Genomic DNA, 57,671 nt, shown 5'->3' with positions numbered 1-57,671 from the left:
TGAAATAGCGGCTGAGAACTCACGAGGCCCAGGTAGTTTGCAAATGAACTTGCTTGATGAGCTGTATCAACTCGATGAAGAGACACTGATTCAACGCTTGAAGATTCAGTAGGTTTAATCTAGTTCTAAGCTCAAAACTGATAGTTCGAAGTTAATAGCTCTTAATTTAAAGCTTTTAACTAAAAGAAAGCCCCCGACACTTATGTGTAGGGGGCTTTTTGTTTGTGACTCAGAACTATGTCAGCTGTGATAAAGCAGCTTATGCTAGGTTCTAAAACGATTCACTTGGCTCTCTAGATGATGAGCAACCTCAGTTAAGTCGCTCGCTGCACCTGAAATGCTGCTGACCGATTCTTGGTTGCTTTGCGCGATGGTATTGGCACCTTGCGCATTTTCACCCAGTGACTTGGTTAAGCAGTCTTGCTCATCGACGGATATCGCGATTTGGCTGTTGGCCTGATTTAAATCTTGGATGTGTTGGTTAATCACATGCAGGTTCTGAGAAGCTTGTTGCGCCTGAGTCGAAGCATCAGAAACCGTGCTGTGACTCTCTTTGATCGATTCTAGCGCGTCTTTGGCACCACGTTGTAGCGAGGTGATGAGTTCGTCAATCTGGCTTGCTGAGTCTTGAGTTCGTTTAGCGAGCGTTCTCACTTCATCGGCTACGACAGCAAAGCCACGACCTTGTTCACCCGCACGAGCGGCTTCAATGGCAGCGTTCAATGCCAATAGGTTAGTTTGCTCAGAAACGCCTTTGATTACTTCAAGAATGGCACCAATGTTCATCGACTCTTTGTGTAGGTCCGTCACTTTTTGGCTGCTGACCTGCATGCTTTCGTCGGCGCTGCCAATCTCATGCAGAGTTTTGTCTACTTCTTTGAGTCCCATTGCCACATTCTCGGTTGCTTGGTTGGCAACTTGAGACGCGTGGTTAGCACTTGCCGCAATTTCTGATGTGCTTGAAGCCAATTGATCAACGGCAGAAGATATATTGATCATTTCATTGTTCAACTGTGTTGCGTTGGTCGAGCTGTTGTTTGTCACTTGATTGAGTGACTCCGACATCTCACCAATGCGCACGCTAGAACGGTTCACTTGACCAACAATATCGCGCAGAGACTCAATGGTGATCTCCATATTAGTCAGCAGTTCGCCAATCTCATTTTTGCTCTCAATGTTCACTTCAACATTTAAGTTGCCCTGAGAGAGCTCGTTGGTGATCTGTTTAACCTGTGCGATGCCTTTGGTTATAGAACGAGTCACCAACACGGCGCTCGTCATACCAATAACTAAGGCCACACCCGTCAGCAATATGATGATTTGAATCGAACGCTTTTCACTGGCTTGTAGCACTGGCGTGAGCGCTTGTTTCTGTTGCTCGAGAATACTTTGAGCATCCGCGACCGCAATCGCTAAGCTGTCACCAATAGAGGCGAGGGTAGCGGTTCTTTGCGTGTTCTCAATCATCTGTTGATGAACTTGCTCAAAGCCTTTTGCATACGCTTCGCGCTGGTTCGAGAAGTCTTCAATCAGCTCACTTTGATAAGGCGACGATTTGAGAGACTCAATATCGCCTTCAATACCTGGTAGCGCGTATTCAAAGATATCTTTACCCGCTTCATAGGTTTTGAGGTCGTTGTTGTTTGAGTAACTGAGCACGGTGATCTTGGCTGCGAGGAAGTTCTCCATCAACATACCCGCGTATAAGCTCGCGTTTGGATCGTTGTTATTGTAAGACTCATACAGCAAGCTCTGAGCTGCTTTCAGTGCGTTGGTTTCTCGTTTGACCATCTCAACGTTGACCAGTTGGTCAATGAGGAGCTCACTCTGTTTCATTGACCCATAAGCCACATCAAACGCCGCCACGCTGTCTTGCACTAATTGCAGGCTAGCTAGGCTATCGTTTTTGCTGGTGGATTGGATTAAGTTGTTGAGCAGTTCATCAATCGCAAGTTTGCTTGATTGATAATTCGTTTCGTACTGTTCATCCAATGACTCTAAGTAACGTTCAGAAGCTAAACGCATCTGAAGAAAGTGCACTTGAATGTTGCTTGATAATGTCGCTTTTTGGCTGAGTTCACTGTATTGGCTAAAGCCGTTCGACAAGGTTTGGATACCTTTGTAACTCACGAAGCCTGAAATGACGAAAAAGAGCAAGCAGATGGCATAACCCAGCTTGATCTTGAGCGCTATAGAAAGGTGGCGCATAACTATCCCTATATTTACCTGATTCCTTCACAGCGGAGTATTTCATAAAACAGCGTTCTGGGCATGCTTGAAGTGAATTCTTTGTGTAATAAGTAACGCTTTAGTTAAAAAGTTCAGGTTTTTCGGCATGCTTTCAATGAGTTGCGTATTTGATGGTACGTGTATCATTGAGCTAATTTAGTATTAACTTCCATGCACATGATGTGATTTGTCGGTAAAATGGTGCAACGCCAATTTTAGACATCGACTCCAAAGGTACGAAATGAACCCTTATAAGCTCTACTTAGTAACGGATGACCAACAAGATTTAGAAACGCTTAAGTTCGTGGTTGGACAAGCGGTTGCGGGTGGCGTCACTATGGTCCAAGTAAGAGAGAAACATGGGGACGTAAGAGCCTTCATTGAACGTGCACAAGCGGTTAAGTCTATTTTGGTTGGCTCAGGTGTACCGCTGATTATTAATGACCGAGTGGACGTTGCATTGGCTGTCGACGCCGATGGTTTACATCTGGGCCAATCGGATATGCCTGCAGAGTTAGCACGTCAGTTGATTGGTCCGGATAAGATTCTTGGGTTATCAATTGAAACTGAACAGCAGCTACAAGAAGCAGATAGTTTGCCGATCGATTACATTGGCCTCAGCGCGCTTTTTGCGACACCGACCAAGACGAATCTAAAGACACATTGGGGTTATGAAGGCATTCAAATGGCTTTGGAAACAACGAAGTTGCCGATTGTGGGTATCGGTGGAATCAACGAGTCGAACATTCCGCAGTTGGTTAAGACAGGTATTCATGGATTGGCCTTGGTATCAGCGATATGTCACGCTGAAAGCCCAAAACAAGCGACGCAGGATCTGCTATCTCTGATGGGAGATTGAAAAGGGGAGTAGATACTAGAAAACAAATGACGTTGGTCATCTGTTTTCTAGTGAAAGCACAAGCACGGAGTTGTGCTACATGTGTTTACCGATGGAGTATTTAAGGTGCTCTATCTAACACATCGCTTGGTCTACTGAATGCAAAGCGCAACCGTGCCGATGACCATAAGAACGATCGCAGCGTACCAACCGAATTGTGCAGTTTTATCAGCAACAAACACCTTAATGTAGTTGATCTCTTCATGCGCCATTGCGATGAAGTCCGTGTAGTTAATCGACAACTCACGGCTAGCTTCTTTTAGGTCTTGTTGAAGCTTGTTGAAAGACTCATCGATGAAGCCCTTTGTTTCCGAAGCAGACGGAGTAGCAGTTAACGCTAGGCTATTCCAAACCGCCATACGCGATTCATATTCGCTTTCACTGACACAATTAAGTACGCGTAAATCATACTCTCGTTTGTTACGCTCTTTACCCATTTTCTCAGGGCAAATATTTCTTAAAACGTTCACGACAAATTTTCCAAAAGGTTCATTTAGATATAAAAAAGCACTCAAAGAGCGCTCATAAACTGGGTGCGAATCAATATTCAAAAAGTGATCTATTTGAAACCGATGTAAGCGACTGCAAGGCAGAGCGTTTATCTGAGAGATTTGAAGTTGGGTCAGTGGTGTTAAAGAGCGATTTGGGTCCGTCTAAATTTGTTTGAAAAGACAAACCCGTTGGGATCGCAGTGTAGTTAGGTCACTTTTGGACATCAACTAGGGTGTTTTATCCAGACGACAAAGATATTTATCGGCAAGATAAGCAGAAATGAGGTAGCCGTGGTGAGTTCCACGCCGATATTGAACCTCTGAATTGACGATGTGTGAAGAATAAGGGAGGTTAGTTTGCCTGCCATTGATTGTATTGCAATGAGTGCCCCTTAATCTGCTCAATAAGGCTGGTGAGAACTGGGCCATTGATGTGGCTGCGAGAAACTAAACAACCCACAGGAGTAATCCAACCACCATGCTCGTGTGAGACAGGCAACGCCACAAGATCGCCTTTTTGAATGCCTTCCATCACCATCATCTCGGGCACATTCGCCCACCCTACGTTCTGTTCAACGAGATCAACAATGGTCTTGTGATTGTTGGCGTACCAAAGCATCGAGCTAATACCGTAGGTGAACCACAGTTCGCGCTGCTTTGAGCTGCGATGTACACATTGGCGATAACGCTTGAGGTCCGAGTCTTGTACTACCGACATTTGGCTGAGTTCGTGAGTGGTAGAGCTAACGGTGAGGAAACGCGCTTGGCCCAGCAAGAAGAAATCCATATCCACCTTAAGTTCGCCGTCCGCGTAAATGATGCCAATCTGTGCTTTTCCGCGTCTTACTAGGTCTTCAACATCAAAGGTTGAGGTGGTAATGATATCGAAGTGTGTGATCGGGAATTGAGCGGCGAGTGAGCTGATTATCTTAATGAAGTTCTTGTCTATGATGCTTTCATCAACCGCAATGATCAGTTCGTGCTCATCTTCTTGGGTCAGCGATTCTACTTTTTGATCGAAGTACTTTTGCTGGTCGAGAATCGACTTAGCCACAGGCAATAACGCTTTACCTTTGCTGGTTAAAACGGGGATGTTTTTCTCTCGGTTAAACAGCTCTTGGTCAATGGCAATTTCTAGATTGGCGATCGATTGGCTGACGCCGGACTGAGCGCGTTTCAGTTTGCGAGCGGCGGCAGAGAAAGAGCCACTTTCACACACCGTGACGAAGACTTTTAGTTGCTCAAAACTGTACATGTTATCTCTCGCTCAATTCAAAATGGGGTGTTTATACTTAAGCTATCACTAATCGTGATGGCTGTTAACTTTCTCTTATTGTTTTCGGTGACATAATTTCGGCTAACCCACCATGTAATAAATAGCTATAGGAATGTATGAGTACGTTAGAGAGAGTTTTCCACTCGGTGCTGTTTGAAGTATTGGCCGTCACACTGTCAATTATAGGTTTAGCGATATTTACTGATCACGATGTGAATGCCTTATCAGGAACCATGATAGTTATTGCGACTATCGCAATGATTTGGAACTACTGTTTTAACCGTATTTTTGATCGTTATTTCACGGGCGAAAAATCAAAGCGTTCGCTTAAGTTACGCGTTTTTCACGTCGTGCTATTTGAGGCTGGCTTGTTGTTCGCGACGATCCCTGTGATGGCATACTTACTTAACGTGGGGTTATGGCAAGCATTTTTGATGGATATCGGCGTGACCATTTTTATTACCATTTACGCGTTTGTGTTTAATCTAATTTATGACCATGTTCGAGCATTCTGGGTACGCAGAGGGGAGCTCGCCGTTCAATAATCTACCAAGTCAGTAAACATGATCTTGGCCACTAACCGGTTGTTTATTCGTTATTTTGACGGAGATATTCGGTTAGTAGGCCTAGGTAACCCATCGTTTGTTCTGCTATCTTAAATAAGGTGACAATTTGAGTTCTTGAAAGAACAGATTAAGAGGAAAGGATGCCAGATACCTCTCAGATAATGACAGTGGTAGATAAGAAGGAAGTCGAGCTGTTTGCGGAACTGTTCAAACATATCGATGGTGAAATCTACACCTTGTTACGCAGTGCCAAAATCCCGAATGACATTCTCACCAGTAATGACCATTACGATTACCTCCCAGAGACCACCATAAAAAATGTGGTCAAGATTATGGGTGAATCAGCGTCGAGAGAAGAGTTTGCGTTGTTTATGTGGAGCTTTTGCAAACAAACCTATGTACCAAGGTTTGTGGCTAAGCTAAGCAAGCAGGATTCATTGAAAAACGCGCTAGACCAATTTGGTGAGCAGTTGAAGCTCGTATCCAATGGTGCGAATGTCTATACCAAGCAATCCGGAGGCAAGTGGTGGTTGGTTCGCGAGAAGCCATTTACTAACGCACCTTGGTTTAAGTTCGCTGAACTGTTCTCTGTTATTTTCATCAACGAGCTACTTTCAGTATTAACGCAAGGTCGTTGGAAGCCGTCTGAGGTTGGCATTCAGAATGGCGATCTCGAATGCTTTCAATCTCTACCACAAATGGGCAGTGCTCAGTTTTATACGCATAGACCGGTCACTGCCTTTGAGATCCCTGAAGACATCATGCTTGCACCGATTGTTTTACCCAAAATTGCTCAAGTATCAGATCTCACTAAGCCTTTACCTAGCTCATTCCTGAGCGCTTTTAAGCTTGTTATTAAACCTTATCTCACGATGGGGAAACTCCCAATTAGCTTAGCTTCTGAGATTCTGAATATTCATGTCAGAACAATCCAGCGTCGGTTGGAAAGTGAAGGGGTGGTCTACAAAACCTTGATTGAAGAGATGGTTCTTGAGCAGGTCTTGGAGTTGCTAGAGCAGTCCGATCTATCGATCACGCAAGTGGGCGCGAAGATGGGGTATTCCGATTCTTCCCACTTTACCCGTGCCTTCAAACGACAGATGAACATGACGCCAAGACAGTACCGAAAAGAGCACAGCTAACGCCGGTAAGCAGCAGTACCAAGCTACCAGTAAGAGCTTCGGCAATAACCGCTCCGCAGCGAAACTCTAGCCAGTAAGTAAAAATTCCAGCCAGTAAGCAGAAACCGTAGCCTGAACGCATAATTATTTATTGTCACCAAATGGCCATTTATCAACCTTGAACACTGGCAGTATCACTACTAAGTTATTGAATGTGGATGAGTTGTTTTTGCCTCGATTTTTTTCCCGGAATTTTGATTAGATTTTTGTGATTATCGCGGCTGACAAAAACACCTTTGAAACCTCATGACACTCATTAGTAGTTACGGAATCGTTATGGGAAGTGGACTCCACTCATAAACGGAATCAAGGTGTATAAATGAAAAATGCAGGCTTAAAACTCTCTGTTGTTGCTCTTTCGTGTTCATTTGCTCTATCTGCAAATGCGGCATCAACGTTATTTACCAATGTTGATATTTTCAATGGTACAGAAAACAAACTTTACGAAGATCATCACGTACTGGTTGAAGACAATCTAATCAAACAAATTTCGGCAAACCCAATTGAAGCCCTTGAAGCTAAAGTGATTGATGGCGAGGGCAAGACGTTAATGCCCGGCTTAATCGATGGCCATGCTCACGTTATGATGAACTATAATTTTGGTGACATCGAAACCAATAAAGATCTCACCGACATCTCTATTCATGCAACGCAAGTGGCTAAGCGCTACTTAGATGATGGTTTTACAACCGTCCGTGATATGGGCGGACCTGCTTTCGGTTTGGCTCGCGAAATTGAGAGTGGCAATGTCGTTGGTCCTCGAATTTATCCGTCTGGCGCATTTATCTCTCAAACATCAGGTCACGGTGATTTCCGAGATAGAAGTGATCCCGGTTTCACGCCTAATTTGGTAGGGGATATTTCTAACTTCGAAAGAATGGGCATTGGCGCTGTAGCCGATGGCGTGCCTGAAGTACTCAAAGCGACAAGGCTGAACTTACGCAATGGTGCGACTCAGATAAAGATCATGGCCGGTGGTGGTGGCTCATCTCGATTTGACCCGATTGATACAACTCAATACTCGGTAGACGAAACCTGCGCCATCGTTGAAGCAGCAAAAGATTGGAACACTTATGTTGCTGCGCATACATTCAATGATCGCTCGGTAAATCGTCTGCTTGATTGTGGCGTAAAAACCTTCGAGCACGGGTTCTTTATTAATGACGACACGATGAAGAGAATTGCAAAAGAGGGCGGATACGTTGTTCCACAGATGTGGGGACTATCACCAGATCTAGCAAAGAATCCACTTATGCCTGCAGAAAAACTGCCGATGGTTGCTCAGCTTCAAGAGCAGTATGGTGACTACGGTAAACGCCTACTTGAAAATAACGTGAAGGTTGTTTTTGCATCAGACTATGTGGGTGCAGACTCGGATGCTGAGCGAGCTCGTCGTTACGAAATTTACTGGAGAACAGAAGCGTTTGGTAGCAACTTCGAAGTGCTGAAACAAATGACTTCTACAGCTGGTGAAATGTTAGCGATGTCAGGTCCTAGAGGCACAACCCAAGGTAAGTTAGGTGTCATCGAAAAGGATGCCGTTGCAGATATTCTACTGGTAGATGGTAATCCACTGGAAGACATGACGGTATTAGGTGCGACCACCGAGTGGTTCGACGCTGACCCTGAATACAAGACTATCGATACGATTAAATTGGTAATGAAAGATGGCGTTGTATACCGCAACGAAATGTAATCTTTGGTTTGATGTTTAATAGTTAGGTAGGGGGAATTTCTCCTCTACCTAACGTAGTTTTACGATGTTTGTGTGAGGTAAAGTGTCATGGTTATTTTGAAGCCAATTTGTTCTCTGTTTGTATTGTGTTGTTTGTCGTTTTCATTATTGGCTAGCGAAGTGAAAGTTACATACTGGGACGAGTTAGTTCCAAGCATGGAGTTGATAGAAGACCCATTTCAAAAGCTTGATCGAAATCAGATGTTTGATATGGCGACCATTGCTCGCTTTAAAGACGCGCAAACTGAAGACGGTTTTGTCGCAAGGGACGAAGCAACGCAAGAAATAATTGAAGTGACAGAGAGATTGAGAAAGCAGGACGTCGATGTTGAAGCGCTGTTTATTGCTCGTGAGCAAATTATGAAGCAACGAGAAGCGTTAGGTTCTAAACCAAATAATGAGGTTGTCGGTAGTAAGCATCGAATCCCTGGCTATATCACTCCGATTGAAATGGACGGAACTAAAGTTACTAAGTTCTTCTTAGTGCCTTCTGCAGGAGCTTGTATCCACACACCACCACCTCCAGCGAATCAATTAGTGCTGATAGATTACCCTCAAGGTATTGAATTGGTGAGCTTAATGACGCCAGTTTGGGTTGAAGGTGAGTTAACAGGGCATCAATCGAAAGAAAATGTGAATTACTCTGACGGCGCAGCCAACGTGCAGTCGGTCTATGCTATGAAAGCGGACGGTATAGAACAGTATCAACCTTAGCTAATGCATCTAGTTGAATCCGATCTCTTGTTGGAAGTATCTAAATCACCCAGTGTCATCAAATGACAATTTTCAATGTGAGTAATAACTAAAATAAATCTAACTTAAAAAGCACTGGTGACATGATGAACTCAAGATTTTCTAAAATAAGTATGGCAATTGTGATGGCGGCTAGCCCAATGAGCGGCGTTGTTTACGGTGCTAACTTTGAAGGCCCAGATTCTGTTGAAAATACAATTGCAGAGCAGAAAGCACAAAAGAAATCTTGGAGGGAGTCATTAGCTGAAGATGGTTTTACATTTGGTGCAGATTACTTTGCTTTGGGGCTGACCTCAGGGGATGGGGTTGGCGGCGATAGCGTTGATGCATCGTCGGGTGTGGCTCGATTATACGGTTCATGGCATCTATTAGGAAAGGACACACAGAACTCAGGGAGCTTAGTTTGGAAGGTGGAACATAGGCATGCCTATGGTGATACTTCGCCAAAAGAGTTTGGTTTTATAGGTTCAGACCAAATTGGATATGTAGGTTTGATAGCACCGGCTTTCAGTGACCAAGGGTTTCGTGTTACGGACTTAAATTGGAAGCAAAAAATCAATGATGGCAAAGGCACAATTGTTGTCGGTTGGCAGGATGTAACGAACTATGCGGATGTTTACGCTCTAGCAAGCCCGTGGTCTGGTTTTACTAATTTGGCATTCTCGACAGGCTCTGGTGCGATGGGCTTACCTGATGATGGTGTATTGGCCCTTTCTGCTGGTCATATGTTGGGCGAGAATTTTTATGTGGTCGGTGGTATCGCGGACGCAAAGGGTAAATCAGATGATATTTTTGATGGCTTTGATACTGCCTTTGGTAGCGATGCGTCTTACTTTACCACACTGGAATTAGGTTGGACGGCTTCGCAAGAGCAGATCTACACCGATAACTTCCATGTGACTTTCTGGGATTTTGGTGACGATACACGCCATAACCTCGCTTTCCCAGACCAAAATAATACTGACGGTGGTAAAGGTGTGAACTTCTCATGGAGTCAGTTCATGACTGATCAAGTGATGCCGTTTGTACGTGGTGGTATCTCTGAAGGGCAAGTCGCACTATATGATAAGTCGCTGAGTGTTGGTTTCGGTTATTTCGGATTAGGTAAGCCAACAAACAATCTTGGTGTAGCTGTCAATTGGTCGGAATTGAATGAAGAAATTCTGCAACCAGTCGCAAATTCAGACGAGCAGTGGACTGCGGAGATCTACTACAACATGCAGTTTGGTGACCATTTCCAAGTAACGCCTGACATCCAGTACACAAAGGATCCTGCATTCTCCAATGAAAGCAGCGCTTGGGTGTTTGGTATTCGAGCGAGAGTCTTTATCTAACTTCTCTGCTTGTTAATCCCTGAAACGTAAAAAGTGAGCCTTGATAGGCTCATTTTTTTGTTTTAGGTCTGTATCAAAAGCGACTATGCTTTTTCGGCTTTGGGCGTGTCATCGAGTGCGAAGTAGATTTTTGAAACAATAATCTCTGCGACCAAAATAGTGAATACCACAGCGAAGAACGCCACCACACCATTCCAAGGCCCTGTGAAGTCTACCTTGTCTCCAAATAAGATATTGATGGCTTCCAACATCACAAACTTAGAGCCCACCAAAATCACGTAACTGGATAAACCGCGATAAATCTTAGGTGCAGTCCCCGGTTTAGATTTGAAGTAATCCGCCAGCTTATGTTCTAAGCCGATAGACAATTTGAGCAGGAGTTGTAGCAGAATCGCAGCTGCAAATGAGATGGTGAATGATTCGATATTGACGAAGTCCCAGTATTCATCAAAAAAATTAAGAACCGTTAAATCGACGAGTACCGCAAGCGTGTATCCGACAAAGAGTCGTTGGGGCGTATTAAATCCATATACTTTTTCTATATTGCTCATCTACTTCTTCCTGAGTAAAGGGTTATAAAAAACTTAGGAGTTAATCTTATAATTTTCAAACGCTTATTGTTTTATATGCGAAACAGGTCTTAAAGTCGGCTTGGCGCATTATGGTAAGTAAGGGTTTTAAGAATGATCCAAGATAAGACTCCAATTTAGACAGAGGCGCATATGATTATTCATTTTAGAATCCAAGACGTAGAAGAGCTTTGGGGATCCATCGATTTGGCAACGCTCTTGCAGTTGGAACTGAGAGCAGTATCAACCACACCGTTAACTCTCTGATTGAAATAGTTAAGTTACCAATTACACTTGAAGCATAAGTTTGAATGGAGTCAACTTAATGCTTTCACCCCAATCGCTGTATTCCTCTTCTATTGTTCTGATCTTAACTGGCCTTTTTTCATCCTCGGCCTATGCCTCAAATGAAGCGATTCAAAATCGTTTAGAGAAGATCTTCGCGGCTTCTATTGCGTTGACTGACAGTGATGCAGTTTCTATTGGCTTTGTTGATTTTGATCCTAATTCATTTATCAATTTGAACGACAATGGTTTTGGCTCCGATAAAACCATCGATACTCGAAGTCAAGTGAGTGTGGGCTCCATTCCTTATTCTTCGGTGATTAACACCGATGACCCTGATCTTGACCTTATTTGGTCTGTGCGAGGGTCTTATGCGCTTTCTGAGCAGGATATTGAAATCTCATCAGATGTGACCTCTGATCGTCGTGTGAATCCGAATAAAGACTCAGTATTAGGCCTGTATGGCTTTTTCGGGGTTCAAAACCATTTAACCCAACGTTGGTCTATCGCGTATGGCTTAGGCACTCACTTGCTCTATTACCGCAATAAATACGAATACAACAACAGCTACTCTCAAGCATTTCAGTCTCAGCTAGACGGCTACGCGCTAAATACTTCAGCATGGGCATTGATTGGTGAGCCGTCGGTAAAACTCAAGTATTTAAAGAAGCAAGAGTGGGGAAGCTGGAATGTCTCTTCTAGAGTGCGTTATTTCTATGGGACTGGATGGGGTGAAGCGAACGATGGTGATATCGGTAACCCTGAAGGGATGCGATTTATTAATGAACTAGAGTTTAGGCAAAATGTCGCGCTCGATGCTTGGTCGTTAAACAACCCTCAGGTCCACTATAACTTTAGAAGAATCGATATAGCGGGGGATTTAACGGATCCTTTAGATACACACTATTACTATGAATTTGGCGCTGGGTTGGTGTTCGATGTCCCTTATGACTCTTACTTTTTTGATAACTTTGGCATCGGCATTAACTTCAATTATGGCAGTTCACTCAGTGGTGGTAGTTTGCTCTTCTTACTCAATAATTAGCATAAGTTGTTGATCTTCAAAGTACTCATATAATTTGAATTTGTATGTGTCGTAAAATGGTAAATATCTTAATCAAAACTTAGCCATCATAGTCATTCGCCCATCACCAGAGTAAACTATGAACAAGTTAAGTTATGACCGAAAAATGCCGCTATACGTGGTGTCTGCACTTGTCCTCAATATGGCATTTAGCTTGTGGTTGCTGAGTATTGCTTCTACGCCAGCCATGGTTTTTTCGGTGTGCGCGTTGTTTTTACTTAGCACTCTGATTACCGCACGTCTTTATCGACATGAAATGGCTCAAAGCAAGAATAACTTGTCGGAAGCGATCATTGATGGTGTCGCAGGTTTTATCGTCCTCGATAGTCAATTGAGGGTCATACAAGTGAATCAACAATTCTCACGAGTTTCAGGTTATGCCTTTGACCAAGTCGAATCTCGTCCGATTTCTGATCTCTGTTTTATGAATAACAGCAGTCTAATTGCGACCATTACTCGCTCACTTAAAGAAAACCAGAGATGGAAAGGTGAGTTGAGTGGCGTAAGTCGACTTGGTGAGCAGTTTACCGTTAACGTTGTGGTAGAAAAGCTAACTGAAATTCTGCCGCACAATAACAAGTACGTGGTGACCTTTACGGATATTAGCCGACGTAAGATATTGGAGCGTCGATTAAGAATGCTGGTGGAAACGGATTCACTGACAGGGTGCTGGAATCGACGCCGCTTTGATAACGACTTAAAACATTATTCAAACCTAGCGGAGCGTTATGGTTACACGCATTCCTGTCTGGCGTTGATCGATTTAGATCACTTCAAGGCCATCAATGATAATCACGGTCATGACCAAGGTGATTCAGCGCTGAAAGAGGTCGCAGAACTGTTGAGAAACAATAGTCGAGACACTGACATCGTCGCGCGAGTAGGCGGAGAAGAGTTCGCTATCTTGATGCCTGAAACCAATTTGGCAGAAGCGTTTGAGGCGATGTATCGATTGAAAGAAGTGATTACCAAAGGAACAACACTGAACCTGACTGTGAGCAGTGGTGTATCTGAAATTCAGGCGCAAGCCGAAGCGACCTATCGCAGTGCAGATAAGGCACTTTACCGCGCTAAAGGTAACGGGCGAAATAGAGTGTGTAGCTCTAGCTCAGGCTGCGCGACACCCATCGCGCTTGGCTAGGAGTTGGTCGCACTTAGCTAATCGGTGAGAGTGGTATCTAAGCTGAGATTGAGCGTTGGTAAATCTTCGGCGTAAGACCAGACACACGCTTAAACGCACGAGAAAAATGCGAGATGTTGGTGTAACCGAGCTGGCTAGAAATGTAGGTCAGGGTGTGGCCTTCTTCCATCAGTTCACAAGCTACAGAAAACATCAGGTTCTCTTTGATCTTTCGATAAGTGGTGTTTTCGTTCTTGAGTTTGCGTTGGAACGTTCGCACGGAAAAGTTGAGTAGCTCTGCCGCCTCTTCAAGAGAGAGGTCTTGTTCTTTCATGTACGGTTTTAGAAGCTCATAAATACTATCGGTAAAGCTGGTATGCCACTCAATAAGTGTCGGTTTTGTACTGAGGTCTTTAGACGTAAGACGGATTGGGAGTTGTAAGATCTCATCAGGAATCTGCACAGCAGTCGACGAATGATCAACAAACAGTTGGCAGTTACTTGATACCAGTGTTTTGACGACATCGATGTCATGCCCTTGCAAGCGAACCTTAGTCGGTAACCATGGTGATTGCGACAAAATGGTTATTAACTCGATGATATAAATAACAGCGAAAGCTTCGCCCCATTGAAACATAGGCGAGTTGTCTTCCGGTGCTGTGCGGCAAAACCAGCTCTGACCGTGTTCTTGGATAAACTCGACTTTGCTGCCTGGTGAATCATAGGCAAAGATTGAATTGATCTGTTTTAGTGCATCACCAATGGTTTCGAATTCGGTAAATTGATGCAAGACATTTGGGATTATTCGACGTCGAAATGCGAGTCCTAGAATATCGGTGAACCGAGAAACACCAAGTTGGGCGGATGTCAGATAAATCAAACGTTTAATCGATTCTGATGGCACGAAGTCGCTTTCTGATTCGATGAGATCGGGCGGCAAACCAGAATCTTTGAGCAAAAGGTGAAGGTCGAGACCATAGTCAGAAAAAACCTGAACCAGAATTTTGGCGTAGTTCGTTTGAATTACCGGGACTTGGTAGTGACTAGAGCTCATTAGAATACAATCCTGTATATATTGTCGCATTATTAGACGTGCATATCATTTGCAACGTTTTGTTTACTAAATCTAACCCTATTTACTTGAGTTTTCCATTACCGGGTTTATTTTTAAAGTATTAATTTTGTTGATGTTAGTTATCTAGAAGGGAGTCCCATGTCAGAAGTCAACGGGAATACGCAAGAAGCCAAGGAAGAAGTTGGCCAGCAAGAAAATGGAAAAGACAAAGTAAGAAAGGTCACCAACTACTTACTGTTGTTCGTGGCGTTCATGTTGATCTTCAGTATTATTTCAGACCGCATCATTCCTATTACTGATAATGCTCGTGTAAAAGGTTATATCGTTCCAATCAAGCCTGAGGTGTCGGGTAAAGTACTTGATATTCTTGTTCAACCTAACCAACTCGTTAATCAGGGCGACAAGTTAGCCATTTTAGACGAGTCTGATTACCAAATAGCCGTCCAACAAGCCGAGCAAAATTTAGAGATTGCAGGCCAAAATGTTGGTGCGCAAACCGCGAGCATTGCTTCAGCCCAAGCAAAACTCACTTCAGCGATTGTTGAAAGACAAAACACTAAACTGCAAGCTAAGCGTGTTTTAGAGATGGCCGATAAAGGTGTCGTTTCTAAATCAGATGCAGATAAAGCGCGAGCAGCATTGGCAACGTCTCGTGCGGCGGTTGTGAATGCAGAAGCTGACCTAGACCGTGCTAAGAAACAAATGGGTAAAGAAGGCCAAGAAAATAGTCAAGTGAAAGCGGCGTTGTTGGCACTTGAACAAGCTCAATTGAATCTAGAACGCACCGTGATTACCGCACCGACACAAGGTGGTGTTTCTAACTTTAGCCTCTCTGAAGGTTTCTATGCATCAGCAGGGCAAGCAATCATGACCTTTGTTTCAACCGAAGATATTTGGATTGAAGCTTATTATCGTGAGAACAGCCTAGGTAACGTTACCGTTGGTGATGAAGTTGAAGTGGCGTTAGATTTCGCTCCGGGCAAAGTGGTAAAAGGGCACGTAAGTAGTATCGATTGGGGTGTTGATTGGGGGCAAAATGATCAAGCCGGTAAGCTTGCTCAAGCTAGCCAACAAACGGGTTGGTTGCGCCAAACACAGATGCTTCCTATCACCATTGAATTTGATAATGAAGAAGTGACAGGCATGCTCCGAGTGGGTGGCCAAGCGGATGTGATTGTTTATAGCGGCGATAACTTTGTGTTCAACGCGATAGGCAAGGTATGGATTCGTTTGATTAGCGTATTGTCTTATGTCCGATAAGCCGATTCCTGACCAACAAACACAGCAACGGATCCTGCGATTTACTGTCGGGGTCACGTTGGCTGTTTTCTTGGCGGCGTGGATAAACTGGCCACTTGCGTTTGTGGCGCCAGTGTTCACTGCTAAATTCTTAATTGATAAACCAAACCTCCATAAGGAAACGGTCTACGAATTGCTCTTGGCCGTTGTGGTGACAATGGGGTTAGGTTTATTGTTGTCGCGAGGAATTACCCATTATCCAATCCCATTGCTGATTTTAGTGGGGCTAATGATGCTTTGGGGCTACTACTTGTTTGTCGACCCAAAATGGAACCTGTTTGCCACCATACTGTTGATTGCGGTTTTGATGTTGCCATTCATGGCGATTGATAACCCCGGCGTGTCAGTAATGCTGGCCTCTGGCTTAGCGACCTCTGGTGTGGTTTCAGTCATGCTTTTTGCGTTAGTGCATGTGTTTTTCCCTGAGCCAAAATCGGCGTTCTCAGGCTTCGCTGCTGCGCCACTCGAAAAGAAACAGCGTTGGTATGCGGCCTTTAGGGCGATGATTATCTCCTATCCAGTGGTGTGCTTTTTCTTTATTTTTCAAATATCTGAAGCTTTACTGACAATGATGTTCATTGCGTTGTTATCGTTGATGATTACGTCAGAGAAGTCGATAAAGTTGAGCGCTTTTCTGGTGATAAGTAACGGTATCGGAGGATTGCTGGCGATTGCTGCTTTTTCAATTCTTTCCATAGTACCCAACATTGTCTTCTATTCTTTGTTTATAGGACTTATTGCCATTCTTATGGCTACCAAGATCTACACGGTTCCCGAAAAAGCACCTATTTTCGCCACTGCATTTAGTACGTTGCTCGTACTGGTTGGTAGCACATTGATGAGCTCCGGTGACATCGATAGCAACACCCTTATACGCATATTCCAATTAGTGTTAATTGGCATATATATGATTTTGGCTTCTCTATTCCTAGAAACACGGAATTGGAAGTTCCTACAAAATCAGCCTTAATTTTGTTTAACAAGGACGTCTCATGAAGTTAACCGATGATTTTTCAAAACAGGCGATAGACGCTGCCATCAAGATCGCAGCGATTGCCATGCTCGTGTATTGGTGTTTTTCGATTTTGCGCCCATTCATTCTTTTGGTGATATGGGGGGCGATCATTGCGACTGCGTTGTATCCAGTGGCGGTCGCAATTTCAAATAAAACCGGGATGTCGAAAGGTAAAGCCAGTGCATTGCTGAGCTTTATTGGTGTGATTCTTCTATTTATTCCTTTGGCGGCGCTTTCTTCTGGTATCTATACCAGCGCGACTGACCTGATGACAGGGCTTCAAGATGGCACATTGTCATTGCCTAAACCGAAAGAGTCCTTACAAGATATTCCATTAATAGGGGAAAAGGTTTATTCAACCTTGGTTGCCGCCTCCAACAATATTGAAGGCACTTTCATAAAGTATGCGGATGAACTTAAACAGTTTGCGACGAAAGCGGCTTCTGTTCTTGGCTCGTTAGGTGGCGGCTTTATTCAGTTCATCATCTCTACCATCATTGCGGGTGCATTCATGAGTAATGCCGATAAATGCAAAACCGGCGTGACTCACTTAGTGGCGCGTTTAACGGGCGGTAAAGGTGAAGAATTGGTAGAGCTTTCTAAATCGACCGTGCGCAGCGTTGTGCAAGGTGTGATTGGTGTGGCTGTGATTCAATCCATGATGTCGGCAATCGGTTTGGTTATTGCAGGCGTTCCTGCGGCTGCGTTTTGGGCGCTAGCTGTGCTGCTCATTGCGATAATCCAACTGCCACCGATTCTTGCTCTATTACCTGCGATCATCTACATGTTCAGCGTTGAATCGACACTGGCGGCGAGCTTGTTCTTAGTGTGGTGTATTTTAGTGAGCGGCAGTGACGCTATCTTGAAGCCAGTATTGCTGAGCCGTGGCTCTCACATTCCAATGTTGGTTATTCTATTGGGCGCGCTGGGCGGCATGGCGATGTCAGGCATCGTCGGTCTGTTTGTCGGTGCTGTGATACTGAGTTTAAGCTATGAGCTTATGATGGCGTGGCTTGGACTTGAAGAGAAAAACCAACAAGAAACTGAGGAAAAACCTGCAGAGGTCGAGGAAAAATAGATGAAGCCAGTCTCTAAAGACGACAACTTCTACTTCTTATTCTATGCACTGTTGGTGTTGTTTTTTGGTTGCGCGGTGATGCAGCAGTTTTATCCGCAAGGCCAAAAAACAATCCTATTTCTTATCATTATTACGTTGGCGAGTTCAATTGCAGGTATTCATAAAGAGCGAGCCTTGTATCGCTCTTGGTACGGACTGTTATTGATTACGGCGCTCGTGTCTGGTGTGTTTTCGTTTTTGGAAGGTTATAACCTGTCGATAGTGACGCTATCGGCGCTGGCTGTGTTTTTGTTTTCACACATTTACTCAGCGTTGAAGCAGGTGATGAAAGCAAAAACGGTGACGCCTAATCACATCATCGGCTCAATCTGTATCTACTTGTTGTTAGGGTTTGCTTGGTCGACCATCTACTTGTTAATTTTAGAGATCTTTCCGAATGCCTTTAACGGGTTAGAAGAGCAAGTCTGGCTGACAAACTTGTTCAATGCGATGTACTTTAGCTTTATCACCTTGACTACGGTTGGATACGGCGACATATCACCAGCTCTGCCTATTGCTCAGTTCTTCGTTTTTATGGAATCCATTATCGGCAGCTTTTACTTAGCTATCATGGTGGCGAGTTTGGTGAGCATTCGACTTGCACAGTCTCAGTCCCAATAGAGCATTTACAAATAATAGAGCACATACAAACAAGCCCGACAATTGCCGGGCTTGTTCTATTTTATGAGCTTCAAAGTCTGTCTAAGTTTGAACTCTTTGCGGGCGATGAACCTTAAGCTTCAGTACCTTGAATCTTCTCTAATTCAGCAATAGTCGTTTGCGATACAAGCTGACCATCCATGTAATAGGTAACGTTTTGACCGTCTTTTATGCCCGTTAGAGTCGCTGTTTCACCAGAGGTATAGACGATGTCCATTTGAATTGTGTTTTCGTCAATCTTAATCATCTCACCCGTTTCAATGGTGCGATTGTTTGAAATTGGGCCTACAGGGGCTTCTTTCAGGCTTGGGTCTAGGTCGTCGTTCACTTCGAAGTGTGTATCTGTTTTTGTATCAAATACGTGTGGCGAACCGCTGATAGGGTTTTTGCCTGTCCAAAATTCAAGTGAGTTGAATACGACATAGTCTGCAGCGGTAGTAATACCGTATACAGGCGCTAATAAGAAGTTTACACCTGCACGAGCATAGCGGTTATCGACAACTTCAACGTTAAATTTCATCACTTTCCCTGTTACGGCGTTACTACCGATACAACCAGTTAGCGCAGAAGCCAAAACCGTTAGTCCTACAATTTTAAGTGCAATCTTTTTCATTTTAGTACCTGTATAAGTTAGAAGTCTGTTTCGTTGGAACAGGTGTAGTATGGTTTTTATTCGATGGTCAGTTTTACCATTTAGCGCCACTGACGATATAAAATGCACTCGGACTTTTGGTATAAAGCTAGGTATAAAACTGGGCACAAAAAAAAGCGCGACCTAATAGGGCGCGCTTTGGGGTATTTAGATAAGTCGTAATGAAAACAACCACTCCAATATAGAATTACTTCATCACGTAGGTATAAGCCGATACGACAAGCCAGCGGAAAAATCGAAATAAAAGGGTGGTGGCTTTAAAGGCAAACTTGGCAATGGATACCATTGCTTCTGCACCAATGCTTACACACTTATGCAAATCGGATTCTTTGTATTCTGAATAGGTCATCTGTTTTCTCATTTCTCGCGGTTGTCTTTCATATGTAAGTAATGACTCCTGTCTGGCGATATACCCTGTGCGACTAATGTACGAATATTCATCGATAAAAACTTACCATTTAATGCCAAGTAGTGTAAAAACTAGCCAAAGGAGAAAGGGTTGAGATAATTTAACGGCATAGCGAGGTGTAACTGATCAAGTTACCGAAAAAATGAGGTTATATAGTGGTATGATCGCGGGCTCAGCACCATAAGTGATAAAGAATAGGAAACAGAATGACTCACCTTACCGATCAGCAAGAAGCTGCAATGGCGACGTTTAAGGAAAACTTACACCTTCCAAATGGTGGTTTTCATAAACTGATTATCGATCTAAGTAAGGAATATCAACTGCCATTTCAAAAGGTGCGCGCCGTTTTAAAGAAAGCTCAAAAAGACGTGGAGCGACAGATACGAGAAGACTTTACCAGTGTTGATGACGCGTTACTGAGCCAAGCCAATTGGGTAAATATCATTAAGTCGAAACTTGTTGAGTTAGCGGAAGAAAACCAAACGGTCATGGATAAGCTGCAACAAAACCTGAAGTATCAAAAAGTGTTGTCGGCAACCGAGGGCTCTATCGCAAGTGAAGACGAACGTGACGAGTTGATTGAAGAGTTGATTCAAGCTTATGAGAAAGAGGTGTTCAAACCGTTACTGGCGATGCTGCATACAACAAAGCTGTATTGGAAGTTAATGCTGGTGGATGAGACATGTAAGATGAATGAGGAGAATCGTGAGAAATTCAGTGATTACCCTCAACACATGCAAGCTGCAGAACACTTATATACTCTTGATCAGAAGTTAAGGTCGATGCCGTTAACTTATTAGTCCATGAATGCACTGATAATGACTCATTGGCGATTCAGAGTTTGATATAAGTTGGTTTCAATAGAAGTACGATAACCTAGCTAGCGTTAGCCGCGTGTGAAATGCAAAAAGGGCTAGGTTTCTGATCTGTTTTACTTCTACTCTATTTTGTTCTGCTAGAGCGAATTGAGGGTGACATCTTTTACATCTTTGGGACTAGATGGTGTTTCTTTTGTAGCCTATGGGAAATGCTATAGGAGTGTGAAATGTCCTAGGGTGTTTCCGTTGCCTGAAACGATAGTTCCGATGCTTTCTCGTTCATTAAATTCAAAGTCGATGAGATAACTGTGATGTTGTAGCTTGGGCAATATGTGGCGGTGGAGTATATCGCTATTGAGCTGTCGAATCTCGGTGACCCATGAAATCTCTTCTTTGTGTAAGTCTATTTTAATCTTGAGCATTTATTACCTTTTAGTTTATTGACTGTTTTTTCGCGTGATAGTTGGTACCAATGGGTTTGTCGTGTTGTTCTGCGTGACATAACTGTGCCTTGTGTTTATTACATTTGTATTTAAGTGATCGATCTATTCTGACTTCGCTGATAAAAGAGCGAATGACGAGAGATCGGTAGTAGGATCGAATTTAAAAGCTATTGAATGACTATCTGGGTGAAAGCTGACGCAGAGATGGTGTAACGAGGGAATCGAGAACTGTCTATGTGGAACTTGGACTTACTTTAGCATTAACAGCTCTATAGATTAGAGCCAGGTGGCGAACTATACGCCTAGTTTTTAAAATTACAACCCTAATTTCAATTAAATTTAAAAATATTTTTGAGTGATTTGCCATCGCTTACTGAAGGTTAAATGAGCGAAGGTCAGGGGATTTACCATGATATCTGACTGATGCTTGGTTTTTCATCTGTCCGTCTTCAGTGTCATTAGTGATTTAAATTAAAACGGCAAATTTACTGAAAGTTAAGTGGATGTTATATATCATCTTTACATTGTAAATTACAAATTGTAACTTTTGGGTCAAGTGTCGTGATTGCAGGGCTTGAGGGCTTTGTTTACACTTCATGCTTATGGATATATTAGTCGTATTTACCCTTTATTTGATCTACGGTTTGGCTTTCTTCGCCATCGGTTTTTCTGTTGTCTTTAGAAACTATAAAAACAGCCAGATCAGTATCTCCAAACTTCTCCCGATCCTTGCCATCTTTGGCTTTGTTCATGGTGTTCATGAATGGTCTGAGCTTTATTTGATTCTCTATCAAGACCAATTTCAGCGTTCTCAGTCGGTCGAACTCTTCAAGGTTTTCAAGTTACTCTTTTCTTACCTCGCCTTAGGCGCTTTTGGGTGGAAAATGCTGGATCTGTTTGACTCGCGTTGGGTGAAGTGGGGCAAGATCTTCATTGGACTGTTGCTGGTCGCGTTTACTTTGAGCTTAGTTGATCGCTTTGATGAGCAAGCATTTACCGACTACATCAACATCAGTAATAGCCACATCCGAGTGTTGTTCGGCTTAGGTTCCGGCCTGTTGGCTGGTGTCACCATGATCATTTACGGCAAACAGTTTTATGATGTTGAACACCAAGCTGCGTCTCCTTTTGTTTATACCGGCGCTGCGTTGATCTTTTATGGTATTACTTCGGGCATTTTGAGCTCTGAATACGGCATCTGGGTTATCTTCTTAAGAACAATGTGTGCTTTGGCAACGCTTCATTTTTTGTGGAAAGCGCTGCGAGTATTCGATAGAGAAAGAGAACTGCAAATTGAAGCCATGGTGCACCGTTCGTTTCAAGATGAAAAGCTTAAGGAATTAGGCGAGCTGACTTCAGCTGTTGCTCATGAAGTGAAAACACCGCTGAGCAGCGCAATGATGAGTTGCGATTTACTCGAGAAAAGACTGCCTGATGATGAGAATGTGGCTAGGCAATTGGTGAGGATCCGCAGTGGTATCGATCGCGCCGCCCATATCAGTCAAGAAGTGCTGAATTATGCACACCATCGAAAGGTGTCATTTAAAGCGGTGGGTGTGCGAGGTTTATGTCAATCGTCGCTTTCGCTGGTGGAATACCGACTGTCAGACTTTAATATCGAATTGGATGTCAGTAAGAAGCTGCAAGTGCATGGCGACGCGATTCATCTAGAAGAAGTGCTCGTCAATATACTGGTTAATGCCGTTGATGCGAGCGAGCATACCAAGAGTATTTCTATCTCGGCGTATCCATTGGGCTCTAATGTGATCATAGAGCTCACCAATCGTGGTCCTGCTATTCCGGAAGATGTGATCGAGAAAGTGATGCAACCCTTTTTTACCACTAAGCCGGTAGGGAAGGGGACAGGAATGGGACTGGCTATCTGCCGACAAATTATGACGCAACATCATGGTGAACTTACCTTGCATAATATTGAGAACGGTCTCATGGTGCGACTACAACTACCTAAGGCAACCCAATGAAATTAAAGCTATTGCTTGCAGAAGATGATGAGCAATTAAGAGAAGTGTTGGTCGAAGCGCTGGCACTCGAAGAGTTTGACGTTGTTGCGTTTGATAATGCAGAAGACGCGTTGGATGCAGCAGGGGAGGAGACGTTTGATCTTGCCTTGTTTGATGTGGTAATGGGTGGCATGACAGGTGTTGAAGCCTTATCTAACTTGCGTCGATTGCAGCCTAAAATCGGGATTGTGATCACCACGGCGTTCGCGACTGTGGATGTTGCCGTTGATGCAATGAAAAAAGGGGCGGACGAGTTCTTAACCAAACCCTTTAATTTGGCGGCACTGTCGGTAACGCTTAGAAGGGTTTATGCGGAACGATCTCCGCAGACTCCTGTGGAAGAGCGCAGTAACGACCAGGTGTTTAGTGCATTAGCTAACCCAATTCGACGTGCGGTGTTGAATCACTTGAGTATTCATCAGAAGTTAAAATTTATGGATTTATGCCGCGTTGTGGGAATTGAAGACCATACCAAGTTCAATTTCCATTTAAGGCAATTGGTGAATAGTGGATTGGTGAAAAAAGGAGAAAGCCGTATTTACTCCCTCACTCGTCGCGGAAAAGAAGTGCATTCGAGCATGCTTAAGTAAGTGTCGTTACTTTTTATATCTAATTGATTTAGCTAATTAATATCCAAAATTTTCACCAACCGTTGTTATGGTTCACGCAAAGAATATCGTGGGCCATTGGTGTGTTCTCTTCTTGGCTTCTCCATTCCATATCCTCGTTATATCGCCGTTTTGTACATTCATACCTGCCATTGTTAGCAGCCTAACAAAATATGAATACTCACTTTTACGTTTCTGAATAATAAAGTTGTTGTGTCGCCAATTTAGTGCAAATATAATTGATAATAGTTCTCACTTGCGTTACAAGTTTGTTGTCAATCCAATGACAGACTTTAAATTATCGTTATTTAGCAGTTGTGTACGCCCCATGCTCGTCTATGAGTAATGTGACTTTCATTGTCATGAGTGGTGGTTTGTCTCAATGGCAAAGGAAGAAACATGAAGAAAACAATCAATTCAGTTCGCCAGTTATTGAGCGGGCTTGCCATCGTTCTAGCATCATCATTCATGATGACCGCGCATGCGGAAACCGTCACCATTGAGCATGTAAAAGGCACTGCGCAGTTTACTGAAGTACCACAGCGAGTGGTGGTTCTAGGCCACGGTAGCTTAGACGTGCTTGATAAAATTGGTGTGCAGCCAGTTGGCGCGCCTCATAGCTTGCTGCCTGATTACCTAGCTTCTTACAAAGATACTACGGCAAATACAGGTTCATTAAGCGAACCTGATTTTGAAGCTATCTACATGTTGAAGCCTGACATCATCATCGCGGAAAACCGCATGCTTAAGGTTTACGACAAACTGGCACAAATTGCTCCGACCATCATGTTCTCTATTGAAGGCGACAAGTACTGGGCTGATGCTCAGCAAAACTGGCGTGCGCTAGGCGACATCTTTGGTAAGCAAGCTGAAGTTGAAGCGATCATTAAAGAGACTCAAGCTTCTATCACAGCGGTAAACGACAAAGTAGCGTCTGACGAAACTTCAGCAATGATGCTAATGAACAACGGCAACAACATTGCGATGTTCAACAAAGGCAGCCGTTTCTCAATCATCTTTGATGACTTTGGTTTCGTGGAATCAAAGAGTGCAACCGTGGCTCCGATCAAGGGAACACACGGTAACCTAATCTCTTTTGAATACATTGCTGATGCAAAACCTGAAGTGCTTTACGTGCTTGACCGTGAAAAAGCGATTGGCAAATCAGAAGGTCGCGCTCAACAACTGTTTGATAATCCACTGGTTGCGGCAACACCTGCAGCGCAGCATGGCAACATCGTTTACCTTGATTCAAGTGCTTGGTATCTGGCTGGTGGCGGTGTGACAGCGATTCACAGAATGCTTGGTGACATTGAACGTACGATTCAATAGTTACTAACTATCAGATTTTCGGGCTTATAAGAGTGTTCTTATAAGCCCTTTTTCACTTTTTTATACGGGCTACCCGAGACCTACCTTTAGTATTATTTCTATGTTGAAACCCATTGCAGCTGCTGTATTTCTTGTTGTTTTATGCGTTGCGTCATTGATGATTGGAGTCGCTGAAATCAGTTTTAGTGACTTCTTCAATGGCAACCAACACGCCAACTCTATTTATATTGTTAGTCGGATCCCTCGACTACTCGCGATCGTGCTTGCCGGAGCGGGATTGAGTGTTTCTGGTTTGATCATGCAGCAAATCGTACAGAACAAGTTTGCCGCGCCTTCGACGATGGGCACCATTGACTGTGCAATGTTGGGCTACATAGTCGGCATTCTAGTGCTAGGCAATGCTGCGCAATGGAGCTACTTAGGCTTTATCTTCGCGTTTGCAGTGTTTGGCACCATGCTATTGGTTCGCTTCCTGCAACACCTCAAGTTTAAGAACGCGGTATTGGTGCCTTTGATTGGCATCATGTACGGAAACGTAGTTTCAGCGTTGACCACATTTATCGCCTACAAACACGACTTAGTACAAACTATGTCTGCATGGACGATGGCGAACTTTGCGAGCGTGTTGCAGGGCAGCTATGAAATCCTTTATCTCGCAGTGCCTGCTTGTGTGCTGGCTTACTACTTTGCGAGCCAGTTCAGTGCGGCGAGCATCGGTGAGAGCTTCGCGAAAAACATCGGCTTGAATTACCAGAAGATCGTCTTCATTGGTGTTGCATTGGTCGCTATCTGCGCCTCTTCTGTGATGATGATCGTTGGTGTTATCCCATTCCTTGGCCTTATCGTGCCGAATATCGTGTCGCTGATGATGGGCGATAACATGAAGAAGATTCTGCCTTGGACGGCCTACTGGGGCGTGATCTTGGTGTTGGCTTGTGACCTGTTAGCTCGAATCGTCATCTTCCCTTATGAGATTCCAATCTCAATGGTAATCAGCATCTTTGGTGGCTTGATTTTTATCTACCTAATCATGAGAGACAAGTCGAATGCGTGATTCAGTAAAAATTGCGATTCTGGCTATCGCGTCTTTGGGTATGGCAGCGCTATTCATCGGGCAGGGGCTTACGTGGGATAACTACGAGTTCTTCTTGTCTCTGCGACTACCAAAACTGCTGTCGATTGTGTTGGCGGCGGTAGCGATCTCGGCGTCGTCATTGGTTTTCCAAACCATTACTAATAACCGAATTCTAACCCCATCCATCTTGGGCTTTGACAGCTTGTATATGCTGGTACAAACGGTACTTCTGTTTGTGTTTGGCAGTGCTAGCTTCTGGGTAATTGACTCAATCGCAAACTTTTCGATGTCTGTGACTGTGATGATCTTGTTCTCGTTTGCTCTGTTCCATTTCTACTTTAAGAGCAAGCGAAATAACGTATTCACACTGCTTTTGATTGGCATCGTATGTGGCAGCGTATTCTCGAGCTTAGCGAATTTCCTTGCGATGTTGATTGATCCCAATGAATTTGCGGTGCTGCAGAATGTGATGTTCGCAAGCTTCAATAACGTGAAGGGCGAACTGGTTTACCTCAGCCTTATTCCATTGGGTTTGAGCTTACTTGGCCTGTGGCTGTTGGCGCCTAAGCTTGACGTACTTTGGCTTGGTGTTGATAACGCGACAAGCTTGGGCGTGAATACCAAGCGACTGACTCAGATTACCTTGGTGATTGTGTCAGTGATGGTCGCGGTGTCGACGGCTCTGGTTGGCCCTGTGCTGTTCTTTGGCCTGATCACCGTAAGCTTAGCTCGCCAGATATTCCGATCTTATCAGCATCGTGTGCTTATCATCGCAAGCAGCTTGTTAGCGATCGTGCTATTGGTTTCTGGCCAATGGTTTATCGAAAAAGTGATGGCGTTTGAAACCACTGTGAGTGTGATCATTAACTTGGTCGGCGGTTTGTATTTTATGTTCTTGTTGTTACGCACCAGAATTCAGTAAAGGTAGTAAGTAGTGATTAAATTAACAGGTTTAAGTAAGAAATATGGCAAGTCACTCGTGGTTGATGATGCCAGTGCTATGTTCCCGAAAGGCGAAGTGACTTCTATCATTGGCCCAAATGGTGCGGGTAAAAGTACACTGCTTTCAATGGCGAGCCGCTTAACAGACAGCGACGCGGGTGAAGTGGTCATTGGTGATAAGTTACTGGCTGAATGGGATACCAAAGAGCTAGCCAAGCACCTTGCCGTGTTAAGACAATCAAATAACATCAATATGCGATTTACGATTCGTGAATTGGTCTGTTTTGGTCGTTTCCCACACTCTCAAGGTCGCTTGAAAGACGAAGATCATAAGGTCGTCGATACAGCACTAGAACACCTTGGCATTACTGACATCCAAAACAAATACCTTGATGAGTTGAGTGGTGGTCAGCGTCAAATGGCGTTTATCGCGATGGTTGTGGCACAAGATACGGATTATGTGTTCTTAGATGAGCCTCTGAATAACCTTGATATTAAACACTCTGTTGAAATCATGCAGACGCTTCGTCGTTTGGCGCATGAGTTCAATAAAGCGGTGGTTATCGTGATTCACGACATCAACTTCGCTTCTTGCTACTCAGATAACATTGTCGCGATGAAGAAAGGTAAAGTGGTCAAGTCGGGTAAGGTTTCGGAAGTGGTTGAAAAATCAGTGATGGAATCGATCTACGAGATCCCATTTGAGATTCGTGAGTTCGATGGCGTTCGAATCTGTATGTATTACTCTGGTCGCTAGATTACTGAATAACTCGGTTGTTTTGTTTTCTAGCCGTTGAATGAAAAGAGCTCCCATATGAGGAGCTCTTTTGGTTTGTCGCTACTGGTTCGTTTGCGAGTGCATTTTAGTTACTGAATACTCAGTTAGCCGAAATCACCAGAAATATAGCGTTGAGTACGGTCATGCTTTGGCGCTTTGAATATCTGCTCGGTTTCACCAAACTCGATTAACTCGCCAAGATACATAAAGCCGGTGTGATCCGAAATACGCATCGCTTGCTGCATGTTGTGAGTCACGATAACGATGGTGTACTTCTCGCGAAGCTCGGTAATCAGCTCCTCAATCGCGGCAGTCGCTATTGGGTCGAGTGCAGACGTCGGTTCATCCATTAGGATCACCTCAGGTTGCAAGGCGATAGTACGTGCAATACACAAGCGCTGTTGTTGTCCACCCGACAAGCCCATTGCATCCGCATTCATCTTGTCTTTCACTTCTTCCCATAGGTGTGCACGCTTAAGTGCTTTCTCGATTTGAGTATCGATTTCATCCTTGTTAAAGCCACCTTTAAGTTTCAGACCAAAGGCCATGTTTTCGTAGATAGACATTGGGAACGGGGTTGGCTTTTGGAAAACCATTCCGACTTTTGAGCGAAGTTCATTGAGGTCAATCGAACCCAGAATACTTTCGTCATCAAGCAGGATATCGCCTTCAGCATATTGAGTTCGGTACAAATCGTAGATGCGATTCATGGTTCTCAATAGCGTGGATTTACCACAACCTGAAGGGCCGATCAGTGCCGTCACCTTGTTGTTGTAAATCGGCATGGTGATGTTCTTTAACGACGCTGGCAGATTCTTATTGTAGAAGAAGCTCAGATCTTCAATTTGCATGCGACAAGTCATTGCTTGGTCATTGGTTGCCTCAGTAGACAGGGTATCAAGACCTTTTGAGAAAGAGTTGTCGTTTACTAATGAGTTAGTCATTGCAGTCATTATGCTTTTCTCGCTTTCAGGTATTTAGGCAAGCTTGTCGCTAGGATGTTGATAAATAGAATGAATGAAGTAATTAGTAGGGCACCTGCCCACGCTAATTCTTGCCACGATGAATAAGGACTCATCGCAAATTGATAAATGGTCACTGGTAGGTTCGCCATTGGCGCACCCATGTCTGTGGTCATGAAGCTGCTGTTTAATGCTGTGAATAGCAGGGGAGCCGTCTCACCTGAGATTCGAGCAACCGACAACAAGATAGCCGTTACAATGCCTGGGCCTGCAGCGCGGTAGCTAAGCTTAGTAATCACACGCCATTTTGGGGCGCCTAAACCACTGCCTGCCTCTTTAAGCGTTGGTGGCACCAGTCTTAACATTTCTTCTGTTGAAGATATGATCACAGGCAAAGCCAGAATAGCTAACGCGATTGCTCCAGCCCATGCTGAGTAAGAACCCATTGGAACCACAATCACCGCGTAGATGAACAAACCAACCAGAATAGAAGGTGCGCTCACCAACATGCCGTTAAGAAAGCGTAGTGTTTCAGCTGTTTTGTTCTCTTTAGGTGCTTCAGATAGCCAAGTACCTGCCAACACACCAAGCGGAGCTGCAATCGCGATGCCCATACCAGTTAGAATCAAGCTGCCATAAATCGCATTTTTCAAGCCGCCTTCGCTGCCCGGCGCTGGAGTAAGTTCAGTAAACAGGCTCCATTTCAGCCCCTTGATGCCTTCTCCGATTAGGGTGTAAAGAATGCTCGAGAGTACGATAAGACCCGTTGCGGTTGCAGCAATGCAGAACGCATAGAATAGGCCATTTTTAAACTTTCTTAGATTCATGCTCTACCTCTTTTCAAAAGGAAACGGGCAGCGCCCATAACAATGAAAGTGATCGCAAATAACACAAGACCTAGCGCGATTAGCGAAGAGATGTGAACTTCATTTGTCGCTTCATTAAATTGCTGAGCGATGGTCGACGAGATAGAACTCGCTGGCATAAATAATGATGTTTCAATACGGTTTGCACCACCAATAACAAAGGCCACCGCCATGGTTTCACCCAATGCACGTCCTAAACCTAAGATACCTGCGCTTGCTACTGCGCTTTTTACTTTAGGAAGCAGCACTTTAGTGATGACTTCGAATGGCGTAGCACCGACACCGTATGCGGCTTCACGTAGAACATCTGGTATTGAGCGAAGTGCATCACGGGTTAGCGCCGTCATGATAGGTAAGATCATGAATGACAAGATGATGCCCGCGCTAAGTAAGCCGATGCCAATAGGCGGGCCGCTGAACCAAGTACCAAGAATCGGGATGCCAGATAAGTTCGTTAGAGCCCACATCTGGAAGCTTTCAGAGAACCAAGGTGCGAAGACAAACAAGCCCCACATGCCGTAAATGATGCTCGGAATTGCTGCGAGTAGTTCAATAGCCTTGCTCACAGGGCTGCTGATCCACTTGGGTGCTAATTCTGCTAAAAAGATTGCAGTGCCTAAGGCAACTGGAACCGCTATACATATTGCGATGAAGGAAGTAACCAGTGTGCCGTAAATAGCAGAGGCTGCACCGAAGTTACTATTAATCGGATCCCAGACATTGTTGAAAACAAAGCCAGGGCCAAATTCAGAAAATGCTTTCCAACCGCCATCAATTAAAGAGATGATAATGCCAGTTAGTGCAATAAAAATAAGAATAGAAGAAGTGAAACTCAATTTTTCAAAAATTGAATCACCATCTAATCTTTTAATAGTCATTGTTTTATTCATAGGTAAGATAAATACCGCTAGTAGCTATTCAAAAGAAGCTCTTCTAAAGAAGATATATTCATTAATATTCACAACTAGCGGTATTGGGTCTCAATTAAAAGTTGATATTAGTTTCAATGAACGAATTCATCGATTAATTAAGAATGGCTTTGCCATCGGTAGTTAGCTCTTGTGACCAAGTGTCATTTACCATCTTAGTGACCGCTTTAGGCATTGGAATGTAATCCAACTCTTCAGCGGCATCAGCGCCATTCTCATAACTCCAATTGAAGAAGTTAATGATCTCTTGAGCTTTGGCTGCGTCTTTTTGATCTTTATGCATCAAGATAAAAGTTGCCGCCGTCATTGGCCAAGAGTCAGCACCTGGTTGGTTGTTCAGTAGAAGGTGGTAGCCAGGAGCGCTTGCCCAGTCACCATTTGCTGCTGCCGATTGGAACGTCTCCATCGTTGGCTGCAAGAATTTACCTTCTGCACTGTCCATTTGCGTATGAGTTAGGTCATTTTGCTTCGCGAATGCGTACTCTACGTAGCCGATCGCGCCACGAGTGCGGCTCACGAAGTTAGCTACACCAGCATTACCATTACCGCCGATGGTTGTTGCCTGACGTGGCCAGGTGATGTCTTTACCAACACCAACTTGGTTTTTCCAATCAGAGTTTACTTGAGCAAGGTACTCAGTAAAGTTGAAAGTTGTGCCAGAACCATCTGAACGGTGGACAACGTAAATCGGTTGAGAAGGAATAGTAAGGTCGCTGTTTAATGCAACGATTTGCTCATTATTCCAATTGTCAATTTTGCCTAGGTAGATATCTGCAAGCAGCTCACCTGTTAGCTTCATTTCACCTGCTTCAATGCCAGGGATGTTTACAACCGGTACGATTGCGCCCATCACCATTGGGAACTGAATCATCTCTTCCTTGTTGAGTTCATCAATTGTTAGTGGTGCATCTGTTGCACCGAAATCAACGGTTTTAGCTGTGATTTGACGAATGCCGCCGCCCGAACCAATCGCTTGGTAGTTGATTTGAATACCAGTTGCTTGTTGGTATTGCTCAGCCCACTTTGCGTAGATTGGATGAGGGAAGGTGGCACCTGCACCATTGATCGTCGTGTTTGCAGAAACGTTGAAAGTTGCCGCAACCAATAAAGACGACAATAGTGTAGATTTAATCAATTTCACGGTATATCTCCAGTTAATCTATTATTCACTCGAATAATGTCGGTGTTTGAATAAAGGGTTTTAGTGTTCAAGTAAAACATTGTGATTATTCAAGCTCAGTAAAATATGACTAGACTTATTAAGTTGTCGAAGGGGAGGTTATGAACTGAATATTTCACTTTTATTAAAGTGATTTTTAAATCGATATAAATAGAAAAGGTTTATCTGAATGGATTTATTCTGATAAGAAAACTTCACAGAATCGGGGCTAATTCCGTTGTTCTTTATGAAGTGAAACAGATTGAATTTGATGTGAACCAGGCCAATGGATAGTCATTTTTTCATCTGTTCATGTGATCCAGTTCGGCGAGCTGTCATCATGTTCAACGATTGATTATTCACTTCAGGTTTTGCTGGTGAAAGAGCGACTAACAGTAGGCCGCAATAGTTATTTTCTTCGGGGTTGTTTAGGTGATGTGACAATAGATGCGTATGTAGTTCATTGTTTTATAAGCTAATTCCCGTCGAGTTTTTGACATCTTACCCATTCAAGGTGTTAATTTGATGTCACTCGAAGATCTATCCTTCATTTTTAACAAACATTTGTCATTTTGATATTGAGAGGTGCGAAAACCCATCTACACTATGGTTATAACTGTTTGATTTGTATACGAGGTATCAATGAGTCGGAAACCCATAGTGTTAGTCGTGGATGACACCCCAAGTAACTTGGATGTGTTAACGGCAATACTCAAAGATACTTATCAAGTGAAAGTAGCGATTAACGGCACAATTGGTATCAAGATTGCGAAGATGGTGCCGCAGCCAGACCTTATCCTCCTTGATATCATGATGCCTGACATTGATGGTTACGAGGTGTGCCGCCAACTTAAAGCTCAGCCGAATACGGCTCACATTCCTATCATTTTCGTGACCGCTAAGATTGGTCCAGAAGCCGAAGTGAAAGGATTATCTTTAGGTGCTGTCGATTACCTAACGAAACCGATCACGCCTGAAATCGCGCTCCAGCGTGTCAAAACCCACATCGCGTTGTATGACCAACAACGAGCACTGTTCCATCAAGTGAAAGACAAAACCGTCGAGATCAATCTAGGCAAACTTGAGACCCTCAATATCTTAGGTCGAGCAGCGGAATTTAAAGACAACGAAACGGGTATGCACGTTAAGCGCATGAGCCACTACTGTGAGGTGTTGGGCAAGGCGCTAGGTATGACTGACGAAGATGCCGAAACACTCCGAGACGCGGCGCCAATGCATGATATTGGTAAGATAGGTATCCCTGATAACGTGTTACTTAAGCCCGGAAAACTCGATGCGGAAGAGTGGGCGATCATGCAGAAACATGTCGAGTATGGTGTGGAGATTTTAGGGCAGCAAAGTGATTCAAAACTGATGCGCATGGCGATTCAAGTGGCGCAGTATCACCATGAGAAATGGGACGGTTCCGGTTACCCGAGTCAAGTGGCAGGGGAAGACATCCCATTGGTTGGCAGAATCGCTGCTGTGGCTGATGTGTTTGATGCACTGACTGCAGAACGCCCTTATAAAAAAGCTTGGAGTGTCGAAGATGCTTTGGCCTTAATCACTGAGCAGAAAGGTAAGCATTTTGACCCGACTATCGTTGATCTGTTTTTCATTAAATTGCCTGAGATTCTAGAGATTAAAGAGAAGTTCAAAGATGAGTGACCTCTGGCAGATGTGGGGTAAGCGTTATGTCATCGCCATAATTTTGTTTGTTGTCTTCGTTGTTCGTGCCGCTAGCGTTAACGCTGAGGCGGCTACAGAGCAACGATCAAACCTATGGCAAGATCCTGATCGTGAAATCACGTTTGTTGCGCTATCCAGTCATTATCCTTACTCATTTATTGGTGATGACGGAAAAGTCGACGGGATTATCCGAGATTGGGCTTACGATCTTGAAGAGCGTTTCAACGTAAAAACCAACTTCATCAGCGTAGATTCTCACGCTGAAGCAAAGCAAGCTTTGTTAGACGGGAAAGGCGATGTGTTTCCTTTTCAACAGTTTGATCCCAGCGAAGGAGGTCGTTTCCTTCAAACCGATCCTTATATCTCGTACCAAATTGCCGTCATTCTTCCTACCGATGACCACCTCAACAATAAAATTGAGCAAGAGGCCAAGAGACGAATTGCCATGGTTCGTGAAAGCATCGACCTTGAGCGATCTGGCGTGCAGCTTAGTTCGATTGAGAGAGTTGAGTTCGATACGGCCATTGATGCTATTCGCGCATTAGAAGACGGCTCGGTTGATGGTTTGCTGGCTGAGCCTATAACCACCATGGATCTTGCTCACAAAAGCGGAGTCGAGAATTTAGCGGTCAACCATGTGCTTGATCGCTGGAAGAACATAAAAGCAGCCATGGTTATTCGTTCAAACGACAATGAGATGCTTAACTTATTGAATCAACAGATTGCAACGTTTGATATCGGTAAAAAGAACCGTATTTTATCTAAATGGCTAGATGACTCGCCTTATCGCTCTCCCATTAAAGGTGTATTTGGATTCGGCAACCCACCTTACATGTATCCAGACAGTACTTCTGTTGGCTTAGAGCATGACATTATGCAAAGGGCTTTGAACGATATGGGGTATCGATTGGGTGACGTTGTCACTTTGCCTCGTACTGCAGCTCGTCAAGCTATCGATAACAACAACTCAATATCATTTGTTTCTGGTGTTCAACTTGATGATTCTTCATTGCACTTTGTCAGTGACAAGGTGATGGATGTTGATTTTGTGCCAGTGTCATTAAAGAGGCGTAAGCTGGATTTGAAGTCGGCAAAAAATTTGTCATTGGGTGCTTTGCTGTTCGATGAAACATCGCCGATTAAAAACTCCGTAGAAGTGCTGGAAAGCCAATTGAGCATTGATCGGATAGATGATCTCGACAGCTTAGAGTCGGCGTTTTCCCAACTGAGAGCTCAAAATGTTGATCTCCTGATGGTGGAAAGACGTGTGTTAACCTGGTTTGTCACCAATACCCGGTTTATTGAAATGCGCGAGATTCAGCTCCATGAGGATTATAAAGTCAGCTATCCCATCTACGTGGATTTCAGGGGAGCTGAACTAAGAGATCGCTTTAATGCCGCATTGGCAAACCTCAAGAAGGAAGGCGGTGATTTTGAACCGATTCTTAGAAGACAAGTTAAGAACGATCTGACTCCGGTTCTGAAGAAGGCCGATATTATTGCTCAAATCTCAGCGTACTTTATCGTCAATGATCGCTTTGACGAATTGCCTAAGATTTTTGACATATTTGACGCAGATAATACCTTCACGGTGATTTCGGCACTGGCTGATAATAATAAGCGACCGCTTGAATCTTGGTTTTTAGGAGATGTATCAACGTCATCATTGGACAAGAAAAACACCTCTAAATTGTCATCCGTGACGAAAGGCGCTGGTTATAAAACGAAGACGGGCAGCTCCAATGCTGGGTTTATGACCTTCTATTTCGATGTGGATTCCGTGGAAGGGAGCTATGTTTATTTCCCAGCCATTGAGCAGTTCAATTCATTCGGAGATGGTGCAAAACGCTATATTTCAGATATTTATCAATCAAACAGTTTAGCCGGTGAACTTCTTAATCTTAGTCAAAATGAACGTCAGTGGATAAAGTCTCATCCAGTATTAAAAATCGGTATTGATCCTAACTCTTTGCCTTATGAGGCCGTATCTAGCAAAGGGGAATATATCGGCATGATCGATGATTACCTAAAGCTGATCGAACAGAAAACAGGTTTACGCTTGGAACATGTCGATGTCGGCAGTTGGCAGGAGACTCGACGTCTCGTTGACCATAGAAAAGTGCACCTTGTCTCGGCCGCTGTGGAGAATCGTTCACTTAGCGAGAGCGTGAAGGCGGGTAAGCCGTTATTTTCTAGTCGTTTGGCTATTGCCTCAAGACGAGATGTGAACAGCCTTGTCTTAGAAGAAGCTGCGGGATGGAAAATAGGTATTTTAGAGGGCGGAGCCAACACAGGAGCTATCGTGGATAGTTACCCTGAGATCAACTGGGCGATGGTGTCCTCGACTAATGACGGCTTAGAGCTCGTTGAGTCGGGTGAGTTTGATGCGATGATTGATACCGTTGACGTCCTAACTTACTTAATCGACTCATTTGGTTATCGAGGGATTGGCATTATCGGCCGATTAGATTTCTTCCTGTCGCCAACTCTGCATGTCATCAAGTCTGAACCATTACTGTTGTCTATTGTGAACAAAGCGATAGGCAGTATCTCAGCTGAAGAACACCAGAAGATCTCAGCAAAATGGGCGGCACCCAAAGCGATAGAAAGAGTTGACTATCAATTGGTTTACACCATTTCGGTTTTTTCTCTGGTGATCCTTCTTCTTATTATTTTCTGGAATCGTAAATTAACTAAGCAGATCAGTATTGCTAAGGAAGCGACCGAAGCTCTGGAAAAGGCGCAGAACCAACTCTACAACATGCTAAATAGCTCTCCAATTGCAGCCAGCGTGGTATTTGAAGAAGAGGTTCGTTACGCGAACGATACGGCAAAACGTTTGTTTGGTGTGGAAGATCAGGCGTTGTCTTCTATCGATGTCGCTGCTATCCATGACTCGCTGACTGTTCGTGATGACGTGCATAAAGAGCTCGACCTTAACGGTAAAGTTGAAAATAGGGAGTTGGTACTCAGAAAGTCTGATGGAACCCGATTTGTTGCTTTAGTCAGTTACTATCTTTTTGAGATTGATGGTGAAGTCGCCACACTATTTTGGGCATTCGATATATCTGAAATGAAGCGCCTTAACGAACAATTGGAAGAAGAGAAACAGAGAGCCGATTTGGCGAGCCAAGCTAAATCGGAATTCTTAGCCAATATGAGCCATGAGATAAGAACCCCAATGAACGCCATTATTGGTTTGTCTTATCTGGCGATTGGCGAAATATCTAACCCTGTCGCTCGAAATTACATCGAGAAAGTGCACCGTTCTGGCCATTCGTTACTCGGTATCATCAATGACATCCTTGATTTTTCAAAGATAGAAGCAGGGCAACTTGTTATTGATAACGTCCCGTTTGATCCCGTAACGACCTTTAAAGATGTGATTGAGTTGATGGAATCGAAAGCGGCTGAGAAACAACTCAATTTGTCGATGGTCATCGACCCAGAGTTAGACACGCCACTGCAAGGCGATCCTTTGAGGCTGTTCCAAGTCATACTCAACCTTGTGGGCAACGCGATTAAGTTTACGGAAAAAGGCAGCGTAGCGTTAACGGTGGAGCATGTTGACTCGAACAATAGTAGCCTAACTATGAAGGTGAGTGTGATGGATACCGGGATAGGCATCTCGGATGAGAACCGTCACAAGCTGTTTGAAGCCTTTAGCCAAGCGGATACCACAACAACACGTCGGTTTGGCGGTACAGGGCTTGGGCTCAACATTAGCCAGAAATTAGTGCATGCGATGGGTGGCCAAATTAGCGTTGAGAGCGTTTACGGGCAAGGCAGTGAGTTCTCCTTTGTGCTGACATTGCCACGATCAAGCTCGGATGCGTTAGCCGACTTCAAAGCCCAAGAGTTGCAGTTGGATTATCAGATAGAGTTCAAAGGCCAAAGAGTGTTATTGGTTGAAGACAATGAGTTGAACCAAGATCTCGCCTTAGCATTTTTCAGTCGTTCTAATTTAAATGCCGATCTTGCTGAAAACGGAAAGGAAGCGCTGGAGTTAGCTAAAAACAACGACTACGAAATAATCTTTATGGATCTTCAAATGCCGGTTATGGACGGCTTTGAAGCTACCCGTTTGATTCGTGAATTCAATACAGATGTACCGATTATTGCAATGTCGGCCAATGTTTTTGCTGATGCGAAACAACGAGCGAGGGCGTCGGGCGTCACGGACTTCTTGGATAAGCCAATTGTTATTGATAAAGCGATGTCTTTGATTACTCGATACATTGTTCCTGAGGTATTAGTTGAAGGTCGAGCGCCATCAGACACGTCTTCAGATGCGATCCAGACAGGTGATTCTGTTGAGAGTGCGGAATTACACTCCGATACTCACATAGAACCGCCTGTTTTCTCTCAGTCGAGGTTTGAGCAACTGACTTATCATGATGTAAAGCTGCAAGCCAAAATGCTTGATAGGTTCTGCCAAGGATCGCCAGACATGATGTCGGATGCTTTTGATAACTTAGTACAAGGCGAATGGGAGACGTTAGAGCGTAATCTACATACCTTAAAAAGCATGGCAGCTGCGATTGGTGGGTTGCGATTAGCCGAACTACTCAGTGATTTAGAAAGCAAAGCTCATAACAAGGCGTGTGATGAAGAAGATCTTAAGCAAGGCGAACTTGGGTTAATCGAACTGATTAAAGCAGTTGAGATCAGCTTTGATGTGTCTGGTGTTGAGAGATTCAATACGACAAGTACTGAAGAAGCCGATGCGAGTCTTGCTGATACCTCTGATTCACCGAGCATCACGTCAGAACAGCATGCTCAGTTGCTATCACTGCTGGATGCTTATGATAACGATGCAACTCAATATGTGACTGAGTTACTGGCACAGTATCCACATTCTGTTGTTCTCAAAGATGTTCAAAGTGCGTTAGATAATTATGACTTTGAACGAGCCAAAGAGGGACTTGGCGCTTCTGAGTAGTTGTCTTTTATAAATATCACTTCAACATTAAAGCCTTTAGCTTTTACAGCGAAATAACGAGCTAGCTAAAGGCTTTAAATCTATCTATGCCGAACTAACCACTCACGTTCTGTTTGATCAATTCAACAACTGTATCGTATCGGTGCGGCAGTTTTCGGTTTCGTTTTTGAACCAAATACAGCGTCTCCTCAACTTCTACCTTTGGCGGCACAACGTGTAGCTTGTCTCTATCTGGGAAGTGTTCAACCGCGCCAGCCGGTAACACGGTAAAACCTAACCCTTTTGATACGGGTAGCAAGATCTGGTGAAGCTGATTGATGTAGCCAGATCTTGGTATTTCATTCACGTTGATGTTCGCTAAGTCTTTATCTCCGCAAAGGTCGAAATACAAAGACAGATAGTGTGCAGAGTCTGGGTGCGCAATCAGGCCAATGTCATGAAGTACTTGCGGCGTTATCTCTAAATCAGCAAGGCTGTGATGGACCATAAGACACAGCGCTTCTTTGCCGATGACTTGGCTTTGGTAGTAGCTGTCGTTCGGGGAATGCCTAACAATGCCGATATCGGTAGTGCCTTCGATTAGGTCATTCAATATCTTTTTGTTTGGAGCGGCTTCTAAGTTAATGCTCAGATCTTGGTGTTGCTGTTGAAGTTCAAGAAGCTTGGGATACAGACGCAAAGAAAGTGAACCAGAGCAAGACAAGTGACATTGCCCAGCATAAGGATTATCAAAACTCAGAGACTCAAAAAGATCTTCTTGGTCTTTCTCTAGCTTGAGCGCATAGCGATACATAATCCGACCCTGTTCGGTCAGCTCGAAGCTCTTATTTTCTCGAGAGAGCAGGTCACAATTACAAGCTTGTTCAAGCTTCTTGATGTGTTGGCTGACTCCAGGTTGTGTCATATACAACTTATCTGCCGTTTGGGTGAAATGGCCAACTTCAACCAGAGTCTTAAACGTATTGAGCCAAAGTGGATTAATCATACTCACCTTCAAATGCTAAAGCCTATAAATAACAGCGCTTGTAAACAACAAAGCCAATAAATAACAGAAAATTATTATTATCTTAAGTAATGATAATTTCAACTCTAACGTCTTAAGTAACGCTAATCAAAGTCATAGGGTGGTAACACTTTATATTGGTATATTGGTCTATTGGTCTATTGGTCTATTGGTCTATTGGTCTATTGGTCTATTGGTCGACTTGTAGAGTTGCTATGAGTAACAAAGTGTTGCGACTTTGTTGAATTTTTGGTCTATTGACCAATTGTGCTCATATTTAGGAACGAAGATGAATAGAAATGTTTGGCTGCTCTCACTGTGTCAAGCCTTGTTGATGACGGGTAACATATTGCTGATCTCTGTGATTGGTTTGATCGGTAAGCAGATTGCGCCCAGTGTCAGCATGATCACCTTGCCGGTTGCACTGCAGTTTTTGGGTTTAATGGCAGCCACTATTCCTGCATCTTTAATTTCAGGCAAATTAGGGAGAAAGCGAGGATTTAGCATTGGTAATGTGGTTGGCATTACAGGAGCTAGTCTTGCCACCTACGCACTGTCTCAGCAAAATTTCTATCTATTTTGTTTCGCTACGTTCTTACTTGGGATAGGCATAGGTTTTGGTACGCTTTATCGTTTTGCTGCAATCGAGGTGTGTGATGAAAATGCCCGTCATCGAGCGATATCTATCTCTATGGCTGGTGGCGTTCTAGCAGCAGTATTAGGGCCAAACTTGGCGATTATGTCTCAACAGTGGTCGCAAGATGGTTTGTACATTGGTGCTTTTGCTTCTTTGATTGGATTGAACATTCTTGCGTTACTCATCTTACAAACTATTCAATTCCCAAAAGTGTCCTTTAATAGTCAGGCGCCTAAATCCGATCCTCTCAGTGTGATAGTGAAAGCGCCTAACTTTATTGGTGCCGTGTTTGCTGCCATGGTCGCTTATGCGGTGATGAATATCCTGATGACAGCAACGCCATTGGCAATGATTGGTTGTGGCTTTGACTTTACCAAGGCGGCGGGTGTGATTGAGTGGCACGTGCTGGGCATGTTTGTACCTGCATTCTTTACTGGCTCACTTATCGAGAAGTTTGGCTCACGAATGATGATCTTGGCGGGTGGGGTGCTGTTCGTTGTCTGTATCGCGATTAACATTCATGGCGAATCTATTTGGCACTTTAGAGCAGCCTTGGTCGTGTTAGGTGTCGGTTGGAACTTCATGTTTATCGCGGCAACGGGCTTGTTTAGTCAGTCTTACCAATCGCAGAACAAAGCCAAGGCACAAGCGTTTAATGAGTTTGTTGTCTTTGGGTGTGTGACGATTACCGCCATGCTTTCTGGTTGGTTAGAATCGACAGCTGGATGGCAGAACCTCAATATCTATGTCTTACCATTCGTGTTAGCTGTTATCTTGTTGTTCGCGTTCAGCGCACGTAAATCACACATTCAAAAACAACCGGTTTAAGGACCAGTTGAACGGCTGAAGAATTGAACGTTAGTGCTACGGTAACCGGTTTACAGTGCTAATGACGCTATCCAAACACAGACAAATAAAAAGCCCTACCAATAAGGTAGGGCTTTTGCTTACGGCTTAAATAATAACGTTTTCTTAAAACTGCTGTCGTGGCTTATATCCTTTGACAACAGTACTTAAGCTTGTGTTGTAAATACGCATGACAGAGCCTGCGATGATTTACAGGTCGACCAAAATTGTCTTAGTCGTAATCCCACCTTGGTCATCGATTATCTTCAGTGTCACCTCGTGCTTTCCGTATGAAGGGAAGATTGACGTGAATGTGCGACCTCGTTTCACCTTTCCGTTTGGAAGTGTCCACTCGGTATCAACAATACGACCATCGCTGTCTGAACTTGTAGACCACATGGTTACCCAGCGGCCCAAGTGAATGTACTTCGCGCTAGCTTCTGGCAGGGCGTTTGGAGATTCAACACTCACTACTGAGCTAAATGAATCGGTAGCGCCTTTGTCGTCGACAACTGTCAAGTTCACCGTGTATTCACCCGCTTGCTCGTAAGACCAAGTTGGTGCCACTTCGTTACTTGTTGTGCCGTTCCCAAAGTCCCACAGGTAACGGGTGATCTCACCGTCTTGGTCTGAGCTGAAGTTACGTGCTGAAACGTTTAGGCCAGTCACATTAAGCTCGAAGTTCGCAGTAGGAGCGATGTTGTGTTGGCTTACTTTAGATAAGCGAACCACGCCGTATTCGTTGTTATCACTTTGATTCACAATATCGACCGCTAAACCAAACTCCGTCAGGATGCGTCCTGAATCTGGTGCTTGAGGCGATGTGTAATCTTGGTCATCCGAGAAGCTCGCATTACCAACCAAACTGGTATCTTCGAGTACATCATTGTCGCTGTTTACAAGACGCATTGGAGTATGATCTTTGAGTGAAAACGCTGCGTCTCGAACTTGGTAGCGTGTTTGAGCCACTTCACCAGAGTTTGCCCACACCATGGCATTTTGGTCTGCATCGACCACGCCTAACCAACCTTCACCAGGGTGTTTACCTACCCAGTTGTCAGTTAGTGATTCGTCGACGTACCAAATGATCAAGCCTGGGTCGAATGACATCAGTTGTCCCATGCGTTTGATGTTCGCTAGGCCTTCATCAACATCCATGTGACTGCGCCATTGCAATAGATAGTAGTGCTGCGCTTGATGGAATCCATTACTCAGCTTGTAACCATTAAGGGCGAAGGTGGAGTTGCTCTCACCATCATCTATATCGGTCACTTCACCATCGACAACCACACTGAGGTTATCTAAATAGAAGCCTTCCATTGCTAAGCCACCATCGGTGATGTACTCAAATGAAAGTTCAACTTCTTGTCCTGCCCATTGTGACACGTCGAACTCAGCGTCAATCCATCCGCCAGATTCGCCGCCAATAGCAGGAACGAGGCCCGTGTTGTATGGGTCGTCCATTGAGGTAATGTTGCCTGCAATGGCTGTTCCGTTGATTAGCACGCGAGCAAAGTCGTAGTCTTTCTCAATCTCATACCAAGTTTTGAAAGACAGAAGTGCAGAATCACCCGCTGGGATCACCAACTTGCGAGTCATACTGTTTTTCAGATCATCGCCTTTTTGAGAGTGGAATGAATACTCGCCCTCAAAGGGTTTCAGACTTTCAATTTGCTTTTCAGGAAGATCGACCTTAATCATGTTCGGACGGCTGTTATCCGTTGTTTGGAACAGCGTATACACTTGTGGGTTGTCTTCTAGGTCATCAATCGAGATCTGATCATCGTTAATCCAACGGCCGCCAATCGATTTCTGTAGGAAGTGTTTTGCCCAAGAGCTGAATGCCGTTGGTTGTGTACCACCAATTTGACCAGCCCAACTGCCCGAAGACATGATTGACCAGTAAGAAACCGGTTCGCCTTTGCCTGTGTATTGTGTGTCGTACTCGTCTGGTAAGCCTAAATCATGGCCATATTCGTGGGCACAAACACCCGCAGCCGCATCAATCGGTTGAATGGTGTAATCGAACGCCGCGTATTGGCCACCAAAGCGGTCTGGAAGCGAGCTAGAAGTACCTTCCAGTACATGAGTGCGACCAAGGTTGAATCGGTGAGACCAAATCGCATCAGGGCCTAACACGCCACCACCGGCTTCTTCGCCTACCGATGCATGAAACACCATCAGGTGATCAATTACACCATCGGGTTCGCGGAAATTTCCGTCACCGTCGTAATCGTAACGATCTTCGATGTCGTAATCGGCAAGGTTGATACTTGGGTCTTGCGCCAGTTGATTCAGCGCTTCACGAACCAGTTCTTGCGCGTTTAGGTCGTTGTCGGTGGTAGGGGAGTTGCCACCATAGAATGAAGCGGGCTTTGAGGCGCGATACCAACCTGCCGCTTGACCTGAAACGCTGTAGCTGTCACCTGATTCGCTTTGGTAATATTGGCGCATCGAGATTAGGTTCTCGCCGTTGGGCCCTGTGTAGCCAGAATTTGAGAACAACAGCTCTTGATAATGCTCTGGGTTGTAGCTCTCGTAGAGCATCTGCGTGTGCTCTTCGGTCAACTTGTTGTCATCCCAGTTCAAATCAGGGAAATCGACCAATAGAGCGAGTACTTTGTCTGTACGCTTGGTGCCGACTTCTAAAGCAAAGACACTCGCTTTTTTAACGCCAGACCCTTTTTCTATGGCTTTGAGTATTTTTGCGCGTTGCTCAAGTGCTTTTTTTCCGAATTGAGCATCGCCTTTGAAACCGGAATTGATTTTATTTTTCAAGTAACGGTCAAGCGCATCGTGCTTTGCCGCATCGGTTGCATCTTGGTCGACTAAGCCTTGTCTAACTAGCATTTCAATGAGTTTGTCTTCATTAACTACGCCTAAATCAATAGGTGTTTTTGCATAACCACTGACGCTAAATAGAGTAAGCATTGCTGAAGCCAACAATGTTTTTCTCATCATTTTCATTATATTTCCTTTTTATATTTCCATGTCGATATCAGTATCAACTTGCCTTATTCGGATCTGTTGTCCGAGTTTGGCCTAATACACTCTTTTGGTGTCTTATTTAACTGACGTGTGTTTGTTGTATGTTTTTTACCTTCTATCTCTTTTGTATTGGTTGTCTCTTTTCTATTTTTTGAATCAAACGGAGTGCTCTTCAATTTTTTAGCGTTGAGATAGATACGCAAAGCTTCTTTATTTTCCTCATAGGTTAAGCCTGAACAGATAACACCTCGTTTAATCAATGACTTCAGCAATAGTTCGTCGTTCTCAATAGTGGAAGCCTGTGACAGTGAGGAAAAAATTAGAACCATTAAAGCCATTGTTTTTCTGGGTGTTTTTGTAAGAGTCCTCGTTGTACGAGCCTCGGTTGTAAGAGGCGCTGTTATAAGGAACATAGTCATAAGAGCCATCAGGTTTGATTATGTAACAAAATATATTTATAAAATTCACCAATCAAATGGATAATTATTACAATTAATTATTCGTTCCGGTTTCAACATTTAGAGTTAATATAAAATAAGGAGTGTTATTTATTCTATTGTCAGTTATTTAATGGGTTTTGTTGAATGAATAGCTGATAGTTTGGATATTTAATAACATTGATTAGAACGCGGTTATAATTCTGTAGGGCGCTTTATACAAGGAGTTGGCTTCTAAATAATAAGATAATTTTTTATTATCGATGTTTTAAAATACGCATGTAATAACTGAGTCATTAGTAAATACCCATGCTCAAATTATTTTTACTCAAAATATCAATAATTAGGGTATTGATAGTAATTTTCAGTGCTTCAACGGCGTGAAATTTAACAATAGCGGCGGTGATAGGATCGGCGAGTAGCAAAAAGAGCCCGTATTTGAGCTCTTTTTCTTTTAGTCTCTTTGGTATTTTTACTTATGACTGAGAGACATCGCGATAAAAGTAACGTTCGCAAGTGCTCGGATTCATGCGCTTAATGATGTTGGATATTAAAGCGATAACCAGCACTGAGAATACCAACCTTCCCCAAAATATGGTGTAGAAGTCTGCCCCAATGAGCATGATCAACAACGTATCTTCAATCAAGCTGTGGAGCAAGTTGAGCAGCATGATTGCGGTGAATACATCTCTTGCTGAGATATGGCCTTTCTTGGCTTCGTTGATCAATAAGCCGCCGCCAAACGAAAGACCTAGCGTGATTCCTATAATTGTTAGGTTGGTTGCGTCCTTGCTGATTCCTAGCAGTCTCAAGAACGGTCTTAACAATATTGCCATGAGCTTTTCAATGCCGAGAATCTTTAAAACCTTGAGTAGCAGTAATAACGCTGAAATCACCATGAAGATAACCGCAAAACTCTTGAGCTGTTCAATAGCCCAACCCAAATAGCTTGTGTCTCCTGATACTTCAGGCTGCCAAAGCACCGTTGCTGGGTAGTTGAGCAAATCCCCATATTGATAACTGAGATTAAGTAGCCATGCCAGGACCAAGCTACCACCGACTCGTACCGACAGGGTTGCCAGCCAGCTCACGCCCGCCTTTTTGGCTATCGCCCCCTCAATCGGCAATGAATGTGCTAGTAGCATCATGCTGCCTAAAACCGAGGCTTGAGCAACCGTTAAGGGAGCGTCGGAATTGATGAGGATAATCAGCCCCGCATAGATGTTAGTGAGTATGGTGGTTGCCCATACCAAGCCCATTTCTTTCGGTAAGCCGACGCTTTCCATTATTGGGCTCAGCCATTCGCTAAGAATCACGATGCCGCCGAGCTCTTCAATGACCTTTATCACGATGATAATTGGAATCATGATTCGGAAAAGAGTCGAGGTGACATCGAAAATCTCTCTAAGGAGTTCTTTAAAAAATTGATAGGTTGATTTCATAGTTACGACCATGGTTCGATTGTTTGGTATGAGAAGATCTTACCGTGATTGTTGTGATTCAGATTTCTAAATTGACCTTTAAAGTTGCGATAGATTTTTTAATTATCGTAGAATTAAAAATTATAAGTCATAAATGTATTGGTTTAAGAAATTATGGTGATTGACCGTATAGATAGAAGCATTCTGGTTGAACTGCAAAAGAACAACAGAATCCCTAATCAGACATTGGCTGAGCTGGTCGGGTTGTCACCGCCTGCTTGCTTAAAGCGAGTGAAACGGCTGAGAGAAGAGGGCGTGATAGTCGGTGATGTGTCCATCATTAATCCAGAACTGACCGGCAGTAAGATGACTTTGGTTGTGTCCGTGGAAATGGAGCGTGACCGAGGGGATATTTATCAAATATTTCGCCATTCTATTTCGAAGGCAGAAGAGGTCACGCAGTGCTATCAGATATCAGGCAGCTTTGATTTCATGCTGATTGTGACGGTCAAAGACATTCAAGCCTACGAAGACTTTGTGGAGCGAGTACTGCGCAAAGATCTGAATATTCGTAAATTCCATACCTCTGTCTCAATGAGAACCGTGAAATTTACCACTGCAGTAAACTTAGATGAGTCGTGACTGTTCGCTTGAGAAGGTATGTGAAGTTATTAGCTTTGTGAGGTACTTAGCTAATATTTGTATAAATAGCAGGCATTTACACAAAATGTGACGTTCACATTTTGTCATAACTTTAATAATTGTATATATTCCTCGCCTAAAATAATAATTAACCTAAGTTAATATAATGACTGTCAGCTCATCTACTCAATCTCGTGAAACGCTTCTCAGCGAAAACGAACAACTTGTCTCTACCACTGACTTAAAAGGCGTGATTACGTACAGTAATGATGCTTTTTGTCGCATAGCGGAATACAGCCAACAAGAATTGCTAGGGCAACACCACAATATCGTAAGGCATAACGATATGCCGAAAGCCGCTTTTGCCGATATGTGGGTTAACCTAAAGCAAGGTAAAGCTTGGCGTGGCATCGTAAAAAACAAAACCAAATCCGGCGGGTTTTATTGGGTCGATGCTTACGTAACTCCGATTTACGACAATGGTAAGGTGAGTGGTTACCAGTCTGTTCGTGTTAAGCCAAAGAATGAATGGATACAAGTTGCAGACAAGGCTTACCAAGGCCTCTTGAAGGCTGAAAAGTCGGGTCGCCAATGGTCCTTAAAGATCAGTGACAGTGTTCGTTACGCCGTGTTGCTAGGCTCTTTGGCTGCGCCTCTGATTTCAAATCTCGTTGAAGTAGGGCAAGTATCACAATGGTTGTTGAGCCTACTTCCTGTTTCAGCATTGGCGTTACTTTTCCGACAAGAGCTGATAGATACTCCACTGCAGTTGAAAAAGCTGCAATCGAAATTCGATAGTGTCAGTCGCCTGGTCTATTCAGGTAATAGTCAGTTCTCTGTGGCCGATTTTCACTTAAAACTATTGTCTGCAAGAATCCGCACCGTGCTAGGTCGTATGACAGACTCTGCCAAGCCGTTACAAGATTTGGCTGACAACTTGAATGCCACGTCATTTGAAGTATCTGAAGCTTTAGATCAACAAACAAAAGATATTCTTCAAGTACGAGAGGCGACTGAAGAGGTTGAAGTCACGGCCAATGAGGTCTCTTCTCGCACAGAAGAAGCGCACCAGATTGTCGATGTGACTTTGCAAACCTGTGCTGGCGCTAAAGAGAGTATTAATCAAACTCATCAAAACTTAGAGAGCCTAGCTTCTCAGGCTGAAAAGGCGACTCAAACGACTTACCAACTGAGCGACCAGGCTCAGAGCGTGAGCAAGATAATGGAAGAGATTGGTGGAATCGCTGAGCAAACCAACTTGTTGGCCCTGAACGCTGCGATTGAAGCGGCGAGAGCGGGTGAGCAAGGACGAGGCTTTGCTGTGGTTGCCGACGAAGTGCGTGCGTTGTCGGGTCGAACCTCAAAGGCTACGGTTCAGATCAAAGAGAGCATCGATACAATGCTAACGACGATTGAAGGGTGGCAGAAAGATATTCTGGCGAACCGAGAGCAAACGGATGCGTGTGGTGATGTTGCGAAGGTGAGTGCAGAGCGCTTGTCGGAGGTCGAAAACCTAATGCAATCCATGAATGAACTCATGCAGTCTGTTGAAAGTTCTGCTCATAAGCAACGTGAGCTGTCGAGTGAGGTCAATCTGCATATGCAGTCTATCGCCTCGACGGCAGAGCAAAACTTAGTAGCAACGCATTCTGTGAAAGATCACTCTACAGAGTTGAAAGAGCAAGTGAACGAGTTCTACCAACTGGCAAAGCGTTTCGAAGAAAAATAGCCGTTAGATTTAATCCGAATGAGAGAAAAGACAAAAAAAGCCCCGTATTTTCATGCGGGGCTTTCTGTATGCATCAACCCATTTAAGGGCGAGACAGTGTATTCAAGATTAAGCTAGAAGCTCTTTCGCTGTGTTTACTACGTTTTCAGTAGTGAAACCGAACATCTTGAATAGCTCACCTGCTGGTGCAGATTCGCCGAACGTTGTCATACCGATGATCTTGCCACCGAAACCAACGTACTTGTACCAGAAGTCAGCGATGCCAGCTTCTACAGCGATACGTGCAGTTACGTCAGATGGAAGTACAGACTCACGGTATTCAGCATCTTGCTTGTCGAACGCGTCAGTTGCAGGCATAGAAACTACGCGTACTTTCTTACCTTCAGCGATTAGTTCAGCAGCAGCGTTAACCGCTAGCTCAACTTCAGAACCCGTTGCGATAAGGATAAGCTCTGGCTTACCTTCACAATCTTTCAGGATGTAACCACCCTTAGCGATGTTTGCTACTTGCTCAGCGTCACGATCTTGTTGTGCAAGGTTTTGACGAGAGAAGATAAGTGCAGAAGGACCATCTTTACGCTCGATTGCTAGTTTCCAAGCAACAGCAGATTCAACTTGGTCACATGGACGCCATGTGCTCATGTTTGGAGTTAGACGTAGAGAAGCGATCTGCTCAACTGGTTGGTGAGTTGGACCATCTTCGCCAAGACCAATAGAGTCGTGCGTGTAAACTTGGATGTTCTGAGTTTTCATCAGAGCAGCCATACGCATAGCGTTACGAGCGTATTCCATGAACATTAGGAACGTTGCGCCGTATGGTACGAAACCACCGTGCAGAGCGATACCGTTCATGATCGCCGTCATACCGAATTCACGTACACCGTAGTGGATGTAGTTACCAGAGAAGTCGTTTGCCTCAAGAGACTTAGAACCAGACCACATAGTCAGGTTAGAAGGCGCAAGGTCAGCAGAGCCGCCCATGAATTCAGGTAGCATAGCACCGAACGCTTCTAGAGCATTTTGAGATGCTTTACGTGATGCGATGTTTGCTGGGTTAGCTTGAAGATCAGCGATGATTGCCGATGCTTTCTCTTCCCACTCAGCTGGTAGGTCACCGTTTACGCGGCGTTTGAATTCAGCTGCCAGCTCAGGGTATGCTGCTTCATAAGCTGCAAGTTTCTCGTTCCACGCTGCTTCCTTAGCTGCGCCTGCTTCTTTCGCATCCCACTCTGAGTAAACTTCCGACGGAATTTCAAAAGGACCGTGCTCCCAACCTAATTCTTTACGTGTTGCTGCAATTTCTTCAGCGCCTAGTGGTGCACCGTGACAGTCGTGCGTACCTGCTTTGTTTGGAGAACCAAAGCCAATTACTGTTTTAGTACAGATTAGAGTAGGGCGAGGATCTGCTTTAGCCGCTTCAATCGCTGCGTTGATAGCGTCAGAGTCGTGGCCATCTACTGCTGGGATTACGTGCCAGCCGTAAGCTTCGAAACGCTTAGGTGTATCGTCAGAGAACCAACCTTCAACTTCGCCATCGATAGAGATACCGTTGTCATCCCAGAAAGCAACCAGCTTACCAAGGCCTAGCGTACCTGCTAGAGAACATGCTTCGTGAGAAATACCTTCCATCAGACAGCCATCACCCATGAATGCATAAGTGTAGTGGTCTACGATGTCGTGGCCTTCTTTGTTGAACTGTGCAGCTAGCGCTTTCTCAGCCATAGCCATACCAACAGCGTTAGTAATGCCTTGACCTAGAGGACCAGTCGTTGTTTCGATGCCTGGTGCGTAGCCGTACTCTGGGTGACCTGGAGTCTTAGAGTGCAGTTGACGGAAGTTCTTAAGGTCTTCAATTGAAAGCTCGTAACCTGCTAGGTGCAGCAGAGAGTAAATCAGCATTGAGCCGTGGCCGTTAGACAGGATAAAACGGTCGCGGTCAGCCCACTCTGGGTTTGCTGGGTTGTGGTTTAGGTGAGAACGCCAAAGTACTTCAGCGATGTCAGCCATACCCATAGGTGCGCCTGGGTGACCAGAGTTTGCTTGTTGTACGCCGTCCATGCTTAGAGCACGAATAGCGTTAGCTAGATGTTTGCGATTCATAAGAACTTCCGAATAAAAATTAAGAAAAACAAAATTGATAAAAGTAGGGGAACTGAACGTTCCCCTATTTGAATTTGGTAAGAGTGATTACAGCTTAGCTGCGATCATGTCTTCTAGTTTGCCTTGGTCAACGGCGAAGTTACGGATGCCTTCAGCCAGTTTCTCAACAGCCATTGCATCTTGGTTGTGGTCCCATAGGAACTCAGCGTGAGTCATCGCTGCTGGACGCTCTTTAGTACCGTTAGAGTCGATAAGCTTCTCTACTACTTCGCCTTCTGCTGCTTCTAGGTCTGCTAGAAGTTGAGGAGCGATAGTTAGACGGTCACAACCAGCAAGTTCAAGGATCTCGCCGATGTTACGGAAGCTTGCGCCCATAACAACAGTTTTGTAGCCGTGGTCTTTGTAGTAGTTGTAGATATCTGAAACTGAGATTACGCCTGGATCTTCTGAAGCTTCGAAATCACGACCTTCTTTCGCTTTGTACCAGTCCATGATGCGACCTACGAAAGGAGAGATTAGAAATACGCCAGCTTCAGCACAAGCACGAGCTTGAGCGAAAGAGAATAGAAGCGTTAGGTTACAGTTGATACCTTCTTTCTCTAGGATTTCAGCAGCACGGATACCTTCCCAAGTAGAAGCCAGTTTGATAAGGATGCGGTCGTTAGTGATGCCAGCGTCGTTGTACATTTTGATAAGTTGACGAGCTTTAGCAACGCTGCCTTCCATGTCGTAAGAAAGACGAGCATCTACTTCAGTAGAGATACGGCCAGGTACAACTTTCAGGATTTCTTTACCGATGTTCACGTTAAGCATGTCGCAAGTATCTTGAACTTGCTGTGCTTTATCACCGCTTTGCGCTTTTGCGTATTCGATAGAAGCATCGATTAGAGGAGCGTACTCAGCAATTTGAGCAGCTTTCAGAATTAGAGATGGGTTAGTTGTTGCATCTTCAGGAGTGTACTTGCTGATAGCTTCGATATCGCCAGTGTCAGCTACAACAGTTGTTAGTTTACGAAGTTGCTCTAATTTATTGCTCATTTTGATCATCCTATGTATCGCATAACACCTCATTAATGGGAGAGGTGTGGGCATTTGCAAGCTAACTAATGAAGTTCTCAATGGTTGTACCAGTGAGCCAAACTTACATTAATTTAAATTTTTCTCCGAACGAACATTTGCACAGAACATTTGATCGATCGATGAGTAAATGATGTAGCCATATTTATCCGATCTAGCCCCAAAGTCAACGGTAAATAGCGCTGTATGGTGACTTCAGTCAAATATATTTCGCTCTAGTAACCATGGGGTATGCAAGCAAACGTTTAACGAGCAAAGTGAGGTGAATTAATCAACAACAAAACCATGGTTATGACGATGAGCAAATGTACCTTGCTGTTACATATGTTCGGGGTGTAAACTTGTGTATCACTTGCTTAAGCATCGAACATTTGATCTCTAAGCAGGTAAAATAATTGTTAAATATTGGTTGAGTGGTATATGAGTAAGAATATCCAAGATGTTTCCGAAGAAAACACTGATCTCCTCACTGAAGTAGCGGTTGCTTATTATCAAGACGGTGCCACGCAAGAAGAGATATCTAAAAAGTACTCTATCTCCCGTGCAAAGGTTGGTCGAATGCTCAAGCAAGCCAGAGATGAGGGCATTGTTGAGATCACCGTGAAATATCACCCCGTCTTTAGTGCGAAGATTGAGCAGCGTTTGATCGAACGATTTGGTGTGAAGCGAGCGCTTGTGGCACTAGACCAACCAAATGAAGAGAAGCAGCGATTACAGGTTGCTGGTTTAGTGTCTAACTATCTTACCAGTACACTGAAAAACGGTATGGTAGTGACAGTAGGACAAGGGCGAAACGTATCGTCTGTTGCTCACCACACTGGTGTAATTACGCCACGAGACTGTAAATTCGTGTGTGGTATCGGCGGTATTCACCCAAGAGGCGGTATGTTTAATGCCGACCATATATGCAGGCAGCTAGCCAAAAAGTACGGTGGATCTTCTGAAACCTTATATGCCCCCGCTTATGCTGAGAATAAAGCGCAAAAAACCGCATTCATGGAAAACAGCACCGTTAAGCAGACTCTCGATCTCGCTCGAAAAGCCGATGTCGCTTTAGTCGGTATCGGTGATATGAGCGAAAACAGTTATATGGTCGACTTAGGTTGGTTTACCGCAGGTGAGGTCGTTCAATCTCGTTTATTACAAGGTGTCGTCGGTGACTTTGCGGGTTACGACTTTTTCGATGTTCACGGTAAAACAGCAAACACAGTAATGAGTGACCGTGTGATTGGTTTGGCCTTGGAAGAGTTCCGCCCAATAGCAGAAGTCATTGCCATCGCAGCCGAAAACAGTAAACCATTAGCTCTATTAGGCGCACTAAGAACCGGTGTGGTCGATGTGATAGCGACCAGCGTAAGTAATGCTTTGACGGTGCTTAACTTGGATGAACAGATGAAATAGAAGTAAATAACCTGTTTGTATTTTGTATTTGTTTTCTGAAGTCATCAAAAAGTCTATTTAATTAATCTATCAGCAGAACGCCAATTTTATAATGATTCTACTCATTTTTAATATAATTTATTTGGTCATAAAATATTTTTATATTAAGTAAGGTATAACTAATATTTATAGGTTTAGTCAGAAAGTTAATTGGTTAATATAATAACCCATTGATAAAGTCTCGTTTCATCTAATAACGAATCATCTATTTTAAAGATAATTCGACTAACGAGACTTTTATAATGAGGATTAAATTAATTTGTACACTTATTACGGCAGTCATTGCTGTTTGTTCTGTACAAGCCACTACTTTACCTGCGCCTACTTGGCATATGATGACCTTTATTGATGGCAGTACGAAAGAGCTGCGCTTGATGGGGTCACAACATATGTTTTGGTATCAAGACCATGATGGACACCTTTATGTTCAGGACCCAGATAATCAATGGTATTTTGCTAAGTATGTAGTAAGTGATAATGGGGTAGGCAGGGTTATTTCAACGGGTGTACTGGCTTCGAGTGAGGCTGAGATACCCATTGAATCAAACATCAAAAATTTGAAAATCGATCCAATACACGTCAATGAATCTTTCGATTCGCCGGCTGCAAACCATAAAAGATTTACTCCAAGACAAAGTCAACGATCATCCATATACAGCACTTCAAATAAAAAGATCACCGAACAGGCCTTATTGGTTGTACAAGTCAGTTTCTCAGACGAACAGATAGAAAATGATTTTCAGTCGACGATATTTGGTGAGAACCAACAAAGTGTTCAAGATTACTTTCTTAAAAATAGTTATGGGAATTATAAAGTTGTTCCGGCCAAAGAAAACCAAGGAACAAAAAATGATGGTGTTATTGATGTCACGCTGGGTATAGATCATCCTAACTGTCATTCTAAGTCTGAACGTAATTGCCAAAGTAAACTCAATAATGTGTTCACAAAGGCTTATGAAGCACTAGACGTTGACTTTAACCTTTCTCAATACGACTACAATAATGACGGTAGTATTGACCCACAAGAACTGTCCGTCATGTTCGTCTTTGCGGGTAATGACAAATCAAGTGGTACACGCAAAACTCCTACGATTTGGCCGCATAAATTTGCCCACAGAACTGTCGAGATAGACGGGAAGCGCATTAGCGCGTACTGCCTCTTCGCAGATTATCAAGATGATCATCAGTCGACTATGGGGGTTATTGCACACGAGCTTGGACATCTGATGTTAGGCCTGCCGGATTTATATTCTTACAAGCATAATGGTTCAATTGGGCATTGGGGTCTAATGGGAGGTGGAAGTTGGGGGAGTAAACCGAGTGATCAGTACGCTGGAGAAACACCCGTTAATATGTTGGCGTGGAGTAAAGAAGCATCCGGATTTTTAAAGCCGAAAGTACTCTCCAATAACGGTAGTATCGAAATCGACACTATAAAGGGTGAAAGTGTTATCCATCTTGATCCTTACCTTAAGCAATTTGGGCCGCGTGCTTACGTTGAAAACAGACGTAAAAACAATTATGACCAAGCGCTTCGTGGAGAAGGCTTGTTGATTACAGCTGTGAATATAGATAACCAATTCAATAGCTCCGGTCCGATGCAAGTACAGGTATTCCAAGCCGATGGAGAGGGGTTATTAGAAAGCGGATTCTCTTCTGGAGATGCTGGTGATGTCTTTCCAGGTAGAGAATCGGTTACCAATCTCTCAGATGATTCAGAACCTTCCTTAACAGCGATTACAGCAGGAAGAAAGACGGATATCTCAATAACCAATATTGTTAGCGATGATACTAAAGCGAGTTTCTCTTTATTAGTACCGAACTCAAACAATAAATCGTCTTGGGTAACCTCTTTTGGAAGAACCTATCCGCGTTATAACGCGAATATTAATGTTCTAGGTTTTTCCATTGACGTGGTTGAAGGAAACCAAGACATTGCAGGAATTCACTTTTACGCGAAAGCAACGAGCGTCGCGATGCCAATGTTTTATCGTTTGGTGGAATACCCATATCAATCAAGATTTGGCAATGCAGTTATTGATGAGCGCGCAGGTCGATTGTTACACCGAGGCATCGCGTCCCTGGACGGTGGACAAATCATTTTTGATGAGAAAATTAAGCTTGGCTTGGGCTCAAAGTTACTTGTGCTAGAGATTGAAAATGGGACTCCTGAATACTCAACCCAATTTTTAGACGCATATCTAGGAGATGGACAAAGAAAAAGGCAATTTTCAGGCACCATTTCTGATTACAAAGCTCAAGGCTTAAGTCGTGGTTTCGGTCAGAACTTTCCTTTTGCAGTTCTTTTTGAATTGCCAACCAAAGCCAAACCTATTGCTGTCGATGATAGGATCTCAACCGATGAAGACATTCCTTTTATGCTCAACCTACTAGCGAATGATATCAATTTGCCTAAGCCAAATAATTATTCAGTTGAAATCGGACAGAAACCAAACAAAGGAGTAATACAGGCTGGGACCTACTTCCCGTTAGTTGATCAATTTGGTCGTGACAGTTTTACATATCGTTTGGTAGGTCAAGCCGGAGAACAGACGGACTTTGCACGTGTGGAGGTTGATATTAAACCTGTGAATGACGATCCTCAGTTGAAGCTCAATAGGTTAAATGCTAAGTCGGAGCCAGGTGAAACTGTGACATTTATGGTCACCAATATTGCAGATGTTGATTCTTCAGAGCATCAAATCACGTGGTCTCAAGTTCAAGGTCCAAGGTTACCGTTGAGTGATTCACAATCTAAATCCATCAAAGTAACAATCCCTAGTGATGCTGTAGAAGGAGAGCAATACAAGTTTGCCGTTCTAGTGCAAGATTCGTTAGGAGGTTACGCAAAGCAGTCTGTAGTAATTGATGTTCGAAAAAAGCAAGTATCATTATTGGGCACTAAATCGCTACAAGTACAATATGGTGATGATATTGATCTAATTCCTAATATTAACGGAGAAGTCGACACATTAATTATTTTGGACTCTCCGCGTAACGGTACTGCAAAAATTGTCGATAATAAGATTATTTACAATGCACCTTCTCCACGTAAGTTAGCTTTATATGACAGTATTAAATATAGGGTTTTATCTACAGATGGCGGTGAGTGGATAGGTTCGTTTGATATCGAAGTTTTACCGAATGTTTCGAATGAATCATCGGTACCATTAATTGAAAGTGATTCGTCAGGAGGCAGTTCCTCAATACCTCTTATTTTTATATTGTTTTTGGTCCTTCGGTTACGCCAAAAACGATAGAATGAAGTGAAATGGAAGAGCTATATTTATAGCTCTTTTTTATTTGTCCACGCATAAGCCAACTCAAAGAAACGGAATGATCTGTCGCATTTCTGATTCTAGGGTTACATTAATAGGTGCTTAGTTTCATTTGGGTGTAATGTTGATCACAAAAATGGACAATCGTTTTTTTGAATGATTTTTGAGCTTTAGCCTTATAAATGATGAATATTTACATAAATTTCAACGATTTTCGGTAACTAGAAGGTGGTGAGTGCATAGGTTTTGGTTATAATTGTGTTGATTGTCATTTGTCTGGAGAAGGTGTTGTGTAAGGACTTTGGTATGTGAATGACACACAAAACATGTTGTTTGTAAAAGCACATAGGGATTTGTGAATCAGTTGTTGGTCGCGATAAACGTATTTATTTGTATAGATGCATATAAACATTATTTATGACTATATAAATAATGTTTTTTTGTATCTGAATGACACTATTGTTACTTTTACGCTGATTTTTAATAAGAATAATTAATAAAAGAACGCAACATCGGGGTAGTTTGCACCATGAAAAACGTCAACAGGTCTATCGACGTCAAATATTTAAGAACATTTTCACACGTTGCTAAGCACAAAAGTTTTACTGCGGCCGCTGAGTCTTTATTTATGACACAGCCTGCGGTATCTCAACATATTAAAAAAATCGAAAGTACAATCGGGGCGAGTATTTTTGATAGAAAAGAAGGATTTTTACTCACTAAACATGGAAAAGTATTACTCGATTACGCAGACCAAACAATGTCTATGTACGAAAGGTTGTTTGAGGATTTAGAAAAGGTAGAGTTAAGAGATCAATTCAATATAGCGATTGCGGAATCTTTTTGCTTCGATATGGTTGAACGTGTAATCAATGAATTTCGGATGTTGAACAATATAGACTTGTCCATAAACAGTTTTACTAAGTCTTCTTTATTAGACTCGTCTCGCTACGACCTAATATTCACAATGGATAGGATTTCACAAGAGAATGGAAAATCTTATCAATTAAAAACTGTGAATTATGTTATCGCGCATTCTAATACACTTGATCCACACGAGTGTTATCCACAAAGAGTCGTTTTCTGTAGTTCTCTTCCCAAGTCTTATGTACAAGAGATACTTAATGATTATAACATTGATTCAACTCATGTAACGAGTTGGGTTAAAACGAGCTCGTGCCAATTTCTAAAAAATGAACTGGAAACGAACGGAACTATTCTAATTTTCCCCGAGTGGTCAGTGTGCAATACTAATTGCAAGGTTATACCATTACGTCAAAAAGTGAATATGTATGTCTGGTGTAGTGATGAGATTTCGCAAGAGCTAGAGGAGTTAGGAATGAAAGATAAAATTCAACAGTTGTTTCAAATTAGTGATATTTCTACGCCTGTATTAGAGCATAGTATTATGTGATTAGTTCGATAGTATTGATACTGTGCTAAAAATAAAGCAGCTTAAAGCAATAGGTATTCCGTAAGGGATGCCTTTTTTATAGCTATCAAAACCGGCTACTTTTCCTATTAGGTACATTATTGAAACTAAAATCCCACCTAGAAAACCTATAAGAATCAATGTTGCTGTAACTAATTCGGGTTCTATACCAATGATCAAGGAACAAAGTAACTTCACATCTCCAGCGCCTATCACTCTTAGATACCAAAGTATAAAAAACACCACGAAGCAGAGAACCGCTATGGGTAACGATGACATCAAGTGACCGTTATGTAACGCGACGAGAATACTATACCGAATCAACTTGA

Annotated in this window: 47 protein-coding genes (1 of these 47 running past the window's edge); 28 read left to right on the top strand and 19 right to left on the bottom strand. The window is 43.5% G+C overall.

Annotated elements, in window-relative coordinates:
- A protein-coding gene (gene thiM / locus AB4484_RS14825; RefSeq protein ID WP_372078914.1) for a hydroxyethylthiazole kinase crosses the window boundary here: on the top strand, positions 1-112 show its 3' end. Its footprint begins 674 nt before the window's first position; the window shows 112 of its 786 coding nt (coding positions 675-786); its start codon lies off the left edge, out of view; it ends in the stop codon at positions 110-112.
- 152 nt (positions 113-264) lie between these two features.
- On the opposite strand, the gene AB4484_RS14820 is transcribed toward thiM, so the two are convergent.
- Positions 265-2,208, bottom strand: coding sequence for a methyl-accepting chemotaxis protein (locus AB4484_RS14820; RefSeq protein WP_372078911.1), 1,944 nt, complete (start codon positions 2,206-2,208; stop codon positions 265-267).
- A gap of 262 nt (positions 2,209-2,470) precedes the next feature.
- Between AB4484_RS14820 and thiE the strand changes: the two genes are divergently transcribed.
- Positions 2,471-3,088 carry a thiamine phosphate synthase gene (thiE, locus tag AB4484_RS14815; RefSeq protein WP_372078908.1) on the top strand — a complete coding sequence of 206 codons (618 nt, stop codon included), beginning with the start codon at positions 2,471-2,473 and terminating at the stop codon, positions 3,086-3,088.
- Between the two features lie 131 nt (positions 3,089-3,219).
- Here thiE and AB4484_RS14810 read toward each other — a convergent pair whose 3' ends face one another.
- On the bottom strand, positions 3,220-3,564 hold the full coding sequence (locus tag AB4484_RS14810) for a thiamine-phosphate diphosphorylase (protein ID WP_372078950.1): 345 nt from the start codon (positions 3,562-3,564) through the stop codon (positions 3,220-3,222).
- A 406-nt stretch (positions 3,565-3,970) separates the two neighbouring features.
- On the bottom strand, positions 3,971-4,873 hold the full coding sequence (locus tag AB4484_RS14805) for a LysR family transcriptional regulator (protein ID WP_372078905.1): 903 nt from the start codon (positions 4,871-4,873) through the stop codon (positions 3,971-3,973).
- A 137-nt stretch (positions 4,874-5,010) separates the two neighbouring features.
- On the opposite strand from AB4484_RS14805, the gene AB4484_RS14800 reads away from it, so the two are divergent.
- From AB4484_RS14800 to AB4484_RS14780, 5 genes are all read left to right on the top strand, one after another.
- Positions 5,011-5,439 (top strand): PACE efflux transporter, encoded by a 429-nt coding sequence (locus tag AB4484_RS14800; RefSeq protein WP_122081118.1) that lies wholly within the window; start codon positions 5,011-5,013, stop codon positions 5,437-5,439.
- A 182-nt stretch (positions 5,440-5,621) separates the two neighbouring features.
- Positions 5,622-6,602: a helix-turn-helix transcriptional regulator gene (locus AB4484_RS14795; protein WP_050644330.1), complete on the top strand. Its 981-nt coding sequence runs from the start codon at positions 5,622-5,624 to the stop codon at positions 6,600-6,602.
- A 358-nt stretch (positions 6,603-6,960) separates the two neighbouring features.
- Positions 6,961-8,337 (top strand): amidohydrolase family protein, encoded by a 1,377-nt coding sequence (locus AB4484_RS14790; RefSeq protein WP_048606124.1) that lies wholly within the window; start codon positions 6,961-6,963, stop codon positions 8,335-8,337.
- A gap of 87 nt (positions 8,338-8,424) precedes the next feature.
- Positions 8,425-9,090, top strand: a complete 666-nt coding sequence (locus tag AB4484_RS14785; protein WP_052878655.1) for a DUF3299 domain-containing protein — start codon at positions 8,425-8,427, stop codon at positions 9,088-9,090.
- 164 nt (positions 9,091-9,254) lie between these two features.
- Entirely contained in the window at positions 9,255-10,463 is a 1,209-nt protein-coding gene (locus tag AB4484_RS14780) for a carbohydrate porin (protein WP_372078947.1), read from the top strand.
- Between the two features lie 83 nt (positions 10,464-10,546).
- Here AB4484_RS14780 and AB4484_RS14775 read toward each other — a convergent pair whose 3' ends face one another.
- On the bottom strand, positions 10,547-11,014 hold the full coding sequence (locus tag AB4484_RS14775) for a hypothetical protein (RefSeq protein ID WP_004731619.1): 468 nt from the start codon (positions 11,012-11,014) through the stop codon (positions 10,547-10,549).
- Positions 11,015-11,357: 343 nt separating this feature from the next.
- Here AB4484_RS14775 and AB4484_RS14770 point away from each other — a divergent pair, with 343 nt between their 5' ends.
- Positions 11,358-12,362, top strand: a complete 1,005-nt coding sequence (locus tag AB4484_RS14770; protein WP_372078902.1) for a Solitary outer membrane autotransporter beta-barrel domain — start codon at positions 11,358-11,360, stop codon at positions 12,360-12,362.
- A gap of 118 nt (positions 12,363-12,480) precedes the next feature.
- Positions 12,481-13,542, top strand: coding sequence for a GGDEF domain-containing protein (locus AB4484_RS14765; protein WP_048615483.1), 1,062 nt, complete (start codon positions 12,481-12,483; stop codon positions 13,540-13,542).
- Positions 13,543-13,579: 37 nt separating this feature from the next.
- On the opposite strand, the gene AB4484_RS14760 is transcribed toward AB4484_RS14765, so the two are convergent.
- Positions 13,580-14,575 carry an AraC family transcriptional regulator gene (locus tag AB4484_RS14760; RefSeq protein ID WP_050644271.1) on the bottom strand — a complete coding sequence of 332 codons (996 nt, stop codon included), beginning with the start codon at positions 14,573-14,575 and terminating at the stop codon, positions 13,580-13,582.
- A 159-nt stretch (positions 14,576-14,734) separates the two neighbouring features.
- On the opposite strand from AB4484_RS14760, the gene AB4484_RS14755 reads away from it, so the two are divergent.
- Genes AB4484_RS14755 through AB4484_RS14740 form a run of 4 tightly spaced genes read left to right on the top strand, consistent with a single transcriptional unit; the run spans position 14,735 to position 18,648 of the window.
- On the top strand, positions 14,735-15,856 hold the full coding sequence (locus AB4484_RS14755; RefSeq protein ID WP_048610903.1) for an HlyD family secretion protein: 1,122 nt from the start codon (positions 14,735-14,737) through the stop codon (positions 15,854-15,856).
- Entirely contained in the window at positions 15,846-16,865 is a 1,020-nt protein-coding gene (locus AB4484_RS14750; protein ID WP_048606138.1) for a DUF2955 domain-containing protein, read from the top strand. Before AB4484_RS14755 ends, AB4484_RS14750 begins: the two co-directional genes overlap by 11 nt.
- 22 nt (positions 16,866-16,887) lie before the next feature.
- A complete protein-coding gene (locus AB4484_RS14745; RefSeq protein WP_372078899.1) occupies positions 16,888-17,988 on the top strand; it encodes an AI-2E family transporter in 1,101 nt (366 codons plus the stop codon).
- On the top strand, positions 17,989-18,648 hold the full coding sequence (locus AB4484_RS14740) for a potassium channel family protein (RefSeq protein ID WP_017064414.1): 660 nt from the start codon (positions 17,989-17,991) through the stop codon (positions 18,646-18,648).
- 112 nt (positions 18,649-18,760) lie between these two features.
- Here AB4484_RS14740 and AB4484_RS14735 read toward each other — a convergent pair whose 3' ends face one another.
- Together AB4484_RS14735 and AB4484_RS14730 are read right to left on the bottom strand one after the other, a co-directional pair.
- Positions 18,761-19,300 (bottom strand): DUF3332 domain-containing protein, encoded by a 540-nt coding sequence (locus tag AB4484_RS14735; protein ID WP_052878650.1) that lies wholly within the window; start codon positions 19,298-19,300, stop codon positions 18,761-18,763.
- Between the two features lie 226 nt (positions 19,301-19,526).
- Positions 19,527-19,688 (bottom strand): hypothetical protein, encoded by a 162-nt coding sequence (locus tag AB4484_RS14730; protein ID WP_019820087.1) that lies wholly within the window; start codon positions 19,686-19,688, stop codon positions 19,527-19,529.
- Between the two features lie 266 nt (positions 19,689-19,954).
- On the opposite strand from AB4484_RS14730, the gene AB4484_RS14725 reads away from it, so the two are divergent.
- Positions 19,955-20,548: a hypothetical protein gene (locus AB4484_RS14725; RefSeq protein ID WP_372078897.1), complete on the top strand. Its 594-nt coding sequence runs from the start codon at positions 19,955-19,957 to the stop codon at positions 20,546-20,548.
- A gap of 230 nt (positions 20,549-20,778) precedes the next feature.
- Here AB4484_RS14725 and AB4484_RS14720 read toward each other — a convergent pair whose 3' ends face one another.
- Positions 20,779-20,988, bottom strand: a complete 210-nt coding sequence (locus AB4484_RS14720; RefSeq protein WP_004731601.1) for a hypothetical protein — start codon at positions 20,986-20,988, stop codon at positions 20,779-20,781.
- Positions 20,989-21,605: 617 nt separating this feature from the next.
- Between AB4484_RS14720 and AB4484_RS14715 the strand changes: the two genes are divergently transcribed.
- The 6 genes from AB4484_RS14715 to AB4484_RS14690 all read left to right on the top strand — a co-directional run bounded on the left by AB4484_RS14715 (position 21,606) and on the right by AB4484_RS14690 (position 27,744).
- Positions 21,606-22,991 carry a sensor histidine kinase gene (locus AB4484_RS14715; protein WP_372078895.1) on the top strand — a complete coding sequence of 462 codons (1,386 nt, stop codon included), beginning with the start codon at positions 21,606-21,608 and terminating at the stop codon, positions 22,989-22,991.
- Positions 22,988-23,620, top strand: a complete 633-nt coding sequence (locus AB4484_RS14710; RefSeq protein ID WP_048610910.1) for a response regulator — start codon at positions 22,988-22,990, stop codon at positions 23,618-23,620. The genes AB4484_RS14715 and AB4484_RS14710 overlap by 4 nt, the downstream gene beginning before the upstream one ends.
- Positions 23,621-24,037: 417 nt before the next feature.
- Positions 24,038-24,970, top strand: coding sequence for a siderophore ABC transporter substrate-binding protein (locus AB4484_RS14705; RefSeq protein WP_048610912.1), 933 nt, complete (start codon positions 24,038-24,040; stop codon positions 24,968-24,970).
- A 100-nt stretch (positions 24,971-25,070) separates the two neighbouring features.
- On the top strand, positions 25,071-26,024 hold the full coding sequence (locus tag AB4484_RS14700; protein WP_372078893.1) for an ABC transporter permease: 954 nt from the start codon (positions 25,071-25,073) through the stop codon (positions 26,022-26,024).
- Positions 26,017-26,967, top strand: a complete 951-nt coding sequence (locus tag AB4484_RS14695) for an iron chelate uptake ABC transporter family permease subunit (protein WP_048610914.1) — start codon at positions 26,017-26,019, stop codon at positions 26,965-26,967. Before AB4484_RS14700 ends, AB4484_RS14695 begins: the two co-directional genes overlap by 8 nt.
- A 12-nt stretch (positions 26,968-26,979) precedes the next feature.
- Complete coding sequence (locus tag AB4484_RS14690) at positions 26,980-27,744, top strand: ABC transporter ATP-binding protein (protein ID WP_372078891.1); 765 nt, start codon at positions 26,980-26,982, stop codon at positions 27,742-27,744.
- 125 nt (positions 27,745-27,869) lie between these two features.
- On the opposite strand, the gene pstB is transcribed toward AB4484_RS14690, so the two are convergent.
- The 4 genes from pstB to pstS all read right to left on the bottom strand — a co-directional run bounded on the left by pstB (position 27,870) and on the right by pstS (position 31,663).
- The gene (pstB, locus tag AB4484_RS14685) at positions 27,870-28,718 is read right to left on the bottom strand and encodes a phosphate ABC transporter ATP-binding protein PstB (RefSeq protein WP_050632980.1); all 849 of its coding nucleotides are present in this window, start codon (positions 28,716-28,718) and stop codon (positions 27,870-27,872) included.
- Positions 28,718-29,554, bottom strand: a complete 837-nt coding sequence (pstA, locus tag AB4484_RS14680) for a phosphate ABC transporter permease PstA (protein WP_048606157.1) — start codon at positions 29,552-29,554, stop codon at positions 28,718-28,720. The genes pstB and pstA overlap by 1 nt, the downstream gene beginning before the upstream one ends.
- Positions 29,551-30,471 carry a phosphate ABC transporter permease subunit PstC gene (pstC, locus tag AB4484_RS14675; protein ID WP_372078889.1) on the bottom strand — a complete coding sequence of 307 codons (921 nt, stop codon included), beginning with the start codon at positions 30,469-30,471 and terminating at the stop codon, positions 29,551-29,553. The genes pstA and pstC overlap by 4 nt, the downstream gene beginning before the upstream one ends.
- 145 nt (positions 30,472-30,616) lie before the next feature.
- Positions 30,617-31,663 (bottom strand): phosphate ABC transporter substrate-binding protein PstS, encoded by a 1,047-nt coding sequence (gene pstS, locus AB4484_RS14670; protein ID WP_372078887.1) that lies wholly within the window; start codon positions 31,661-31,663, stop codon positions 30,617-30,619.
- A gap of 660 nt (positions 31,664-32,323) precedes the next feature.
- Here pstS and AB4484_RS14665 point away from each other — a divergent pair.
- Positions 32,324-33,349 (top strand): HD-GYP domain-containing protein, encoded by a 1,026-nt coding sequence (locus tag AB4484_RS14665; protein WP_048610920.1) that lies wholly within the window; start codon positions 32,324-32,326, stop codon positions 33,347-33,349.
- Positions 33,342-38,312 carry an ATP-binding protein gene (locus AB4484_RS14660; RefSeq protein ID WP_372078885.1) on the top strand — a complete coding sequence of 1,657 codons (4,971 nt, stop codon included), beginning with the start codon at positions 33,342-33,344 and terminating at the stop codon, positions 38,310-38,312. The genes AB4484_RS14665 and AB4484_RS14660 overlap by 8 nt, the downstream gene beginning before the upstream one ends.
- A 94-nt stretch (positions 38,313-38,406) precedes the next feature.
- Here AB4484_RS14660 and AB4484_RS14655 read toward each other — a convergent pair whose 3' ends face one another.
- Positions 38,407-39,297 (bottom strand): LysR family transcriptional regulator, encoded by an 891-nt coding sequence (locus tag AB4484_RS14655; RefSeq protein WP_372078883.1) that lies wholly within the window; start codon positions 39,295-39,297, stop codon positions 38,407-38,409.
- A 307-nt stretch (positions 39,298-39,604) separates the two neighbouring features.
- On the opposite strand from AB4484_RS14655, the gene AB4484_RS14650 reads away from it, so the two are divergent.
- Entirely contained in the window at positions 39,605-40,780 is a 1,176-nt protein-coding gene (locus tag AB4484_RS14650) for an MFS transporter (RefSeq protein WP_048610925.1), read from the top strand.
- Positions 40,781-41,008: 228 nt separating this feature from the next.
- On the opposite strand, the gene AB4484_RS14645 is transcribed toward AB4484_RS14650, so the two are convergent.
- The 3 genes from AB4484_RS14645 to AB4484_RS14635 form a co-directional block, all read right to left on the bottom strand.
- Complete coding sequence (locus AB4484_RS14645) at positions 41,009-43,765, bottom strand: immune inhibitor A domain-containing protein (RefSeq protein WP_372078880.1); 2,757 nt, start codon at positions 43,763-43,765, stop codon at positions 41,009-41,011.
- Between the two features lie 47 nt (positions 43,766-43,812).
- Positions 43,813-44,124 carry a hypothetical protein gene (locus AB4484_RS14640; RefSeq protein WP_372078878.1) on the bottom strand — a complete coding sequence of 104 codons (312 nt, stop codon included), beginning with the start codon at positions 44,122-44,124 and terminating at the stop codon, positions 43,813-43,815.
- Between the two features lie 575 nt (positions 44,125-44,699).
- A complete protein-coding gene (locus tag AB4484_RS14635; RefSeq protein ID WP_048606173.1) occupies positions 44,700-45,665 on the bottom strand; it encodes a hypothetical protein in 966 nt (321 codons plus the stop codon).
- Between the two features lie 153 nt (positions 45,666-45,818).
- Between AB4484_RS14635 and AB4484_RS14630 the strand changes: the two genes are divergently transcribed.
- A complete protein-coding gene (locus AB4484_RS14630; RefSeq protein WP_048606174.1) occupies positions 45,819-46,286 on the top strand; it encodes an Lrp/AsnC family transcriptional regulator in 468 nt (155 codons plus the stop codon).
- A 166-nt stretch (positions 46,287-46,452) separates the two neighbouring features.
- The gene (locus tag AB4484_RS14625) at positions 46,453-48,015 is read left to right on the top strand and encodes a PAS domain-containing methyl-accepting chemotaxis protein (protein ID WP_048615471.1); all 1,563 of its coding nucleotides are present in this window, start codon (positions 46,453-46,455) and stop codon (positions 48,013-48,015) included.
- A gap of 108 nt (positions 48,016-48,123) precedes the next feature.
- Here the strand turns inward: AB4484_RS14625 and tkt are convergent, their stop codons facing one another.
- Both tkt and tal read right to left on the bottom strand, forming a co-directional pair.
- Entirely contained in the window at positions 48,124-50,115 is a 1,992-nt protein-coding gene (gene tkt, locus AB4484_RS14620; RefSeq protein ID WP_372078874.1) for a transketolase, read from the bottom strand.
- Between the two features lie 87 nt (positions 50,116-50,202).
- Entirely contained in the window at positions 50,203-51,153 is a 951-nt protein-coding gene (gene tal / locus AB4484_RS14615) for a transaldolase (RefSeq protein ID WP_009845571.1), read from the bottom strand.
- A 459-nt stretch (positions 51,154-51,612) separates the two neighbouring features.
- Between tal and AB4484_RS14610 the strand changes: the two genes are divergently transcribed.
- The 3 genes from AB4484_RS14610 to AB4484_RS14600 all read left to right on the top strand — a co-directional run bounded on the left by AB4484_RS14610 (position 51,613) and on the right by AB4484_RS14600 (position 57,324).
- Entirely contained in the window at positions 51,613-52,593 is a 981-nt protein-coding gene (locus AB4484_RS14610; protein WP_048615469.1) for a sugar-binding transcriptional regulator, read from the top strand.
- A 281-nt stretch (positions 52,594-52,874) separates the two neighbouring features.
- Positions 52,875-55,892: a M6 family metalloprotease domain-containing protein gene (locus AB4484_RS14605; RefSeq protein ID WP_372078873.1), complete on the top strand. Its 3,018-nt coding sequence runs from the start codon at positions 52,875-52,877 to the stop codon at positions 55,890-55,892.
- A 547-nt stretch (positions 55,893-56,439) separates the two neighbouring features.
- Complete coding sequence (locus tag AB4484_RS14600) at positions 56,440-57,324, top strand: LysR family transcriptional regulator (protein ID WP_048615467.1); 885 nt, start codon at positions 56,440-56,442, stop codon at positions 57,322-57,324.
- On the opposite strand, the gene AB4484_RS14595 is transcribed toward AB4484_RS14600, so the two are convergent.
- Positions 57,325-57,671 (bottom strand): prepilin peptidase (locus tag AB4484_RS14595; RefSeq protein ID WP_372078872.1); only part of this gene is annotated, 347 nt, incomplete at its 5' end.

Source organism: Vibrio sp. 10N.261.46.A3, assembly GCF_041472995.1.
In the GTDB taxonomy this organism is placed as follows: Bacteria; Pseudomonadota; Gammaproteobacteria; order Enterobacterales; family Vibrionaceae; genus Vibrio; species Vibrio coralliirubri.
Note: the sequence above shows the minus strand (reverse complement) of the source record. Positions and strands in the feature narration are given on the sequence as shown.

Bases quoted from the DNA above. Each gene is read 5' to 3' on its own strand.
- AB4484_RS14820 (WP_372078911.1), bottom strand. From the start codon at position 2,208: ATGCGCCACCTTTCTATAGCGCTCAAGATCAAGCTGGGTTATGCCATC.
- thiE (WP_372078908.1), top strand. From the start codon at position 2,471: ATGAACCCTTATAAGCTCTACTTAGTAACGGATGACCAACAAGATTTA.
- AB4484_RS14810 (WP_372078950.1), bottom strand. From the start codon at position 3,564: ATGGGTAAAGAGCGTAACAAACGAGAGTATGATTTACGCGTACTTAAT.
- AB4484_RS14805 (WP_372078905.1), bottom strand. From the start codon at position 4,873: ATGTACAGTTTTGAGCAACTAAAAGTCTTCGTCACGGTGTGTGAAAGT.
- AB4484_RS14800 (WP_122081118.1), top strand. From the start codon at position 5,011: ATGAGTACGTTAGAGAGAGTTTTCCACTCGGTGCTGTTTGAAGTATTG.
- AB4484_RS14795 (WP_050644330.1), top strand. From the start codon at position 5,622: ATGACAGTGGTAGATAAGAAGGAAGTCGAGCTGTTTGCGGAACTGTTC.
- AB4484_RS14790 (WP_048606124.1), top strand. From the start codon at position 6,961: ATGAAAAATGCAGGCTTAAAACTCTCTGTTGTTGCTCTTTCGTGTTCA.
- AB4484_RS14785 (WP_052878655.1), top strand. From the start codon at position 8,425: ATGGTTATTTTGAAGCCAATTTGTTCTCTGTTTGTATTGTGTTGTTTG.
- AB4484_RS14780 (WP_372078947.1), top strand. From the start codon at position 9,255: ATGGCGGCTAGCCCAATGAGCGGCGTTGTTTACGGTGCTAACTTTGAA.
- AB4484_RS14775 (WP_004731619.1), bottom strand. From the start codon at position 11,014: ATGAGCAATATAGAAAAAGTATATGGATTTAATACGCCCCAACGACTC.
- AB4484_RS14770 (WP_372078902.1), top strand. From the start codon at position 11,358: ATGCTTTCACCCCAATCGCTGTATTCCTCTTCTATTGTTCTGATCTTA.
- AB4484_RS14765 (WP_048615483.1), top strand. From the start codon at position 12,481: ATGAACAAGTTAAGTTATGACCGAAAAATGCCGCTATACGTGGTGTCT.
- AB4484_RS14760 (WP_050644271.1), bottom strand. From the start codon at position 14,575: ATGAGCTCTAGTCACTACCAAGTCCCGGTAATTCAAACGAACTACGCC.
- AB4484_RS14755 (WP_048610903.1), top strand. From the start codon at position 14,735: ATGTCAGAAGTCAACGGGAATACGCAAGAAGCCAAGGAAGAAGTTGGC.
- AB4484_RS14750 (WP_048606138.1), top strand. From the start codon at position 15,846: ATGTCCGATAAGCCGATTCCTGACCAACAAACACAGCAACGGATCCTG.
- AB4484_RS14745 (WP_372078899.1), top strand. From the start codon at position 16,888: ATGAAGTTAACCGATGATTTTTCAAAACAGGCGATAGACGCTGCCATC.
- AB4484_RS14740 (WP_017064414.1), top strand. From the start codon at position 17,989: ATGAAGCCAGTCTCTAAAGACGACAACTTCTACTTCTTATTCTATGCA.
- AB4484_RS14735 (WP_052878650.1), bottom strand. From the start codon at position 19,300: ATGAAAAAGATTGCACTTAAAATTGTAGGACTAACGGTTTTGGCTTCT.
- AB4484_RS14730 (WP_019820087.1), bottom strand. From the start codon at position 19,688: ATGACCTATTCAGAATACAAAGAATCCGATTTGCATAAGTGTGTAAGC.
- AB4484_RS14725 (WP_372078897.1), top strand. From the start codon at position 19,955: ATGACTCACCTTACCGATCAGCAAGAAGCTGCAATGGCGACGTTTAAG.
- AB4484_RS14720 (WP_004731601.1), bottom strand. From the start codon at position 20,988: ATGCTCAAGATTAAAATAGACTTACACAAAGAAGAGATTTCATGGGTC.
- AB4484_RS14715 (WP_372078895.1), top strand. From the start codon at position 21,606: ATGCTTATGGATATATTAGTCGTATTTACCCTTTATTTGATCTACGGT.
- AB4484_RS14710 (WP_048610910.1), top strand. From the start codon at position 22,988: ATGAAATTAAAGCTATTGCTTGCAGAAGATGATGAGCAATTAAGAGAA.
- AB4484_RS14705 (WP_048610912.1), top strand. From the start codon at position 24,038: ATGAAGAAAACAATCAATTCAGTTCGCCAGTTATTGAGCGGGCTTGCC.
- AB4484_RS14700 (WP_372078893.1), top strand. From the start codon at position 25,071: ATGTTGAAACCCATTGCAGCTGCTGTATTTCTTGTTGTTTTATGCGTT.
- AB4484_RS14695 (WP_048610914.1), top strand. From the start codon at position 26,017: ATGCGTGATTCAGTAAAAATTGCGATTCTGGCTATCGCGTCTTTGGGT.
- pstB (WP_050632980.1), bottom strand. From the start codon at position 28,718: ATGACTGCAATGACTAACTCATTAGTAAACGACAACTCTTTCTCAAAA.
- pstA (WP_048606157.1), bottom strand. From the start codon at position 29,554: ATGAATCTAAGAAAGTTTAAAAATGGCCTATTCTATGCGTTCTGCATT.
- pstC (WP_372078889.1), bottom strand. From the start codon at position 30,471: ATGACTATTAAAAGATTAGATGGTGATTCAATTTTTGAAAAATTGAGT.
- AB4484_RS14665 (WP_048610920.1), top strand. From the start codon at position 32,324: ATGAGTCGGAAACCCATAGTGTTAGTCGTGGATGACACCCCAAGTAAC.
- AB4484_RS14660 (WP_372078885.1), top strand. From the start codon at position 33,342: ATGAGTGACCTCTGGCAGATGTGGGGTAAGCGTTATGTCATCGCCATA.
- AB4484_RS14655 (WP_372078883.1), bottom strand. From the start codon at position 39,297: ATGATTAATCCACTTTGGCTCAATACGTTTAAGACTCTGGTTGAAGTT.
- AB4484_RS14650 (WP_048610925.1), top strand. From the start codon at position 39,605: ATGAATAGAAATGTTTGGCTGCTCTCACTGTGTCAAGCCTTGTTGATG.
- AB4484_RS14645 (WP_372078880.1), bottom strand. From the start codon at position 43,765: ATGAAAATGATGAGAAAAACATTGTTGGCTTCAGCAATGCTTACTCTA.
- AB4484_RS14640 (WP_372078878.1), bottom strand. From the start codon at position 44,124: ATGGCTTTAATGGTTCTAATTTTTTCCTCACTGTCACAGGCTTCCACT.
- AB4484_RS14635 (WP_048606173.1), bottom strand. From the start codon at position 45,665: ATGAAATCAACCTATCAATTTTTTAAAGAACTCCTTAGAGAGATTTTC.
- AB4484_RS14630 (WP_048606174.1), top strand. From the start codon at position 45,819: ATGGTGATTGACCGTATAGATAGAAGCATTCTGGTTGAACTGCAAAAG.
- AB4484_RS14625 (WP_048615471.1), top strand. From the start codon at position 46,453: ATGACTGTCAGCTCATCTACTCAATCTCGTGAAACGCTTCTCAGCGAA.
- tkt (WP_372078874.1), bottom strand. From the start codon at position 50,115: ATGAATCGCAAACATCTAGCTAACGCTATTCGTGCTCTAAGCATGGAC.
- tal (WP_009845571.1), bottom strand. From the start codon at position 51,153: ATGAGCAATAAATTAGAGCAACTTCGTAAACTAACAACTGTTGTAGCT.
- AB4484_RS14610 (WP_048615469.1), top strand. From the start codon at position 51,613: ATGAGTAAGAATATCCAAGATGTTTCCGAAGAAAACACTGATCTCCTC.
- AB4484_RS14605 (WP_372078873.1), top strand. From the start codon at position 52,875: ATGAGGATTAAATTAATTTGTACACTTATTACGGCAGTCATTGCTGTT.
- AB4484_RS14600 (WP_048615467.1), top strand. From the start codon at position 56,440: ATGAAAAACGTCAACAGGTCTATCGACGTCAAATATTTAAGAACATTT.